The sequence below is a fragment of the Pseudomonas guariconensis genome, from assembly GCF_024127895.1.
GTDB classification, from domain to species: Bacteria; Pseudomonadota; Gammaproteobacteria; order Pseudomonadales; family Pseudomonadaceae; genus Aquipseudomonas; species Aquipseudomonas guariconensis_B.
Map to the genome: position 1 here is coordinate 167,841 of NZ_JAMYBK010000006.1, position 57,671 is coordinate 225,511.

The following is a 57,671-nucleotide window of genomic DNA, read 5'->3' on the forward strand; positions in this document are numbered from 1 at the left end:
AACTGACGCTGCAGGGTGGTCGCTTGCAGGTCGTTGGCGTGGCAGCGTCTCCCGCGGTGCTGGCCCAGCTCATGCGCGACCTGGAGCGTGCGCCTGTGTTGCAGGGCCTGGAGCTGAAGCAACTGCGCCATTTACCGCAAGGCGATGAGTTCCAGTTGGTGGCGCGTCTGTTGGCGTCCTGGTCATGATCGTGGCATCGGCGCGTGGCTGGCTGGAAGCTATCGGAACGTCCCGGGTGGCCATGGGGGCGACCCTGGTTGCGGTTTCGCTGCTGGTGATCGCCTTGGGTTGGTTGGTCCGCTTGCAGGGCTCGGATCAGGCCTACCGGCTTGGCCAGGCACGGGCACACGAACTGGATGGCATGTGGCAGGAGCGGGCGCTCCAGGCTCGCGAGCTGGCATCCGCGGAGGTGGCGCTGGCCGATGCCGAACACCAGTTGCGGGAGGCCCGCTGGCGCCTTTCGGCGGGTGTCGGCATGAGCGACCTGCTCGATGAGCTGGCGAGCTCCGGGCATGCCCATGGGCTGATCTTCGAGCAGCTCGAAGTGCTGGATGAAGTCGCGCAGGCCGGCTATCGGCAGGTGCCTTTGAAGCACCAGGTGGTAGGGAACTATGCGGCCTTGCGTGCCTGGCTGGAGGAGTGGCTGGGCCAGGTGCGCCTGCTGCGTGTATCAGGCCTGCGGCTTGCCAGGGTGGATGAGCCGTCGGGGTTGCTGCGCCTGGACCTGGACGTGAATGCCTACCATCCAGGCCAGGTATTGCCGCCGCCGGCATCGCTGGCGGACGAGCCGGCCCGCCCAGCCGTGCAGGGCGCGCAGGCAGACCTGTTCCTGCCTTGGTCATCGCGCATGGCCTCGGGCGGCCTGGCGAGGATACCGCTGGCGCAGCTGGAGATGGTCGGCAGCCTGTCGCGGGCTGGCCAGCACCAGGCCTTGCTGTGGTCAGCCGGGCGGCTTTACCGGGTGGCGCCCGGCGACCGGTTGGGGCGGGGCGACGGCGTCGTGGTACGGGTCGACCGGCAGCAGGTCGAAGTGCGCGAGCGCCTGTTCCTCGGCGGGGCGTGGCACGAGCGGTCGACCTACCTAGCATTGAGCAAGCCTGTGGGCAAAGAGGTCAGGGATGAGCGTGAAACGGCTGTCGACGTGGGCAATGGCAGTGATGCTGCCGATTCAGGTGGCATCGGCGACGATCTACCGGGGTGAACCCCTGTCGTTGAATTTCCAGGATGTGGAAGTGCGTTCGGTGCTGCAGGTGCTGGCCGACTACGCAGGCATCAACCTGGTTGCCAGCGATGCGGTACAGGGCAACATCACCCTGCGCCTCGAGGATGTGCCCTGGGACCAGGCCCTGGACCTGGTACTGCGCAGCAAGGGGCTGGCCCGGCGCGAAGAGGGCAACGTGCTGCTGGTGGCACCGGCAGCCGAACTGGCGGAGCACTCCCGGGAGGCCCGCCTTGGCCAGGCGCTGGATGCGCAACTGCAGCCCATGCGCCGGGAGTTGTTGCCCATCCATCATGCCAAGGCCTCGGAGCTGGCCGAGCTGCTGCTGGCCACGCTCGCCGACGATGGCATCCTCACCGGGCGCGGCAGCCTGAGCGTCGATGCCCGCACCAACACCTTGGTCGTTCACCAGCCCGCCGACCGCCTCGCCGAACTGCGACAGCTGGTGGCTCAACTGGACGTGCCGGTGCGCCAAGTCCTGATCGAGGCTCGCATCGTCGAAGCCAATGTCGACTACGAGAAAAGCCTGGGCGTACGCTGGGGAGCCCCGCTCAAGGGCGAGAACGCCCGCCTGGGCAGCGACCTGTTCGTCGACCTGGGCGTGGAACGGGCGACCTCGGCCATTGGCCTGGGCCTGCTACGTGGTGGCACGTTGCTGGACCTCGAACTCAGCGCCATGGAAAAGAGCGGCAACGGCGAAATCATCTCCCAGCCCAAGGTGGTGACGGCGGACAAGGAAACCGCGCGGATCCTCAAGGGCACCGAGGTGCCCTACCAGGAAACCAGCAAGAGCGGCGCCACCTCCGTTTCGTTTCGCGAGGCATCGCTGTCGCTGGAGGTGACCCCGCAGATCACCCCGGACGGCAAGGTCATCATGACCGTGCGGGTGACCAAGGACGAGCCTGACTACGTCAATGCACTGAACGACGTGCCGCCGATCCGCAAGAACGAGGTCAATGCCAAGGTCCGGGTGACCGATGGTGAAACGATCGTGATCGGCGGGGTGTACTCGACCACGCAAAACAATGTGGTCGACAAGGTGCCATTTTTGGGCGATCTGCCGTATGTTGGACGGCTGTTTCGACGCGATGCATTACAAGAGAAAAAATCCGAGCTGCTGGTCTTCCTGACTCCGCGTATCATGAGTGACCAGGCGATTGCTGTGAGTCGTTGATTCTGTGCGAAATTTGATACTTGTGGGGCCCATGGGCGCTGGTAAGAGCACCATCGGGCGCCTGTTGGCCAAAGAGCTGCGCCTGCTGTTCAAGGATTCCGACAAGGAAATCGAGCTGCGAACCGGCGCCAACATCCCGTGGATCTTCGACAAGGAAGGCGAGCCGGGCTTTCGTGACCGCGAGCAGGCGATGATCGCCGAGCTCAGTGCGCTCGACGGCGTGGTCCTGGCGACCGGCGGTGGCGCCGTGATGCGCGAGGCCAACCGCAAGGCATTGCGTGAAGGCGGCCGGGTCATCTACCTGCACGCCTCGGTGGAGCAGCAGGTGGGGCGCACCGCCCGTGACCGTAACCGGCCGCTGCTGCGTACCGCCAACCCGGAGGCGACCCTGCGTACCCTGCTGGAGACACGCGACCCGCTTTACCGGGAGATCGCCGACCTGGTGGTGGAAACCGACGAACGGCCACCGCGCATGGTGGTGCTCGACATCCTCGAGCGCCTGCAGAAGTTGCCGCCCCGGTAAGCCGGGACTATTCTCGGCGACCAACGCCGAGGCGGGTTTCAACGTGACCGCGCGGGTCGCCTGGGCGATGCCGCGCCCTAGTACATTGTGGGGATACATGCAGACACTAAAGGTCGACCTGGGCGAACGTAGCTACCCGATCTACATTGGCGAAGGCCTGCTGGACCAGCCCGAACTGCTGGCGCCGCACATTGCTGGGCGGCAGGTTGCCATCGTCTCCAACGAAACCGTCGCGCCCCTGTATCTCGAGCGCCTGAGCCGCACGCTGGGCGCCTATTCGGTGCTGCCGGTGGTGCTGCCCGACGGCGAGGCCTACAAGAACTGGGAAACCCTGCAACTGATCTTCGACGCCCTGCTCAGCGCACGGCACGACCGCCGCACCACCGTGGTGGCCTTGGGCGGCGGTGTGATCGGCGATATGGCCGGCTTCGCCGCAGCCTGCTACCAGCGCGGCGTGGATTTCATCCAGGTGCCGACCACCCTGTTGTCCCAGGTGGACTCCTCGGTCGGCGGCAAGACCGGCATCAACCACCCGCTCGGCAAGAACATGGTCGGGGCCTTCTACCAGCCCAACGCGGTCCTGATCGACACCACCAGCCTCAAGACCCTGCCCGAGCGCGAGCTGTCGGCGGGCCTGGCGGAAGTCATCAAGTATGGCCTGATCTGCGACAAGCCTTTCCTCAGCTGGCTCGAAGAGAATATGGAGGCCCTGCGCCGCCTGGAGTCCGCCGCCCTGACCGAGGCCATCCGCCGCTCCTGCGCGGCCAAGGCCGCGGTGGTCGGTGCCGACGAGCGGGAGTCGGGGGTGCGTGCGACCCTGAACCTTGGCCATACCTTCGGCCATGCCATCGAGACCCACATGGGCTACGGCGTCTGGCTGCATGGCGAGGCCGTGGCGGCAGGTACCGTCATGGCCCTGGAGATGTCCATGCGCCTGGGCTGGATCGACCAGCCGGCGCGCGATCGCGGAATTCGCCTGCTGCAGGCGGCAGGCTTGCCGGTGGTGCCACCACAGGAAATGACCCCGGCGCATTTCATGGAGCACATGGCGGTCGACAAGAAGGTGCTCGACGGTCGCCTGCGCCTGGTGCTGCTGCGCCAGTTGGGGGAAGCCGTGGTCACCGACGACTATCCGAAAGAGATCCTTCAGGCCACGTTGGCGGCGGATTACCGCGCGATCGTGGCCCAGCTTTGAGGTTGTGACAGCGCGATGACCAGTTTGCATGCCGATGAGGCGTTTCTCGACCACTACCAGTTGAACCATGACCCGTTCGCACCGCGCGTGCCCGGTTTCAAGTTCTTCCCCGCCCAACGCAAGCCGGTGCTGGGCCAGTTGCATCACCTGGCGCGCTACAGCCAGCTGATGCTGGTGGTCACCGGCCCCCTGGGCAGTGGCAAGACCCTGCTGCGCCAGGCCCTGGTGGCCAGCACCAACAAACAGTCGGTGCAGAGCGTGGTGGTGTCCGCCCGTGGCGCGGGCGATGCTGCCAGCGTGCTCGGCCAGGTAGCTCAGGCGCTCGACGTGGCCCATGCCGAGGTCCAGGCGATCCTCGCCCAGGTGGTGCAACTGGCGCTGACCGGCCAGGAAGTCTATCTGCTGGTGGACGATGCGGAACAACTCGACGACTCGGCACTCCAAGCCTTGCTGGAACTGGCGGCAGGTGTCCCGGAAGGGCGTCCGCACGTGTTCCTGTTCGGCGAGCCGTCACTGATCGCTGGGTTGGAGGGGCTCGATGTCGGTGGGGAGCGTTTCCACGTCATCGAGCTTGCCCCCTACAGTGAAGAAGAGACCCGCGAATACCTGGAGCAGCGCCTGGAAGGCGCGGGCCGGGGCATCGAGGTGTTCACCCGCGAACAGATCGTCGATATCCATGAAAACTCCGACGGCTGGCCTGGCACCATCAACCAGGTTGCCCGCGATACCTTGATCGAAGCCATGATCGCCAGCCGCAGTACGGCCAAGCGACCATCCATGGGGTTCAATATGCCTAAGAAACACGTGCTCGCGCTGTCTGCTGTCGTCGTGGTCGCCGTGGCCGCCGCGGTGCTGATGCCCAAGAAGGGAGACAAGGCACCTGCCGAGGAACCTGTGGCCCAGGCCCAGTTGCCGCTGGGAGAGGGCCAGCCCGGCAATGGCGGCCCGGCGATCGAATTCTCCGGCTCCTCCCAGCCCACGCCGTTGCCGCTGGTCGGCCAGTCGCAACCGGTGATGCGCGAGCCGCTGGCCCAGGCGGCAGGCATGGGGGATGGCGAAGAAGGCGGCCCGGCCGGCAACACCGCATTGCAGCCTGGCAACCCGCCGACCGTGACCACCACCGCGCCGCCTCAGGGCGTACCGGCCGGCCCGGCGCCGACCCAGGCACTGCCGACCACCAGCGCGCCCACCCAGCCGGTCGCGGTTGCACCTGCGCAGAAGCCTGTCGCCACCCAGCCGGCCAAGCCGGTTGCGCCTGCCAAGCCGGCCCCGGCACCGACCCAGGTCGCCAGCGCCAAGCCGGCCGCCGGTGGTGTCGGTAACAGTAGCTGGTACGCTGGCCAGAAACCGGGCAACTACGTGGTACAGATCCTCGGTACCAGCTCCGAAGCGTCGGCCCAGGCCTTCGTCAAGGCCCAGGGTGGCGACTATCGCTACTTCCGCAAAACCCTGCAGGGCAAGCCACTCTACGTGGTCACCTATGGCAATTTCGCCAACCGCGATGCAGCGGTTGCGGCAATCAAGAACTTGCCAGCCAAGGTCCAGGCTGGTAAACCTTGGCCTCGAACCGTCGGCAGCGTCCAACAAGAGCTCGCCGCGGCCCGCTGATACCTGCCGGGCGGCATCACCCCGCCGCCCAGTTGCTGAGCGACTCCTGAACTTCGTCTAGCCTGCTGTGCTCTCGCGCGGCAGGCTTTTCTGTCCCGAACTGCCGGCCACAAGCCTCACTTGCAGTCAGGGCTGAAACGCTTCAGACTCGAGCCAAGCCGCTATCACGGCGCATGGCGCAAAAACATTCAAAAATGCGACATGAATTTTCAATGAAGCGTCTTGAAAATTTGTGAGCTTCGCTGTCGCTGTGCAACAATGGTTTCCCATTGCCCACCGCAAAAAGCTGGCATTCGATCGGCGTGGATGGTAAGTGGTTGTACTAAAAAGAGATTTGCCTTGGTTGAGAGGCGAACCTGGTGAGAAAGTGTCTATGAAAACAGGTCTGTACCATCCCGAAGAATTCAAGGACAACTGTGGTTTCGGACTGATTGCCCATATGACGGGCGAGGCGAGCCACCATCTTCTGCAAACCGCCATGCAGGCGCTGACCTGCATGACCCACCGCGGCGGGATCAACGCCGACGGCAAGACCGGCGACGGTTGCGGCCTGCTCATGCAGAAGCCCGACCAGTTCCTGCGTGCCGTTGCCCAGGAACATTTCGCCACCGAACTGCCCGGGCAGTACGCCGTCGGCATGGTGTTCTTCAACCAGGACCCGGTGAAGGCCGAAGCGGCCCGCGCCAACATGGACCGTGAGATTCTCGCGGCCGGCCTGAAGCTGGTTGGCTGGCGCAAGGTGCCGATCGACACTCGCGTGCTCGGCCGCCTGGCCCTGGAGCGCCTGCCGCAGATCGAACAGGTGTTCATCGGTGGCGAAGGCCTGAGCGACCAGGAGTTCGCCATCAAGCTGTTCAGTGCCCGTCGTCGTTCGTCCGTGGCCAACGCCCACGACGCCGACCACTACATCTGCAGCTTCTCGCACAAGACCATCATCTACAAAGGCCTGATGATGCCGGCGGACCTCGCCGCCTTCTATCCCGACCTGGGTGACGAGCGCCTGAAGACCGCGATCTGCGTGTTCCACCAGCGCTTCTCCACCAACACCCTGCCGAAGTGGCCGCTGGCGCAGCCGTTCCGCTTCCTCGCCCACAACGGCGAGATCAACACCATCACCGGCAACCGCAACTGGGCCATGGCCCGTCGCACCAAGTTCGCCAATGACCTGATTCCCGACCTCGAGGCACTCGGCCCACTGGTCAACCGCGTCGGCTCCGACTCTTCGAGCATGGACAACATGCTCGAGCTGATGGTCACCGGCGGTATCGACCTGTTCCGGGGCGTGCGCATGCTGGTGCCGCCGGCCTGGCAGAACGTCGAGACCATGGACGCCGACCTGCGTGCGTTCTACGAATACAACTCCATGCACATGGAGCCCTGGGACGGCCCGGCCGGCATCGTCATGACCGAAGGCCGCCACGCAGTCTGCCTGCTCGACCGCAACGGCCTGCGCCCGGCACGCTGGGTCACCACCCGCAATGGCTACATCACCCTGGCCTCGGAAATCGGTGTGTGGGACTACAAGCCCGAGGACGTCCTGGCCAAGGGCCGTGTCGGCCCGGGCCAGATCTTCGCCGTGGACACCGAGACCGGCCAGATCCTCGATACCGACGCCATCGACAACCGTCTCAAGTCGCGCCACCCCTACAAGCGCTGGCTGCGCCAGCACGCCTTGCGCATCCAGGCGACCCTGAGCGACGACCAGGGCGTGGCCAGCTACGACGCCGACCAGCTCAAGCAGTACATGAAAATGTTCCAGGTCACCTTCGAAGAGCGTGACCAGGTCCTGCGTCCGCTTGGCGAGCAGGGCCAGGAAGCGGTCGGCTCCATGGGCGACGACACGCCGATGGCCGTGCTGTCCCAGCGCGTGCGTTCGCCGTACGACTTCTTCCGCCAGCAGTTCGCCCAGGTGACCAACCCACCGATCGACCCGCTGCGTGAAGCGATCGTCATGTCCCTGGAGATCTGCCTGGGCGCCGAGCGCAACATCTTCCAGGAGTCCCCCGAGCACGCCTCGCGGGTGATCCTCAGCTCGCCGGTCATCTCGCCCGCCAAGTGGCGCTCGCTGATGAACCTGGAGCGCGAAGGCTTCGAGCGCCAGCTGATCGACCTCAACTATGAAGAGAGCGTCGGCCTGGAAGCGGCCATCCGCAACATCGCCGACCAGGCCGAAGAGGCCGTGCGTGCCGGCAAGACCCAGCTGGTGCTGAGCGACCGCTACATCGCCCCGGGCAAGCTGCCGGTGCATGCCTCCCTGGCCGTCGGTGCGGTGCACCACCGCCTGACCGAGCAGGGCCTGCGCTGCGACAGCAACATCCTGGTGGAAACCGCCACCGCCCGCGACCCGCACCACTTCGCCGTGCTGCTGGGCTTCGGTGCCTCGGCTGTCTACCCGTACCTGTCCTACGAAGTGCTGGCCGACCTGATCCGCACCGGCGAGGTGCTGGGCGACCTGGACGAAGTGTTCAAGTACTACCGCAAGGGCATCTCCAAGGGCCTGTTGAAGATCCTGTCGAAGATGGGCATCTCGACCATCGCCTCCTACCGCGGCGCCCAGCTGTTCGAAGCCGTGGGCCTGGCCGAGGAAGTGGTCGACCTCAGTTTCAAGGGTGTGTCCAGCCGCATCAAGGGCGCGCGTTTCGTCGACCTGGAAAACGACCAGAAGCTGCTCGCCGCCGAAGCCTGGAGCGCGCGCAAGCCGATCCAGCAGGGTGGCCTGCTCAAGTTCGTCCACGGCGGCGAGTACCACGCCTACAATCCGGACGTGGTCAACACCCTGCAGGCCGCCGTGCAGAAGGGCGACTACGCCAAGTTCAAGGAATACACCACGCTGGTCGACCAGCGTCCGGTGTCGATGATCCGCGACCTGTTGAACGTGAAGGTGGCCGAGCAGCCGCTGGCGCTGGAGCAGGTCGAGCCGCTGGAGGACATCCTCAAGCGCTTCGACTCCGCCGGTATTTCCCTCGGCGCCCTGTCGCCGGAAGCCCATGAGGCCCTGGCCGAGGCGATGAACCGCCTGGGTGCCCGCTCCAACTCCGGTGAGGGCGGCGAGGACCCGGCGCGCTACGGCACCATCAAGAGCTCGAAGATCAAGCAGGTGGCCACCGGCCGCTTCGGCGTCACCCCGGAATACCTGGTCAACGCCGAAGTGCTGCAGATCAAGGTGGCCCAGGGCGCCAAGCCTGGCGAGGGCGGCCAGCTGCCAGGCGGCAAGGTCAACGGCCTGATCGCTCGCCTGCGCTATGCGGTGCCGGGCGTGACCCTGATCTCGCCACCGCCGCACCATGACATCTACTCGATCGAAGACCTGGCCCAGCTGATCTACGACCTCAAGCAGGTCAACCCGCAGGCGCTGGTGTCGGTCAAGCTGGTGGCCGAGGCCGGCGTCGGCACCATCGCCGCTGGCGTGGCCAAGGCCTATGCCGACCTGATCACCATTTCCGGCTACGACGGCGGTACCGGCGCTTCGCCGCTGACCTCGATCAAGTATGCCGGCGCGCCCTGGGAACTGGGCCTGGCCGAGACTCACCAGACCCTGCGCGGCAACGACCTGCGCGGCAAGGTGCGGGTACAGACCGACGGCGGCCTGAAGACCGGCCTGGACGTGATCAAGGCCGCGATCCTCGGCGCCGAAAGCTTCGGCTTCGGCACCGCGCCGATGATCGCCCTGGGCTGCAAGTACCTGCGCATCTGCCACCTGAACAACTGCGCCACCGGCGTGGCCACCCAGAACGACAAGCTGCGCAAGGATCACTACATCGGTACCGTCGACATGGTGGTGAACTTCTTCACCTTCATCGCCGAAGAGACCCGCGAGTGGCTGGCCAAGCTGGGCGTGCGCAGCCTCGGCGAGCTGATCGGCCGCACCGACCTGCTCGAAGTGCTGCCGGGCGACACCGAGCGCCAGCAGTACCTGGACCTGTCGCCGCTGTTGGGCAGCTCGCACATCCCGGCCGACAAGCCGCAGTTCTGCGAAGTCGACAAGAACCCGCCGTTCGACAAGGGCGAACTGGCCGAGAAGATGGTCGAGATGGCCCTGCCGGCGATCCGCGACCTGTCCGGTGGCGAGTTCGAGCTCGACATCTGCAACTGCGACCGCTCCATCGGCGCGCGCATCTCCGGCGAGATCGCCCGCCTGCACGGCAACCAGGGCATGGCCGGGGCGCCGATCACCTTCCGCTTCAAGGGCACCGCGGGGCAGAGCTTCGGCGTGTGGAACGCCGGTGGCCTGAACCTGCACCTGGAAGGCGACGCCAACGACTATGTCGGCAAGGGCATGACCGGCGGCAAGCTGACCATCGTGCCGCCTGCCGGCAGCCCGTTCGAAACCCAGCACAGCGCCATCGTCGGCAACACCTGCCTGTACGGTGCCACCGGCGGCAAGCTGTTCGCTGCCGGTACCGCGGGCGAGCGCTTCGCTGTGCGTAACTCCGGCGCCCACGCTGTGGTCGAGGGCACCGGCGATCACTGTTGTGAATACATGACCGGCGGCTTTGTCTGCGTCCTGGGCAAGACCGGTTACAACTTCGGTTCTGGCATGACTGGCGGCTTTGCCTACGTGCTCGACATGGACAATACCTTCGTCGACAAGCTCAACCACGAGCTGGTGGAAATCCAGCGTATCAGTGGCGAAGCGATGGAGGCCTACCGCAGCCACCTGGCGCGGGTCCTTGCCGAATACGTGGAAGAGACCGGCAGCGAGTGGGGGCGTGAGCTCTCGGAGAACCTGGACGACTACGTGCGGCGCTTCTGGCTGGTCAAGCCGAAGGCGGCCAACCTGAAGCAACTGCTGTCCAGCACCCGTGCCAACCCGCAGTAACAACAGCTGCAAGTGGCAAGCCTCACGCTGCACGCAAAAGCAGTACGAGGTTTGCCCGGCTTAAGTGATCGTCTTGCGGCTTGCAGCGTGTAGCTTGCGGCTGCTGTTAAGAGGTTTTGAAAAATGGCTGAACGTCTGAACAACGACTTCCAGTTCATCGAGGTGGGGCGCAAGGACCCGAAGAAGAAGCTGCTGCGCCAGCGCAAGAAGGAGTTCGTCGAGATCTACGAACCCTTCAAGCCGCAGCAGTCCGTGGAGCAGGCGCACCGCTGCCTGGGCTGCGGTAACCCGTACTGCGAATGGAAGTGCCCGGTGCACAACTTCATCCCCAACTGGTTGAAGCTGGTTTCCGAAGGCAACATCCTGGCCGCGGCGGAGCTGTCGCACCAGACCAACACCCTGCCGGAAGTGTGTGGCCGGGTCTGCCCGCAGGACCGCCTGTGCGAGGGTGCCTGCACCCTGAACGACGGTTTCGGCGCGGTGACCATCGGTTCGGTGGAGAAGTACATCACCGACACCGCCTTCGCCATGGGCTGGCGCCCGGACATGTCCAAGGTCAAGCCAACCGGCAAGCGTGTCGCGATCATCGGCGCGGGCCCGGCGGGCCTGGGCTGTGCCGACGTGCTGGTGCGCGCCGGGGTGACCCCGGTGGTGTTCGACCGTAACCCGGAGATCGGCGGCCTGCTGACCTTCGGCATCCCCGAGTTCAAGCTGGAGAAGACCGTGCTGGCCAACCGCCGCGAAGTCTTCGGCGGCATGGGCATCGAGTTCCGCCTGAACACCGAGGTGGGCAAGGACGTCACCATGGAGCAACTGCTCGCCGAGTACGATGCAGTGTTCATGGGCATGGGTACCTACACCTACATGAAGGGCGGTTTCCCGGGCGAGGACCTGCCGGGCGTGCACGACGCGCTGGACTTCTTGATCGCCAACGTCAACCGCAACCTGGGCTTCGAGAAGTCGCCGGAAGATTTCGTCGACATGCAGGGCAAGAAGGTGGTGGTACTCGGCGGTGGCGACACCGCGATGGACTGCAACCGCACCTCGATCCGCCAGGGCGCCAAGTCGGTCACCTGCGCCTATCGCCGTGACGAGGCCAACATGCCGGGCTCGCGCCGCGAGGTGAAGAACGCCAAGGAAGAGGGCGTGAAGTTCCTCTACAACCGCCAGCCCATCGCCATCGTCGGCGAGGACAAGGTCGAAGGCGTCAAGGTGGTCGAGACCCGCCTGGGCGAGCCGGACGCCCGTGGCCGCCGCAGCCCCGAGCCGATCCCCGGCTCCGAGGAGATCCTGCCGGCCGATGCCGTGGTCATCGCCTTCGGCTTCCGCCCGAGCCCGGCGCCGTGGTTCGAGCAGTTCGGCATCCAGACCGACAACCAGGGCCGCGTGGTGGCGCCGGAGAAGGGCAAGTTCAAGCACCAGACCAGCAACCCGAAGGTGTTCGCCGGTGGCGACATGGTGCGCGGGTCGGACCTGGTGGTGACGGCGATCTTCGAAGGGCGTACCGCCGCTGAAGGTATCCTGGACTACCTCGAAGTCTGATCGATCCTAGGGGCCGCAACGCGGCCCCTAGGATTGTTCAACCCAGATTGGCCGTGCTCTTGTATACAAAAATGCTTGATCCACGGCATCCAATAGACAAAACGCATGGTCCTGGCCGTGCCTTTTGTGCTGGCCTCTGAGAAAATGCCCGCACTTTTTTGCTGGATGCCGACATGACTGCCCTGAAGAACGATCGTTTCCTGCGTGCACTGCTCAAGCAACCCGTAGATGTCACCCCCGTCTGGATGATGCGCCAGGCCGGCCGCTACCTCCCGGAATACCGCGCCAGCCGCGCCAAGGCCGGGGACTTCATGAGCCTGTGCATGAACCCGCAGTTCGCCTGCGAGGTCACCTTGCAGCCGCTGGACCGCTACCCGCTGGATGCGGCGATCCTCTTCTCGGACATCCTCACCATCCCCGACGCCATGGGCCAGGGCCTGTACTTCGAAACCGGCGAAGGCCCGCGCTTCAAGAAGGTCATCAGTACGCCGGCCGACATCGAGGCGCTGCCGATCCCTGATCCGCAGAAGGACCTGGGCTACGTCATGGATGCGGTCAGCACCATCCGCCGCGAGCTGAATGGCCGCGTGCCGCTGATCGGCTTCTCCGGCAGCCCCTGGACCCTGGCCACCTACATGGTCGAAGGCGGTTCTTCCAAGGACTTCCGCAAGACCAAGGCGATGCTCTACGACAACCCCGAGGCCCTGCACCTGCTGCTGGACAAGCTGGCCCAGTCGGTCACCAGCTACCTCAACGGCCAGATCCAGGCCGGTGCCCAGGCCGTGCAGATCTTCGACACCTGGGGTGGCAACCTGTCGGCGGCGGCCTACCAAGCATTTTCCCTGGCCTACATGCGCAAGATCGTCAGTGGCCTGATCCGTGAGCACGAAGGCCGCAAGGTGCCGGTGATCCTGTTCACCAAGAACGGCGGCCTGTGGCTGGAAAGCATCGCCGAAGCTGGTGCCGATGCCTTGGGCCTGGACTGGACCTGCGAGATCGGCGATGCCCGTCGCCGGGTCGGCGACAAGGTCGCCCTGCAGGGCAACATGGACCCGACCGTGCTGTACGCCAGGCCCGAAGCGATCCGCAAGGAAGTGGCGCGGATCCTGGAAAGCTACGGCCACGGCAGCGGCCATGTATTCAACCTAGGCCATGGCATCACGCCAGAGGTCGATCCGGAGCACGCCGGCGTGTTCATCAACGCCGTGCACGAGTTGTCGGCGCGCTATCACGCATGACTTGGGCCGGGGCCGCACAGCGGCCCCGAGCTGTCGCATTAAGTTTCAATTCAGTGATCATCGCTAATCTGGTCCCATCGAAACCGAAACAGGACCCGATTCCCATGAAAACCCGTTACCTTGCCCTGATCCTCGCCCCGCTGCTGAGCACCACCGCCCTGGCCGCCGGTTACACCGGCCCGGGTGCCCAGCCGGTGACCACCGTTGCCGCCGCCAACGATGCTGCTGACGACACCCCGGTGGTGCTGCAGGGGTTCGTGACCAAGAAGATCAACAACGACGACAAGTACGAGTTCAAGGACAGCACCGGCACCATCACCGTTGAGATCGACGACGAAGACCTGCCGTCGACGCCGTTCGACGAGAAGACCAAGGTCAAGCTGACGGGCGAGGTGGAAAAGCATCTGATGAGCCGCGAGGTGGATGTGGATATCGTCGAGATCGTCAACTGATCGCGCAAAAGGGGCCACTTCGCGCCCCATTCGTGGGCAAGTCCGCTCCCACACGGCCTTGCGAATCACATCATTTGTGATCGACGCGGGCCCTGTGGGAGCGGGCTTGCCCGCGAATGGGCTGCGAAGCAGCCCCCTTGCTCAGGCCGTCTTGGCCGGCAAGCGACTCAGGTGCAACGCCACCAGTAGCGCCACCGCCAGCAAGCTGCCGATGAACAGCCCGATCCCGTTCCACCCGGCCTGGTGCCAGAACACCCCGCCCGCCGTCCCGGCAACGCTCGACCCGGCGTAATAGCAGAACAGGTACAGCGAAGATGCCTGCCCCTTGGCCTTCAAGGCCCGGCGGCCAATCCAGCTGCTGGCCACCGAATGGGCGCCGAAGAAGCCGAAGGTGAACACCAGCATGCCGAGGATCACCATCGCCAGCGGGCTGGCCAGGGTCATCAGCAGCCCACCCGCCATCACCACGATACTGGCCCAGAAGACCTTGCGCCGGCCTAGCCGGTCGGCCAGGGCGCCCACCTGGGCGGAACTGTAGATACCCGACAGGTAGACCACCGAAAGCAGGCCGACCAGCGCCTGGTTCATGTGGTAAGGCTCGGCGAGCAGGCGATAGCCGATGTAGTTGAACAGGGTGACGAAGGCCCCCATCAGCAAGAACGCCTCGAGGAACAGCCAGGGCAGGCCGGCATCGCGCAGGTGCACGACGAAGCCATCCAGCAGGCTGCGCGGGTTCAGCGCCTGGGGGCGGAAGTTGCGTGACTCGGGCAGCACCTTCCAGAACACCAGCGCCGCCACCAGGGCCAGGCCGCCGATGGTCAGCATCGCCGTGTGCCAGCTGACGAAGTCGATCAACACGCCGGTGATCAACCGCCCGCTCATGCCGCCGATGGCATTGCCGCCGATGTACAGCCCCATGGCCAGGCCGATGTGTTGCGGGTGGATCTCTTCGCTCAGGTAGGTCATCGCCACCGCCGCCAGGCCGCTCAGGGCCAGCCCCACCAGCGCGCGGGTCGCCAGCACCCCTTCCCAGGTCGGCATCACCGCGCTGGCCAGGGTCGCCAGGGCGGCGCAGAGCAGGGCGCAGACCATCACCGGCTTGCGCCCGATACGGTCGGAGATCGGCCCGGTGACCAGCAGGCCGAAGGCCAGCGTGGCGGTGGACACCGATAGCACCAGGCTGCTCTGCGCCGCATTGATGGCGAATTCCTGCGACAACAGCGGCATCATCGGCTGCACGCAGTAGAGCAGGGCGAAGGTGGCGAAACCGCCGCTGAACAGGGCCAACACGGTCTTCATGAAGGCCGGGGTGCCTTTCTCGATCCAGGTGTCGTCCAGCGCGGGCGTGGCGGGTTCAGGTTCGGCGGGGAGCGGGGCTACGGCTGTTTTCACGATCGGGGTACCTCGGGCGCGCAGGCCGGTATTGCGATGGAAAAAGCATATAGCTGGCTAATGATTAGATCCAATATATTATTCGACCTATTTAAGACGTTTGGCGACTTGTCTGGAGCCGATCATGGAGCTGCGCCATCTACGCTATTTCATCGCCGTGGCCGAGGAGCTGCATTTCGGCCGGGCCGCCCAGCAACTGGGCATCTCGCAGCCGCCGCTGAGCCAGCAGATCCTGGCGTTGGAGCAGGAGCTGGGCGCGCGGTTGTTCGAGCGTACCAACCGTCGGGTCGAGCTGAGCGAAGCGGGGCGGCTGTTCCTCGAGGAGGCCCGCCAGGTCCTGGCCCAGGTGGAAAGGGCCGCCGACGTGGCACGGCGCGCGCAACTGGGTGAGCTGGGCGAGATGAAGATCGGCTTCACCTCCTCGGCGCCCTTCACCTCGAAGATCCCCAAGGCCATCCATGCCTTCCGCCAGCGCTTTGCGGCGGTGCACCTGAACCTCAAGGAAATGAGCAGCCGCGACGTGGCGGATGCGGTATTCGACGAGTCCATCGAGGTCGGGCTGATGCGCCCCATGCCCTTGCCAGATGGCTTGGTGGCCACCGAGCTGTTTCGCGAGCCGCTGGTGGCGGTGCTCAACGCCTCGCATCCGCTGGCTGTGAGCCGCGAGCAGGGGGTGTACATGGCCGACTTGGCGCCTGAACCGTTCGTGTTTTTCCCGCGCAGCTATGGCAGCGGGCTGCATGCGCAGTTGCTGAGCCTGGCGCGGCAGGCCGGCTTCAGCCCGCATTTCGCCCAGGAGGCGGGCGAGGCGATGACCATCATCGGCCTGGTATCGGCGGGGCTGGGGGTGTCGGTGTTGCCGGCGTCGTTCCAGCGTATGCGCATCGAAGGGGTGGTGTATCGGCTGCTGCTGGACGAGGAGGCAACGACGGCGGTGTGGCTGGTGCAGCGCAGTGGCGCGGGCTCAGCGATGGCCAAGGCCTTTGCCGAATTGCTCACCGGCACAGGCTTTCAGTAGCCAGCGTGCCGGTGATCGACGCGGGTCTGGGTCAGTCGACGCGAGCCAGGTCGCCCTTGAGGGCAACGCCAGCGATCACGGCACCGGCATGGCACTCATAGGTCGCAGGGTCCTTGCGCTCGTTCTTCTTGTAGTAGCTGGCGATATTGGTCACGGCGTTGGCATTGGCCTTGCGCGCGGCGTCCTGCAAGGTCAGCAGCGCTGACTGCAATGCCCACTCACAGGCCGCCTCGTCGCTCTTGTTGAACGCGTTGGTCTTTTTGTTGGTGACTGCATTGGGGCTGATCACCTTGACCTTTCCACGTGGCTGCACGCCGGCCAGGTAGAACTTCACCGAACCATCGAGCTTCTTCTCGGCCAGCATTTGCTGCACGACCTTCTCGAACGGCAGGTATAGCGCCGTGTCACGGGCCTGGCTGAGGCCGGGCAGGGCACAGAGCAACAGGGCGGTGGTGGCGGTCCAGGTCTTCAGACGCATGGGATCGTTCCTCGATCAGTTGTGGAGGGTTGCAGTGCCCTGCTGTTGCAGGATGTTCTGGGTGGCCAGAAGGTTCAGCTCGCGCAGGATGCTGCGGTCGAGGTTGTAGACCCAGCGGTTGTAGTTGCGGTGGATCTTGCCGTTCTTGTAGCCCAGCTCGCGGCTGTCGCGGTACGCGATGCGGAACTGGCTGGTGCTGTAGTGGATATCCACCGCGGCGAAGAAGGTGTTGCGTACGGTGATGTCGGCCTGGATCAGGTTGGGGCCGACGTTGCGTGCGGTCCAGCCTCGATCGGCGATGGCCTTGAGGATCGCCAGCTGCACCTGTGCCTGGCTGTAGCCGTGATTGGCGGCCAGTTGTTCCGCCGGGTTCATCACAGGCTTCGAGGTGCAGCCGGTCAGCGCGGTCAACGCCAGGCCCAGGGCCGCGGCGCGGATCAGTGAAGACATTCCTTGCTCTCCAGTAGGGTGGTATTTCAAGGCCAGCGGCGGAAGATCAACGAGGTGTTGACCCCGCCGAAGGCGAAGTTGTTGTTCATGACGTACTCGCGGCTCATGGCGCGGAACTCTCCTTGCAGGTAGTCCAGCTCGCCGCAGCGTGGGTCGATGTGATCGAGGTTGAGGGTGTGCACGTAGCGGTCGCTGTTCATCATCTCGATGCTGAACCACGATTCCAGCGCGCCGCAGGCCCCCAAGGTGTGGCCGAGGAAGCTCTTCTGCGAACTGATCGGCATGCGCGGGCCGAACAGGCTGCTGGTGGCCAGGGTCTCGGCGATGTCACCTTGTTCGGTAGCGGTGCCATGGCCGTTGACGTAGCCGATGGACTCGGGGGCAAGGCCTGCGTCCTCCAACGCCAGCTCCATGGCCCGGCGCATGGTGGCTTGTTCCGGACGGGTAGTGTGCTGACCGTCGGCATTGCTGCCGAAGCCGACGATTTCGGCGTGGATGCGTGCCCCGCGGGCCAAGGCGTGTTCGAGCTCTTCGAGCACCAGCATGCCGCCGCCCTCGCCGATCACCAGGCCGTCGCGGCCACTGTCATAGGGGCGGGGGCTCAGGTGCGGGGTGTCGTTCTTCAGGCTGGTGGCATACAAGGCGTCGAAGACCATGGCCTCGGTGGGGCACAGCTCCTCGGCTCCGCCCGCGAGCATCATCGGCAAGCGACCGTACTTGATCGCTTCGTAGGCATAGCCGATACCCTGGCTGCCGCTGGTGCAGGCGCTGGAGGTCGGGATCAGGCGCCCGGTCAGGCCAAAGAAGATGCTGATGTTGGCCGCAGTGGTGTGCGGCATCATGCGCACATAGGAGTTGGCGTTGAGCCCGTCGGCCACCGAGTTCAGCAGCATGTTGCCGAAGGCCTTGATTTCGTCGGTGCTGCCGGTCGAAGAACCACAGGCCACCCCCATGCGCCCGTCGCGGATGCTCGGGTCGTCGAGCAGGCCGGCATCGGCCAGGGCGCGCTCGGCGGCAGCCACCGCCAGGCGCGAGACGCGGCCCATGCTACGCAATTGCTTGCGGGTCCAGTGGCCAGGCACGTTGAAATCATCGATGGGCCCGGCCAGGCGAGTGTTGAGCTCCTCGAAGCGATCCCACTCGTCCATGCGCCGGATACCGCTGCGCTGGTTGGCGAAATGCCCGGCGATGGTTGCCCAGTCGTTGCCCAGGGCGGTAAGGCCGGCCATGCCGGTGACCACGACGCGGCGCATCAGCACAACCCCCCGTTGACCGCCAATACCTGGCGGGTGATGTAGGCCGCCTCCGGCGACATCAGGAAGTTCACCGCACTTGCTACTTCTTCTGGCGTACCCATGCGCCCGGCCGGGATCATCTTCAGCAGTTCTTCGACCGGTACGTGTTCGTCGAGCATCGCCGTGTCTATCAGCCCGGGAGCGACGCAATTGACGGTGATGCGGCGTTTGCCCAACTCTATCGCCAGGGCCTTGGCGGCGCCGATCAGGCCGGCCTTGGAGGCGCTGTAGTTGACCTGGCCGCGGTTGCCGATCAGCCCCGAGACCGAGGTGATGCAAACGATACGGCCCGGTGCTCGGCGGCGGATCATCGGCATCGTCAGCGGCTGCAGGACGTTGTAGAAACCATCCAGGTTGGTGCGCATGACCTGGTCCCAGTCCTCGTCGGTCAGCGCGGGGAAGGCGCCGTCACGGGTCAGCCCGGCGTTGCATACCACCCCGTAGTAAGCGCCGTGGGTGTCCACGTCGCTTTCCAGGATGGCCCGGCAGGCGGCGCGGTCGGCGACGTCGAACTGCAACACCCGCGCCTGTTGGCCCAGCCCCCGGACTTCGCTGGCGACGGCCTCTGCCTCGGTACGACCGCTGCGGCAGTGCAGAACCAGGTCGAAGCCTGCGCGGGCCAGGCGCAGGGCGATGGCTCGGCCGATGCCCCGGCTCGAACCGGTGACCAGGATGGTATCAGTCATGGGGTGACTCCTCTGGGCCTGCTTCAGCCAGGTAACTGGCCGCTTGCGGCGGACGATAGACATTCAGGCGGGCCGTGGCGTAGATGCCGGGGGCGCGCAGGTGGCATTCGAACACACCCATGCCGTTCTCGTCTTCCAGTGAGCGCAAGGCGTGGATGTGCAGCTCGGTGCCTGCCGGGAAGTGCTCGACGTCACATTCGTACTTGCGGGTACCGAGCAGGAAACCCAGCGCCACTGGCTGGCCTTGGCGGCGTGCACGGCAACCGGCATAGGCGGCAACGCTCTGTGCCATCAACTCGATGCCGAGCCAGGCTGGCAGGCTGCCGTCGGCACGGTTGAACAGGCCGCCGGGGCGAACGGTGGCGCGGGTGTGTATCTGCTCTTCATCGCAGTTGTCGACCTGGTCGATCAAGATCATGTCGCCGGCGTGAGGCAGCAGCTCGGCCAATGGCCAGGGGATCATGGGACGTCTCCGAGAATCAGGCTGACGTTGTTGCCGCCGAAGGCGAACGAATTGCTCATCAATCGACGTGGGCTTCGCGTGCTCAGGCACTGGCCTGCCCTGGTCAGCGACAGGGCCGGCAATTGCGGATCGGCCTGGCCATCCCAGACATGCGGCGCCAGCAGGCCCATCGGGTTGTGCTCGCTCAGGCTCAACCAACAGAATGCCGCCTCCAGTGCGCCCGCGGCGCCAAGGGTGTGGCCTGTCATGGGCTTGCTCGAGGAACACGGCAGTGCGGAACCGAACAGCTCATGCACTGCCAGGCTTTCCATGGCGTCGTTATGGGGGGTGGCGGTGCCATGCAGGTTCAGGTAGTCGATTTGCCCTGGCACGAGGCCAGCATTGTCCAAGGCTTTGCGCATGGTCTGCAAGGCACCTTTGCCGGTTGGGTCCGGCGCCGAGATGTGATGTGCATCGGAGCCGGCACCCGTGCCGAGCAGGGCGATGGACGGGCCTGCGGGGTTACGTTCGCGAGTCATCAGGAACAGCGCCGCGCCTTCACCGATGTTGATGCCGTTGCGGTTCACCGAGAACGGATTGCAGCGATGGTCGCTGAGCGCTTCCAAGGCGCTGAAGCCGTTGAGGGTCAGGCCGCAGAGGCTGTCGACACCGCCGCACAGAACCGCGTCGCAAAGGCCCAGGTCGAGCAGCCGGCGCGCACTCGACAGGGCACGCCCACTGGACGTGCAGGCTGTGGAAATCACGTAGGCCGGGCCGCTTAGTTGTAGCCAGTCGGCAAGGAAGTTCGCGGGGGCGCTGAGTTCCTGTTGGTCGTAGCGGTAGCGCTCGGGAAAGTGCTGGGTCTTGAGGTACTCGGCAATGCCATCGCTGGCCTCGGCGATGCCCGAGGTGCTGGTGCCCAGAATCACCGCAACCCGACCGGCGCCATGGCGGTCGATGGCCTGGCGGATGGCCGGCTCGATCTGCAGGGCGGCGCTGTACAGCAGTTGGTTGTTGCGGCTGTGCTGCCCTGGCAGGGGGACTGCCGGGAGCTCGCCTGTCACCGCGCCGACCGGTGGGCTGCGCTCGGCGATCCAGCCCTCTTGGGGCTGCATGCCGGAGCAATCTCCCGCGAACAGATGGGCGGCGACTTCGGCTTGGCCACGGCCTAGGGCACAGACCAGGCCCAAGGCATTGAGGTAGGCGGTCATGGCGTATTCTCGCTGGGCAGTGGGCTGATTAGATAGCGCAGGCCTTGGCCGAGGTTCAAGTCGAAGGTGTCGGCCGCCCGATAGGTGACCTGCCAACGGTCGCCCAACCAGCGCAACTCGCCCTGCTGATGTGCTTGCGGATAGAGCTGTGGCAATTGCCCGGACGGTGTCAGGGCGAACAGCACGGCAGCGAACAGTTCGCGGGCTTGCGGGTTGGGTGGCAACAGGCCGTCGGCCTGCCAGTGTTCACCTTCGAGCAGTTGGCGGGCGAGGGGGATGCCTAGCAGGTCGAGCAGCGACCAGCGCAATCGGCCTTCCTCGCGCTGGATCACCAGCAGCCAGTCCTGGCGCTGCCCGGCCTGCTCGCGCTCGACGTGCAATTGCCGCGGCAGATCCAGCTGCGGTAGCTGCGTAGGCAGCGGCGGGCGTGCGGCACAGGCGCCGAGCAGCAGGCACAGGATGATTGCCAGCAGGTACTTCACGGATGCTCCAGGGGCTTGCGTGCCACTACGTTGACCAGGGTCTCTTCTCGTTGGCCAACGGGCGGCGGCTTGCGCAGGCCGAGGCGTTCGAGCAGGCCGAAGTCTTTGGCCCGGCTCCACCACAGGTAGGGGTACGAGATGTTGTGCGAGGCGAATTCGAACCCTTGATCGCGCAGCATCCGCAGGTATTGCTCGGCGCTCTTCTGCACGTGCATGGGGTGACGGAACAACCAGCGAATCACCCAGGTGTCGATGTACGCCTCGGTAGATTCGGCGAATAGCAGGTAACCGCCGGGCTTGAGCACCCGGTAGAACTCGGCCAGGGCTTGTTCCTGTTCCACCAGGTGGTGGAAGGTCTGGTGGCAGAACAGGATGTCGATGCTGGCATCGGCGAACTGCAATCGAGCGCAGTCGCTGCCACGCAGTTCCACGTCGAGTCCCAGGCGTTCTGCCTCCGCCGCGCTGAGCTCGAGGCTGTGCGGGTCGGCATCGGTGCCGAGCAGCCGCGACGGCGCGAACACCTGCTGCAGGTGCTTGAACGATTTGCCCTGGCCACAGCCGGCGTCGAGCAGTACCGGTGCCTGCGGCGGCTCGTCGTCGAACAGGCGGCGCAGGTCGTTGATGGCCACTCGCAGCACATGATGCTGCCAGGTGTGGCTGCGCAGGAACCAGAAGCCGAAGCGGGTCTCTTCGACGTAGGTGTCGCTGAGGAACGGTTGCTGGCTCATGCCGGCGCCCTCGCGCACAGTTCGGCCAAGGTCTGCAGGCGGCGCCTGGGCTCGACGACGAACGGATTGCGCAGGTCCCAGGCATAGCCGGCGAGGATCGAACTGATCATGGCGCGGATCTCAGGTGAGCTGCCGGGGTGGTGGATCACGTCCTGGAAGCTGCCGTCGTACCAGCCTTCGACATAGGCGCGGAAGGTATCGATGCCACGCTTGAGCGGTTCGGCGAAGTCCCGCTGCCAGTCCACCGCCTCGCCTTGCAGCTGGCGGTGCAGTAGGCCGGCGGCCATGCTGGCCGAACGCATGGCAATGGTCACGCCCGAGGAAAACACCGGGTCGAGGAACTCGGCGGCATTGCCCAGCAGCGCGAAGCCCTTGCCGTGCAGGGCCTTGACGTTGGCCGAGTAGCCGCCGATGGCGCGCGCCGGGGTGTCCCAGACGGCGTTGGCCAGCACCTTGGACAGGCTGGGGGCCTGGGCCACGAAGTGCTTGAGGCAGGCGTCCAGGTCGCCGGGCGCGTCGGCGAAGCGCTCGGCAGCGGCAACGACCCCTAGCGAGGTGCGGCCATCGCTGAACGGGATGGTCCAGAACCAGATGTCGCGGTGTTCGGGGTGGGTGGTGATGAGGATCTTGTCGCGGTCGAAGCCTGGGTGGTCGATGCGGTCCTCGATATGGGTGAACACGGCCTGGCGCACTGGGAAGTTCGACGGCGCCTCCAGGTCGAGCAGCCGTGGCAGCACACGGCCATAGCCGCTCGCGTCGAGCACGAAGCTGGCATGCACGGGGTACTCGCTGCCGTCGGCACGGCGTACCTGCAGGTACGGTCGTTCCCCATCCATATCGGCGCTGACGATTTCATGCTCGTAGCGGATTTCCACGCCTTGCGCTTCGGCCTGGTCGGCCAGCAGTTGGTCGAAGCGTGCCCGCTGCACCTGGAAGGTGGTCGGCCGGCCTTTGCTGAAGGTCTGGCCAAAGTCGAAGTCGGTGTACGCCTCACCCCAGGCGAAGGCAGCGCCGTTTTTCAGTTGGAAACCTGCCGCCTGGAGGGCATCGAGCATGCCGGCCTCCTCGACGAAGTCGATGCAGTGCGACAACAGGCTTTCGCCGATCGAGAAGCGCGGAAACCGCTGGCGCTCGAGGACCAGCACGTCGTGCCCCCGACGTTTGAGCAGGGTGGCGGCGATAGCACCGGATGGGCCGGCGCCAATCACCACCACGGGGTGATGTTGCAGTTCAGGGTTCGGCATGAGGCCTCCTTGCCGGTGGAGCAGTTGTCAGGCTGGCCATTGCAGGCAGCAGGGTGATCGGTGGTCGTTGGCTGGCGATTGAGGGCAACCCGAGACGCGTGCCGAGCGTGCTGGCCGGCGCATGCATCGCCAGGGCCGGTGCCCATGACAGAAGGCGGGTCATGGCGAGGTGTGCGCTCCATCGCGAGGGGCAGCCCAGGGGGCCAGCAGGAAGCTGAAGACCAGGCCCAGGCTTACCGCCAGGCCGAAGTTGCTCACTGCTGGCGTGCTCGACAAGGCCAGCAGGCCGAACGACAGCCAGGTGGTGAGTGCCGCCAGCAGGATACCCAGCAGACTCACGGCACCGCCGCCGATGCGCTCATGCATCAGGATCGCGTAGTCGACGCTGATCGCCGTTACCAGCAGCAGGCCGAACAGGCTGAACAGGGTCAGTGGCTGACCGAGCCAGCCGAGGCTGGCCAGGCTGCACAGGGCTGCCAGAAGTGGCAGGGCCACGATGCGCAGGGCGCCGCGAAGGCCGAAGGGCAGGGCCAGTAGCACCAGGATCAGGGCGCAGGACAGCAGCTTGAGTTCGGCGGCGCTGACCTGGGTGGCCGCGAATACCTGGTTCAGCTCACCCAGCCGGTCTATCAGTTGCACCCCGGCCAGTTCAGCGGTGTGCAGGCGCAGCAGGGCGGCATCGCCCAGGCCCTGCAAGCTGACGATGGCGGCCACGCCCGTACCGTCCTGGCCCAGCCACAACGGCCGCCAGGCTTCGCCCAGGGGGCCGGCGAGCACTTGGTCGATGGTCTGCACGGGTAGCTGCAACAATTGTGCTTGCTCGGCGACCAGGGCCGCTTCTGGCACGCCCAGGGCCACGAGCGGTTGCCAGTGCGCGCCGAGGGCTCCCAGGGCCTGACGTGCCTGCGCTTGTTCAGCGGGGCTGGCGATGATCTGGCTGAGGCTCATGTAGCCCTTGAGCTCGCCCTGCGCCACCCATTCGTCGAGCTTGCTGGACAGCGCCTCCAAACGATCGAGCAACGCTTGCTGGTCGGCGCCGCGCACCAGATAGAACTGGCTGGTCGGCTGGTAGCCTGTGATGCGTGCCACTGCCTGGGCTTCTTCGAGCAACTGGGGTGGGCTGCCGACCCATTGACGGATATCGTTGCGGCTGTTCAGGTGCCACAGGCCGGTGGCACAGAACAGGGCTAGCAGGACCAGCAGCGCACTGCTTGGCACCCTGCGCAGCAGGCGTTCGCGCCAATCGGTGAGCGTTTCGGCGATGCGCAGTGGCCACTGCGCCGGCTGCAGCTCGACCTTCCCCAGCAGGGCAGGCAGCAGGCACACCGCGCTCAGGTAGGCGCCGACCAGGCCTGCGGCGGAGAAGGCGGCGATCTGGGTCAGTGCCGGGAAGGGCGTGAAAGCCAAGGCCAGGTAGCCGATGCAACTGGTCGCCAGGCTCAGGCTCATGCCCGGCAGGGTCAGGCGTACGGCTGGCCAACTGCGCCAAGGCGTCAGGCTCCAGCTCTTGGACAAGTAGTGCAGGGGATAATCCACCGCCACGCCGATCAGGCTGGAGCCCAGCACCAGGGTCATGACGTGCATCTGGCCGAACAGCATCACGCAGACCACCGAGCCGAACAGCATGCCCACCAGGACCGGGACAAACGCCAGCAACACTCGCCAGCGCTTGAACGCCAGCAGCAACAGCAGCAGGATGCCGAGGGTGGCGCCACCACCGACCCAGGTGATCTCGCGGCTGGCCTGTCGTTGGCCAGCGGCGGCATGCAGCAGGCCGCTGGCTGCCAGGAGATGGGCGCCCTGCTGGTCGGCCTGGGTGCGGCTGCTGGCGAGCAGGTCGGCCACCTGCAAGGGCAGGTGCATGTCGAAGGCATCGGCGTAGGTACGTGCGCGCAGCAGTACCCAATGCTTGCCCTCGGCCTTGGCGATCAGGGCGCCACCGGCGGTGTCCAGCTCGACGTTGGCAGGTTTGGGCTGGCTGGCCTGGATACGTCCGGTCAGGCCCAGCCAGTCGTCTTGGCTGGACACCAGGCTGAAGCCGGCGAAGGGGTCGAACAGGTTGTGCACACGCTGCTCGACGAATGCGTCGGGATCCTTGCGCAGTTGCTGGCGATCCGTGGCCGAAAGCATGGCCAGGCGCCCTTGCAGCAGTTGTTCGCGTACGGCGGCGAGGTCGGTCTGCAGGCTCCACTGCACCTTTTCGAACAGCCCGCTGGCCTGCCATTGTCCAGCCAGACGCTCGGTCATGGCGAGCGCCTGCTGGCGGTCGGGGTGACCGACCAGCACCAGCAATTCGCGGTTCAGCGGCTCTTGCATGCGCTGTTCGGCGCGCTTGACCAGCGGGTCTTGGCTCGCGCCGGGGACCAGGGTCATCAGATCGGCCGACAGCGGTGCCCCCCGGTGCCATTGCCAGCCGACGACGGCGAGCATGACCAGCAACAAGGCCAGGAACAGGCGGGGCAACAGGCGTTCAGTCGGCAAAATCACGGCGCTCCGGGTCGTCCAGGGTGGCCGCGCCGCTGCTTTGGGGCATGCGCAGAACGGTCCTGTCGCCTTGGGTTTCGTTCAGTTCGATGCGCTCAACGAAGCGCCCACCGGTGATGTCGATATGCTTGAAGACCTGCTTGAGCAGTAGCGAACGAGGTGTCAGGCGCAGTTGCCAGTGCTGCGCGTCGCCCGACAGGCTCAGTTCGAAGTCACGTTGCAGGCCGCTGCTGTCGCCTTGCAGCACGGCGAAGAACAGGCGGTTTTGTTCGGCGGCGGCACTGCGGCTGGGCAAGGCTTGCCAGCCCTCCGGGGTACGCCGGGCGATGCCGCTGGCGTCGATACGGTAGTCCTGGCGCAGGGGCGCTTGCAGCTGCCACAGCAGGCCATGGTCGCGGGCGAGGACGAAGCGGCCTTCGCTCAGCAGCGGTTGCGGCAGGGCACGCAGGTGTTTTTCCTGGATGAATGGCCCCTTGACCACCGCCGTGTCGCCCAGGTGTTTCTGCAGATCGTCCAAGTCGAAGGCCTGGGCCAAGGCGCTGGCGGCCAGTAGGGCGAGCGTGGCGAGCAGGTGCGCGAGGCGCTTCATGACAATACCTTCTGCACCGCGTCGAGCATGACCTGCGGTGACGCCAGTTGCATTTCCCCGCTGTCGATATGCACCGCGACCTGCACCGTACTGGCGCGGGTCATGCGCTCGCCTGTGGCGGCATCGCTGATCAGGTAGTGGATCTTCAAGCGGTTTTCCCACTCCACCAGGCTGGCCCGCACCTTCAGGTGCTGGCCGAAGGTGGCGCCACGGATGTAGCGCAGCTGCAGGTCGATCACCGGCCAGGCATAGCCGCTGGCCTGCATCTGCAGGTAGTTGTGCTCGAGACGGTCGAGCAGTGCGCAACGGGCTATCTCCAGGTACTTGACGTAGTGGCCGTGCCAGACGATATGCATGCTGTCGACGTCGAAGAAGGGGACGACGATCTCGCTGTCGACATGGAAGACGCCGGGGCTACGCATGCAACCTCCAGTGGCGCTCGCCGATACGTTCGAGGCACAGGCGCAGGTCGCTTTCCAGGGCTCGGTCTTCGATGACCGGGGCGAAGTCTTCCAGCAGGGCCTCATGCATGCGTGCCAGGGCCGGCGGCAATGGCCGCGCAGCGGCTTGGCGGGCACGCAGCCAGACACCTTGGTTGGCTGCCAGCAGGGTCGCGGCGGCGACTTGCTCGGTCAGTTCCAATACGCGCAGGGCGTCGCGCGCGGCAATGGTGCCCATGCTCACCTTGTCCTGGTTGTGGCATTCGGTGGAGCGGGAGAAGACGCTGGCCGGCATGGTCTGCTTGAGGGCTTCGGCCGTCCAGGCGCTGGCACCGATCTGCACGGCCTTGAAACCGTGGTTGATCATCGCCCGGTCGGCTTCGGCGCCGGAGAGGTTGCTCGGCAGGCCGTGGTTGTAGCGCACGTCTACCAGCAGCGCGAGCTGGCGGTCGAGCAGGTCGGCGACATTGGCGACCAGGGTCTTCAGGCTGTCCATGGCGAAGGCGATATGGCCGCCATAGAAGTGCCCGCCGTGCAGCACACGCTCGGCTTCGCCATCGATGATCGGATTGTCGTTGGCGCTGTTCAACTCGGTCTCGATGAAGCCTCGCAGCCAGCCCAGGCTATCGGCCAACACCCCTAGTACATGGGGAGCGCAGCGCAGCGAGTAACGGTCTTGCAAGCGGTGCAGCGGCGGCAGCGGGGCGTCGAGGGCGAGATCCTGGCGTAGCCAGGCGGCGACCTGGGCCTGGCCAGGGTGCGGTTTGGCGGCGAACAGGCGCTCGTCGAAGTGCTCGGGGTTGCCCTGCAGACCTATGACGTTGAGTGCGGTGATGCGCGTGGCCAGGTGCAGCAGGTAGTCGGCGCGGGCATAGGCCAGGCAGGCCAGGCCCGTCATCACCGCGGTGCCGTTCATCAGTGCCAGGGCTTCCTTGGGCCGCAGCACCAGCGGTTGCCAGCCCAATTCACGGTGTACGTCCGCGCTGCTACGGCGCTCGCCCTGGTAGAGCACCTCGCGTTCGCCGGACAGTGCGGCGGCGACGTACGACAGCGGGGTCAGGTCGCCGCTGGCGCCCACCGAGCCCTCTTCCGGGATCAGCGGCAGGATGTCGTGTTCGAGAAACGCCCGCAGGCGCTCCAGCAATGCCAGGCGCACGCCCGACACGCCATGACTGAGCGAGCGTAGGCGGGCGGCGAGCACCGCGCGAGTGGCGATGGGGCCGAGCAGCTTGCCCAGGCCACAGCCATGGAAGGTGTACAGGTGTCGGGGCAGCGCTTCCACGTGCTCCAGCGGTACGGCCACCACGCAAGAGTCGCCATAGCCGGTGGTCACGCCATAGATCACCCCTTCCTTGTCGAGCAAGGTGTCGAGAAAGCGTGCGCCGCGGTCGATGCGCTCGCGATAGGCAGGATCGTCCTGCAGGCGCACCGGGGCCCGGCGCTCGGCCAGGGCCAGGACATCCTCGATCGCGAGCGGCGACTCGCCGAAGGTTACAGGCTCATGCGGATGCATCGTCATCGGTCTTCCAGAAGGGGTAGAAATTGAACCATTGCAGGGGGGCCTGGCAGCAGTAATGGCCGAGACGATCGGCGTAGCGCACGGCCCATTCGGCGATCACCTGCTCGCGTTGGCCACGCCGCCAGTGCAGGCGCTCGACGAACGGTTCGAGGACGACCCGGTAGCGGCCCTCGTGCTTGAGACAGAACAGCAAGTTGAGCGGGCAGCCCAGCAGCCCGGCCAGTAACCACGGGCCCTGCGGAAAGGCGGCCGGATGGCCGAGGAAGTCCACCTCGACCGTGCGCGTGCCGTGCAGCGGGATGCGGTCACCGGCGATGGCCAACCACTCGCCGCGTTCCAGGCGTTCGGACAACTGCAGCATCACTGCCGGATCCAGCTCGCTGACCTGGATCAGCCGCAGGTTGCTGGCCCCGGCCTCGCCCAGCAGGCGGTTGAAGCGCTCGGCATGGCGAGTGTGGACCAGTACGTTCATGGTGACCTGTTCGCCGATCTCGGCCAGGGCGCGGCACACCTCGAGGTTACCCAGGTGTGCGCCCACCAGCAGTTGGCCGCGTTCGCCATGCAGTCGCTGGCGCAGTTGGGCCGGGTCCTCGATCTCGATGTCTTCCAGGCGCAGCCTGCCGTTCCACACGTCGAGCTTGTCCAGCAGGGCCTCGGCGAATGCCATGAATTGACGGAACACCCGCCATTGGCTGGGAGCCGGTACCTGCCCGCCGCTCCACTGGTTGAGCCGCTGCTGGTATTGCCAGGCGCTGCGCCGGGCGCGACGGCCGAACAGGAAGAAATAGGCGACAACCACATGGATCAGCGGGCTGAGCATGCGGCGGCCAAGCAAGCGCACCAAGGTCGCGGTCAGCTTCATCAACCAGAAGCTGCCGCGCTCCTGCTGCTCGGCCCAGTGCTGTGGTTGCCCGCTCATGCGCGATACCTGCGCCAGAGGATCAGCGGCGCACGTAGGAGCATGCCGAAGAACAGCTTGGCATGCATCTTCGAGATCAGCGCGTTGTCGTGGAACAGGCGAAAGTGCGACAGGCCGTCCTGCGGGTAGTGGACCCGTGTCGGCAGCCAGCGCATTGGCTGGTTACGCCATGACAGGCGCACCAGGATCTCCGGGTCGAAGTCCATGCGCCGGCCGAGGTTGACGCTGTCGATCAAGGCCAGTGTCACGGGCAATGGGTAGATACGCAAACCACACATGGCGTCGGGGATGCGCAGCGACAGGCTGTTGATCCACACCCACACGTGGGTGAGGTAGCGGGCGTACAGGCGGCCCTTGGGTACGCTGGCATCGTATTGTGGATAACCGCACACCAGCGCTTGTGGATAAGCCTGCGACTGTTCCAGGAAGCGGCTGACGTCGGCCAGGTCATGCTGCCCATCGGCGTCCACCTGCAAGGCATGGCTGAAGCCCAGGCGTGCGGCTTCGCGCAGGCCGGCCATGACGGCGCCGCCCTTGCCTTGGTTGACCGGCAGGTTGACCAGGTGCACATCGTCTTGCTTGGCCAGTTGCCGCAGTACCTGGGCACAGGGCGCATGGCTGGCGTCGTCGACCAGCACGCAAGGCAGGCCGGCGCGTAGCAGGTTGTCGACCACCGACGGCACTGCTTGCTCATGGTTGTACACCGGGATCACAGCGCAGGCCCTATGCACGGGAAGCCTCCAGCAGAATGCGGCCACTGGCGCAGGCTTGTCCGGCGCAGCTGTAGGCGAAATACAGTTTGCCGCGCTCGGTATCGAAGCGCAGGGTCAGTGCCAACTCGTCGCCAGGGCGGACCAGTTGCTGGAATTTGAGCACCTCCATGCCGACGAAGCGGCCATCGATGCCGAGTAGTTCGCGGGCCTGGGCGATAGCCCAGTCGATCTGCACCACTCCCGGTAGCACCGGTGCCTGCGGGAAGTGCCCGGTGAAGCAGGCCAAATCCACGGGTACGGCAAGGCGCAGGTGCCATGTGTCACCTTCCTGGCGCTGTTCCAGGCATTCTGCGGCCATGCTGCGAGGGGCCTGCAAAAGGGCCTGGAGTTGAGCCTGTGGGAGTTTGCCCTGGGCATTGAGGGGCAACTGCCGGAGCAGGCGCCAGCGGCGTGGCAGCGCCAGGGCCTCGCAATGGGCGGCCAGGTGTTGGCGCAAGCCTTCCACCAGGGTGCGGCGACCATGGTTGCGCAGGGTATGCAGGCCGTTGGCAGAGAGCACCAGGAGCGCCCCAAGGTAGGCGCGACCTTCCTCGATCATGCCCAGGCGCGCCTCGGCAACCCAGGCGTGAGTGCACAGCGCCTGTTCGAGCATGGGCAGGGAGATGCGCTTTTCTTCCAGCTTGACGATGCGATCCAGGCGACCGAGCAGGCGAAAGCGGCCGTCGCTGGTGAACTCGACGGCGTCGGCGCTCTGCTCGACATGCCCAGCAGGCAGGTACGGTGATGCGATGCGCAAGGCGCCCTGTTCATCCTGGCTCAAGCGCATGTCGGCGAACGGTTGCCACAGGGCTTCACCTTGCCGCCAGGCGATACCGCCGGTTTCGGAGCTGCCGAGAATTTCCGTTGGCCATTGGCCCAGGCGCTGGTGCAAGCGCTCGGCGGCATCGGCAGGCAATTCGCCACCGGAGGAAAAGACCTTGCGTACCAGGCTCAGGGCCGGCCAGTCGAGGTTGTCACCCATGCGCTTGAGCAGGGCGGGGCTGGCCACCCAGGCGAACGCCGGGTGCTCGCGGCTGGCGCGCTGCAGGTCTTCGGGGAAGGGCAGTTGGCGCCTGTCGAAACCGCGCCCGGCACAGAGCGGCCATAACACGCGAAACAGCAGGCCATAGATGTGCTGGGTGGCGACGCTACCGATGATCCAGGCGTCGCCCAGGGCCCCGCCCCAGAGCTGTTCCAGGGCCGTTACCTCGTTGGCCAGTTGGCGCAGTCGCTTGTCGATGCGCTTGGGTTCGCCACTGGAGCCGGAGGTGCACAGGCTGATGCGGCACTGATCCAGGTCGAGGTCCGCCGGTGGCAATGGGGCGGCCTGCAGGGCCTCTGGGGCCAGGTCACCTGGTTGGTCGCTGAGCCAGAGATCGACGTGGGCGTTCCAGCGTTCGCGGGTGCCCGGTTGCAGGTCGGCGGGCAACAATACCTCGACCCCGGCACGCCAGGCGCCGAGCAGGGCGACAGCCAGCTGTGCGGCATCCTCCAGATGCACTGCCAGGCGCTGCACACCACGTTGGCGCAGGCCGCCGGCCAGGCAAAGGGCCTGTTGGCACAGGGCGGCATGGTCCAGGGCCGGGGCCTGGGTCACCTGGCGTGGCGCATCCAGCGGGCGCAGCAGGTGCTCAAGGTCGATCCAGTTCATGGGCGTCCTCGCACGCGTTGTCTTATCAGCCATTCGACGGCGAACAGCAGGCCCATGGCGGCATACGCGACCAGGCCATTGTAGAGGGTCCACCAGCTCAGCGGCCCCCACAGGGCGAGGGCGGTGGCGATCAGGCCATTGGCCAGGAAGAACAGGCACCAGACCTGGGTCACACGGCGCGTGTAGCGCACCGCGTGCGGGGGGAGCTGCGGGTCGCGCAGGCGCGCCAGGCGTTCGATGACCGGCAGGCCGCGCAGCAGGCTGGCGCCGAACAGGACGAGCATGAATGTGCTGATCAGCACCGGATACCAGCGCAAGAGATGCGGGCTGTCGGAAAGGCCCAGCAGGGCACAGAAGGCCAGGGCCGCCACTGCCATCCCGAGGCTGCCGGGGCGGTGTGGCGCGCTCAGGGCGCGGGCCAGCCACAAGGCACCGAGCAGCAGGCCGAACTGCCACGGGGCGAAGTGCGTCATGCCGAAATGCACTGCAAAGGGATACAGCACACCGGCCGCCAGCAAGCCGAGGCCGATCAGGCGCTTCATGCCGGAGGGTTGACCAGGCGGAACACCGCTTCGACCACATCGTTGACGGTGCGTACCGACTTGAAGTCGTCGGCGGTGATTTTCTTGCCGGTCTGGCGCTTGATGTGGTCGATCAGGTCGACGGCGTCGATGCTGTCGATCTCCAGGTCCTGGTACAGGTTGGCGTCCAGGCTGATGCGAGACGGTTCCAGTTCGAACAGTTCTACCAGGGCGTCGCGCAGGATGTTGAAGATGTCTTCGCGGGTTTGCATGGGGCGGTCTCAGGCGGCCTTACGGGCAGTGACGAACGCGGCCAGGGCGGCAACGTTGCTGAAATGGTTGCGGGTGTCCTTGGCGTCGGCATCGATCTTGATGCCATAGCGCTTCTGGATCGCCAGGCCGAGTTCCAGCGCATCCACCGAGTCCAGACCCAGGCCTTCGCCGAAGAGGGTCTGCTGGTCGTCGATGTCCTGCACGCTGATGTCCTCCAGGCCCAGGGCGTCGATGATCAGTTGCTTGAGGTCACGGTGCAGGTCTTGCTGTGGATCGCTCATCGGCGGCGAGCTCCTTGATGTAGTACTGGTGCAGGTAGTCGTTGAGTTTGCGCGATGCTTGGGGCGCGGGTCCCTGGACGGCGAAGGCCTGGGGGTCGATATCGCTGCCGACCTTGAGGGTGAAATGGACGCGGCGGCTGGGAATGCGGTACCAGGGTTCGTTCTTGGTCAGGGTGGTGGGGCTGACCTCGATGGTCACCGGGGTGATGATCTTCGCACCCCGTAGAGCGATGGCGGCGGCGCCGCGATGAAAGGTTGGCGTTTGGCCGGGTGGTGTGCGCGTGCCTTCGGGAAAGATGATCAGCGGCTGGCCGTGGCGCAGGGATTGCACGGCGGTGTCGAGCATGTCCAGGCTGCCGTCATTGCCGATGTACTGGGCTTCGCTCACCGGGCCGCGGGTGAAGGGGTTCTCGAACAGGCTGTGCTTGACCACGCAGTTGGCTTGGCGCACAAGGCCGATGAGAAACACGACATCGATCAGCGACGGGTGGTTGGCGACGATCATCTGGCCGGGACGCCCCAAACGTTCGGCGCCGTCTATCTCATAGGTCAGCACGCCCGCAGCGTGCATGAAACGGATGAAGCGCCAGAACAACCAGCCAATGGTACGACGGGCGCGCTGACGGTGGCGCGTTGCACTACCGGGCAGGCAGGCGAGCAGCGGGAACACCAGCAACCGCAGGCACAGGCCGCCCAGCCCGAACAGAAAGAAGCTCGCGGCCGTCGCCAGCAGGCGCCAGTAGTAGGCATCGCGTGGCCGTCTCACGGCTGCCGTTGCCAGTTCCATGTACGACGCTTCCATGTATGAGTGAAGGAGCCCGTGCCGTTGAGCGAGGCACGAAGCCAGTTCAGGGCATGGGGCAGTTCCGTGGCCTCGGGGGCCGGTGTCTGGCCCTGGGCCAGTCGCCAATGCGTACCAGGCGTGAGCAGCAGACCCAGGGCATAGGCGAAGGGCACGTCGTCTATCCATGGCCTGTAAGCCTCCGGCGGCAGCTCCTCGGTAACGATCAACAGCACCGCCGGGGCCCCCTCGGCCAGCAGCGCGGAGGCCTCCAGCACACCGTGCTCGAAGCCATCGCCGGCCGCGGCCAGGGCGGTCATCTCGCTGGTTTCGCCGCGCAGGATCGACCATAGGCCAATCACTGCGTTGTGCACCGACAGGCTGAACTGGGTCGGCGACAGCGGCTGGCGCTCGGCCAGCTCGCTGAGAATCGAGAATGTCCGAGGGGTTTCACCATGGCGCGAGACGAACACCAGCGGCAATGTTTCGTGCCCTTCGGCCAATGGCCAGCCAACTGCGAACGCCATGCGCGCCAGGCGGCTGAGCCGGCGGCGTTGCATGGCGGGCAAGAACGACACGTCAGGTGCCGGCCCGTCGCTGTGCGGGGCCTGGTGACCGAGCGCCCACGCCTGCCAGTCGGCAGGCGTCTGCAAGCCCGGAGCCCAGGCGCGCCATTGGCTGATATCGAAGGTGATCACGGTGCTTTCTACTTCCCGCCCTGCGGGAATTCCTTGCCGAGGGAATGACTCGGAACAACGACCTGACAGGGTTGGCGCATTCGCCGAGTGGCGCGCATTATCCCGGTGCCGGAGTCATGGATCAATGCATATGGTTTCAATCAGACATTGCCTTCAGTCGTACGTGGCATCGTCTGATGAGTTATGTGCGCTTTTTCCGATAATCGGTCTGACTGAGGTTGTCGGTCAGGGCCAGGGGCAACTTGAATGAAGAATGCTGGCCATTGCCGTTGTGCCGCCACATACTCGGGCATTCGTTGATACACGGAGGTCTTCCATGCGGCGCGTGGTGTTCAATCAGAAAGGTGGCGTGGGCAAGTCGAGCATCGCCTGCAACCTGGCGGCGGTCAGCGCCAGCGAAGGCTACCGGACCCTGCTGATCGACCTGGATGCCCAGGCCAACTCGACCCAGTACCTCACCGGGCTGACCGGCGAGGACATCCCCATGGGCATCGCCGACTTCTTCAAGCAGAGCCTGTCCAGCGGGCCGTTCGCCAAGAAGAACCGGGTCGATATCTACGAAACGCCGTTCGACAACCTGCACGTGGTCACGGCGACCCCGGAGCTGGCCGACCTGCAGCCCAAGCTCGAGGCCAAGCACAAGATCAACAAGCTGCGCAAACTGCTCGACGAGCTGGACGACGACTACGAGCGGATCTACATCGATACGCCGCCAGCCTTGAACTTCTATGCGGTTTCTGCACTGATCGCCGCCGATCGCGTGCTCATCCCCTTCGATTGCGACAGTTTCTCGCGCCAGGCGCTGTACGGCCTGCTGGCCGAGATCGAGGAACTCAAGGACGACCACAACGAAGACTTGCTGGTCGAGGGCATCGTGGTCAACCAGTTCCAGTCGCGGGCCAGCCTGCCCCAGCAGATGCTCGACGAGCTGCTGGCCGAAGGCCTGCCGGTGTTGCCGGTATACCTGGGCAGCTCGGTGAAGATGCGCGAGTCCCACCATGCCAGCCTGCCGTTGATCCACCTGGAGCCGCGGCACAAGCTGACCCAGCAGTTCGTGGAGTTGCATGACTTGCTTGAGCGGCTCGAGTGAACAGGGCGTCGCTTGCGGCAAACGTAGATATCCATTGGGATCTCCCAAAAAGGGAGAACTGCTTGGATGCGCGTCATTGCCAAAAGTACCTTGGTGAAGTTCTGGGAATTGTGGCCTGTGTGGTGAACTCTAGACCCCCTGGCCGCGCAACCACTCCAGCAGTGACTGGAGTGGAAAAGCGCCGGCCTGGCGTGCCACTTCGCGGCCGTTCTTGAACAGGATCAAGCTGGGGATCGAGCGGATGCCCAGTTGCCCGGCCAGGTTGCGGTTGGCTTCGCTGTCGAGCTTGGCCAGGCGGCAGCGGCCACCGAGCTGGCGCGCGGCCTGCTCGAATGTCGGGGCGAAGGATTTGCACGGGCCGCACCAGTCGGCCCAGACGTCCAGCAGCAGTGGCAGGTCGCCCTTGATCTGGCTGGCGTAGCTGCGCTCGGTGAGGTCGAAGGGCTTGTTCAGCAGCACATCCTGTTTGCAACGACCGCACTTGGGGTTGTCGCCCAGGCGGGCGGCGGGCAGGCGGTTGAGGCCGTTGCAGTGGGGGCAGGGGATCAGTAGCGGGTCGGACATGGGAGCTCCTTATCGGTACGAGATGGACTTTCAGCCGTCGTCTTGAGGCGCTTTGCGCCCCATCGCCGGCAAGGCCGCCCTGCTATGACGAACAACTGATCTCCAGGTGCTTGCCCCACTGCGGCGGTCGCTCGGCATAGGCGTGCATCCCGGGCTGTTCCTCGAACGGTTTGCACAATACCTGGTGCAACCGCCGCACTTCACTGTAGTCGCCCGCCTCGGCGGCCTCGATGGCCTTCTGCGCCAGGTAGTTGCGCAGCACGTACAGCGGGTTGACGGCATGCATGCGCTCGCGTCGCCCTTCGGCGTGGGCGGCCTCGCGCTGGCAGCGGGTCAGGTAGTCCTTGCCCCAGGCATCGAAGCCGGCCAGGTCGACGAAGTCGTCGCGTACCACCTTCAGGGCCTCGGCCACGGGCTGTTCGCCGAGCCGGCGGAAGAACAGGTTGTAGTCCACGCCGCCGCTCTGCATGCGCTGCAGCAGGCGCTCGACCAGCGCCATGTCATCGTCCTCGGCGCTGGTGAAGCCCAGGCGTCGGCGCATCAGGTCCAGATAATGGGCCTGGTACAGTGGCAGGAACAGCCCCAGCGCCTCTTTGAGCGGTTCTACTTCGATCACCGTGGTCAGCGCCTGGGCCAGGGCGCTGAGGTTCCAGTGGGCGATCGGTACCTGGTTGGCGTAGCTGTAGCGGCCCCGGTCGTCGGAGTGGTTGCAGATGAAGTTGGCGTCGAAGTCGTCGAGGAACGCGTAGGGGCCGAAGTCGAAGGTGATGCCGAGGATCGACATGTTGTCGGTGTTCATCACCCCATGGCAGAAGCCGTAGGCCTGCCAGCGGGCGATCAGCTCGGCATTGCGTTCGACGATGGTGCGGAACATGGCCAGGTAGGGCTGCTCGGCTTCGCGGCACTCGGGGTAGTGCTGCTCCAGGACATGGTCGATGAGCAGGCGCTGCTGCTCGGGCTGACGGGTGTAGTAGAAGTACTCGAAATGGCCGAAGCGCACGTGACTCTGGGCCAGGCGCAGGAGCATGGCGGCGCTTTCGCGGGTCTCGCGCCACACGGGCGTGCTCGAGCCGACTACGCACAGCGCCCGGCTGGTGGGGATGCCGAGGGCCTGCAGGGCCTCGGAAGCGAGGAACTCGCGGATCGACGAGCGCAGTACGGCGCGGCCGTCACCCATACGTGAATACGGGGTCTGGCCGGCGCCCTTGAGGTGCAGGTCCCAGTGCTCGCCGGCCTCGTTGACCACCTCGCCCAGCAACAGGCCTCGGCCGTCCCCCAGGCGCGGGTTGTAGGAGCCGAACTGGTGCCCGGAGTAGACCATCGCCCGAGGGTCGGCTTCTTCCCACAGCTTGTGGCCGCTGAACAGCTCGGCGAACACTGGCAGCTCGGCCTGGGCCGGGTCGAGGTCGAGCAGGGCCATGGCCGACTCGCTCGCCACCACCAGGCGTGGCTCGGCGATCGGCTCGGGCAAAACCTGGGTGGAGAAGGCATCGCCCAGGCGGGCGAAGCGGTTGTCGAACGTCAGTTGATCGAGGGCTTTCACGGGCCGGCTCCTGGAAAATCGCGAGCGAGGGCGCGGCCCTCGCGAGGATACAGGACAGGATAAAGTATTCGAGTGCACTCAGGCCGGCGCAGTGCCATCCGATTTTGGTTGTTCCACAGGGATCAACTGTTGCTTGCCGTCCCTGGGGTCCATGAGGAACACCTCGACCTGGCGCACCGAGATCTTGATGCCGTGGGCCTTGAACTCGCGGTCGATGTAGCGGTTGATCTCGTCCAGCGTCGGGTTACGGTCGCCCAGGTCGCGCACATGCATGCGCAGCTCGTGGTCCAGCGAGCTTTCGCCGAAGTTGAGGAAGTACACGATCGGCTCCGGGTCCTTGAGCACCCGCGGGTTCTCGTGGGCGCCCTTGAGCAGCAGCTCGCGCACCAGTTCCAGGTCCGAGCCGTAGTCGATGCCCAGCTTCAACGTCACCCGGGTGACCGTGTCGGTCAGCGACCAGTTGATCAGTTGGCCGGTGATGAAGGTCTTGTTGGGGACGATGATGTCCTTGCGGTCGAAGTCGGTGATGGTGGTGGCGCGGATGCGGATCTTGCTCACCGTGCCGGACAGGTTGCCGATGGTGATGGTGTCGCCGATGCGCACCGGGCGCTCGAACAGGATCATGATGCCGGAGATGAAGTTGGCGAAAATCTCCTGCATGCCGAAGCCCAGGCCCACCGATAGCGCGGCCACCAGCCATTGCAGCTTGTCCCAACTGACCCCGAGGGTCGACAGGGTGCTGACGAAGCCGACCCCGGCGATCACGTAGGACAGCAGCGTGGTGGTGGCATAGGCGCTGCCCTGGGCCAGGTTCAGGCGCGACAGCACCAGCACTTCCAGCAGTCCAGGCAGGTTGCCGGCCAGGGCGAAGGTGATGCCGACGATCAACAGTGCGCCGAGCAGGTCGCCGAGGCTGATCGGCACCATGCTGGCGGCGGCGCCGGTGCCGCTGCTGTACTCGTACAGGGTGACGTTGTTGAGGTACGAGAAGACCGTGATCAGGTCCGACCAGACCCAGTACAGGCCGCCGATGAAGCCGCCGAGCAGGGCCAGGCGGATCAGGCGCAGGGACTGCTGGTTGACCTGCTCGATGTCCAGGGCCGGTTCCTCGGTGATCACTTCGCCATCCAGGCCTTCCTTGGCCGCCTGGCGCTTGCTCAGGGCGCGCTGGTAGGCCAGGCGTCGCGCCGCCACGGAAAGGCCACGGACGAAGGCGGCCTCGATCACCAGCCAGAACAGCAGCAGGTAGAGGGTGTAGATCAGCCGGTCCGTGAGCTTGAGGGCGGTGTAGTAGTAGCCGAAGCACACCGCCACGAACAGGGCGATCGGCAGGGCGGTGAAGGCCACCCCAACTGCCTTGCGGAACAGCGAGGTGTCACGGTGTGCCGGGCTGCTCAGCAGCAGGCGGCTGAGCAGCCAGGCCATCAGCGCATAGCAGGTGAGCACCACGCCGATGCCGAGGACATCGTCGGCCAGGGCCGAGGGCTGGTGTTCGGCCACTGCCACCACGCCGACCAGCGCCAGCACCACGGTGCCCAGGCGGCGCACCCAGCCACGGAGGAACTCGACCTGCGGCTTGTGCCAGCGGAAGTGGATCTCGGCCACGCCACCGGGGGCGAGGATGCGGTAGGCGGTGTAGAACACCAACCAGGCCTGGGCGATCTGCCAGAGTGCGGCGCCGAGGTTGGCGTTCTGCCCGCGGGCATCGATCTGCAAGGCGTAGCTGCCCAGGGTGAGGGCCAGGCTGACCGGCAGGGCCAGGAGGACGTTGATCAGGATCGCCTGGGGCGTGTGCCACTGGCTGTCGCGCTTGAAGTGGCCGATGTCCTGGTGAACCTTGCCCAGGCGCTGGTACAGGTACTTGCGACGCCACAGCAGGGCGCCGATCACCAGCAGCAGGGGCAGGAACAGCAGTGGTTGCTGGACCAGGCCATCGGTCAGTTCCTTGATGCCTGAGCCCCAAGGCAGGCTGATCACCTGCTCGGCGAGCCGTTGCGGCACGTAGCGCAGCCACTCCCAGTCCAGCGGCTTGTTGCTGGGGATCCAGAACATCTGCTCTTCCAGGGTGGTGCGCAGGTTCTGGGCGGTGCTGAGCAACTGCTTCTGGTTCAGTTGCAGGGTGATGGACTCGTTGAGCAGTGCCGAGAGCTCGCGGTTCAGGCGCTCGAGCAGGTCGCTGCGAGTGAGCGCCACTTCCAGCAGGGCCTTGCGCAGCTGGGGCGTGACGTTTTCCTGGGGCTGGTTGGCCAGCAGCCGGTCGACGTAGGTGGACGGGCTGCTCATCTGTTCGCGCTGCTGGTTGACCTCGAACTGGTACAGGCGGATGTCGGCGATCTGGTCGGCCAGGTCGCGGTCGACTGTCAGGTGTGGCAGGGCTTGTTTCTGCTTGTAGAGGATCTTCGACAGCAGCAGGCTGCCCTTGAGCACGTTGATCTGCTCGTCCAGGGCTTGGTCGGCCTGGGTCAGGGTGTCGAGCTGCTGCTTGGTCCGCAGGTTCTGCTGGGTCAGTTCGTTGAGGCGGTCGGTGCTCTTGAGCAGGTAGTCGGAGAGCTTGAGGTTGGCTGAGCTCTCGTTGGCCAGCAGGGTGCTGCCACCCGCTTTCTGCGCCTCGATCGACTGCTGGGTGACGGTTTGCTGGGACTGGGCCAGGCGCTTGTCGTTGATCAGCGTCTGCAGCTCCTGGATCTCCTGCTCCAGTCGCGTGGCACGCTCGATCAGCAGGTCGTGGCGGGCATTGCCCAGGTCCTGCAGCAAGCTGTTGCCGGCCAGTTCCTGGCGGCGCAGCTGGGTCAGGGCGGTGATCGAGGCCAGCTCGGCATTGAGCTGGTTGCGCTGATCGGTGGACAGCGGCTTGCCGTTGTCCTTGCCGGACTTGAGGCTGTTGTTGATCTGCTGGGCACGGGTCTGGTTGTTGCTGATCTCGGCCTGGGCCCGCTCGGGACGGGTCTGGGAGTTGATGATCAGGCTGTTGGCCTCGGACAGCGCCTTCTGCAGCTCACCCTGCTGGGTGCTGCGCTCGTTGAGCATCTGCTCCAGCTGCGGCACGGTGAGGTTGGCGTAGCGCTGGGCCACCGGCACGCTCTTGCTGTCCTTGAGCTTGGCCAGCTCGCGCTGGCTTTCACGGGTCTGTTCCGGGGCATCGGCCAACTGCTGCTTGAGCGCGGCGAGTTTCTTTTCGCTGTCTTCCTTGCTGACGAGCAGGGCCAGGGTCTGCTCGAGCACTTGTTGCAGAGCCTTCTGCTCGGCTTCGGGCAGCTTGCGCTCGGCGATCTTGTCGAGGCTGTTCTGGATGTTGGCGGTGGTCGGGGCCTCGGCCGCCGTGGCGGCGAACGAGAGGGACAGGCACAGCCCGAGCAGGGCTGCGCGAATGTACACGCGCAGGGACATAGGCAGAATTCTTGCGAAACGGGGCAGATCGGAGTTTAGAGGAACAACCCGGGGCCGGGTCGAGTACCTTCCGGGAATTTGACGCCCACCTTGAGGATCTTGTTCCCTTCCATCAGCGCGACGGTCCACAACGTGCTGTGCCATTCGATCTGATCGCCTACTACTGGAGCGCCTCCGACCTTTTGTCGGATGAACTGCGCCAACGACATTTTCGCGTCCAGGCCGTCCAGTTTCAGGCCATAAAGTGCCGCCACCGCGCCCAGCTCGGCATCCCCTTCGAGGACGAAGTCGCCGAAGAAGCGCAGGTCCAGGCCACGCTGCGGCGGCTGGCTGAACAGTTTGCCCAGGGCTGGCAGGTCGTGCTCATGGCCGATCACGCAGAGCATGTCGTTGGCTTCCAGTACCGTGCTGCCCGAAGGGTGCAGCAGTTGCTCGCCGCGAAACAGCGCGGCGATACGGGTGCCTTCGGGCATCTTCAGTTCGCGCAGGGCGGCGCCGATGCACCACTTCTCGGCGCCCAGGCGATAGACGAACAGCTCCCACTCGCTGGTGATGTGCACTTCCAGTGCGGAACGGGAGATCGGCGCGGGGTTGGGCGGTACCGTGACCTTCAGCAGCTTGGCCATCCACGGCAGGCTGGTGCCCTGCACCAGCAGCGATACCAGGACGATGAAGAAGGCCAGGTTGAAGAACAGCTGGGCATCCGGCAGGCCGGCCATCAGCGGGAACACGGCCAGGATGATCGGCACCGCGCCGCGCAGGCCGACCCAGGAGATGAACGCCTTCTCGCGGCCGTGGAACGACTTGAACGGCAACAGGCTGGCGACCACCGACAGCGGCCGGGCGAAGAGGATCATCCACAGCGCCAGGCCCAGGGCCGGCACGGCGATGGGCAGCAGGTCGTGGGGCGTGACCAGCAGGCCGAGCACCAGGAACATGCCGATCTGCGCGAGCCAGGCCATGCCGTCGAGCATGTGCAGGATGCCATGACGGCTGCGGATCGGCCGGTTGCCCAGCACCAGGCCGCACAAGTACACGGCGAGGAAGCCGCTGCCGTGCAGGGCGTTGGTCAGGGAGAACACCACCAGACCGCCAGCGACTACCAGGATCGGGTACAGGCCGCTGGCCAGGTTGATGCGGTTGACCAGTTGCAGCACCAGCCAGCCACCGCCCAGGCCGAGCAGGCCGCCGATGCCGAATTCGCGGACCAGATGGCCGAGCAGGCCCCAGTCCAGGCCTGTCTGGCCGCTGGCGATCATGTCGATCAGGGTGACGGTGAGGAACACCGCCATCGGGTCGTTGCTGCCCGACTCGATCTCCAGCGTGGCCATGACCCGTTCGTTCAGACCCTTGCCACCGAGCAGGGAGAACACCGCCGCAGCGTCGGTGGAGCCGACGATGGCGCCAATCAGCAAGCCCTGGATCAGGTTGAGGTCGAACAGCCAGGCCGCGACCATGCCGGTCAGCCCGGTGGTGATCAGCACGCCCACGGTGGCCAGCGACAACGCCGGCCACAGGGCCACGCGAAAACTGGCCACTCGCGTGCGCAGGCCGCCGTCGAGGAGGATCACGGCCAGGGCCAGGTTACCCACCAGGTAGGCGGTCGGGTAGTTGTTGAAGATGATGCCGCCACCATCGACGCCCGCGACCATGCCGACGGCGAGGATGATGACCAGGATAGGAATGCCCAGGCGGGACGAGAGCGAGCTGACCAGGATACTTGCGCCCACCAGCAATGCGCCGATCAGAAACAGGCTATTGATGGTGCTCGCATCCAAAGGCAGTACTCCGGGGAAAAGCGAAGGGAGGGGCGACTTGCGCGCGCACAGGCTGTGTGCCAAGCGATTCTAACCTGATGCCGCAGCGGGCTGTAAAGCGTTACCGCACGGCTATCCGAGACTTAGGGTTCAGTGGGCTCTTTAATAACGAAGCGAAGGTCGAGCGCCATGAGTACCCACGATGAACCGACACTGGAGATGATTGCCAAGCGCTACCTGGGGCAGTTTCCTGATCTGCAAGGGCTGGCCCGCCAGGCCGCCGGCCATGTACTGAGGCGACAATTGGGCTATTGGCTCGATCCCGACAAGATCTATTGGCATGGCTTCGATACTGCAATCGGCAGCCGGCGCAGTTATACCGGTTGGCAGCACCTTGGGCGGCCGCGCAGGTCCTTGACCCTTACGGAGCTGGTGATACAGCGTTTTAGTCCACAGCAGCAGGACAATGCCGATCTGCTGGCGACCTACGGTGGCTTTTATCGCGTGGACGGCAGCCATGCGTGCTATGACGAGCGCAATGAGCTGCGCCTGGCACCGCAGGCGGTGCTCGAGATGTTCTGGGCAATGGATTTCGCCCAGGTGTACGCGCGTCGGCTGGTGCGTTTCCAGACGCAGCGTGGCGAAGACTTCTGCGTATTGGCGCGGGCGCGCTTTCTAGCCGCGGTCGCTCGGGCATCGCTCGAAGCGCAGGAGCGCAAGCAAGTGCTTGCCGCTGCCTTGGGCAAAGCGCAAACCCCCCTCACGCTCGAGGCCCTGCGGGCGCCTCGCGAGCAGGGGGCAGCTCGGGGTTTCGGTATGTTGATGGTCGATGGGATCCCGGCGCGTACCCTGCTGCACCTTGTGCTGGATACGGGCAGGCACTGCCTGTATGCGGCGGACGACCAGGGCGCGCTGATGATGTTCAAGGGGCTTCGGGGTCTTGAAGACTGGATGCGGGGACTCGTCGGCACGATGCAAGGTCGCGAGCGCTTCATGGCGTATTTTCTCGGCGAGGATGCGCACGCCCGGTCGATGCGTCCGCAGTTGGAGAAAATCTGTGAGCGGTTACACGCCTCGCCCTCCACGGTCCGTATTGAAAACCAGCAAGTGCCCGGCGATGTATTCGTGCGCCTGCGCGACCAGGCCATGGATGAACTGGCGAGCAACGCCCACGAGCGCCTGACCACCAATGCCCAGTTGCGCAAGGCCAATTGGTTGTCAGGGTTGCACACCGCGACCCTCGTCATCGCGCCCATGGCCCCGCTGGGGTGGCCTGTTGCGCTGACAGCGCTTGGCGTCGGCATGGGCAGCCTGGCTTTGCATCTGGACCAAGCGATCGCTGGCAAGACGGCGTGGCGCGCAGCCGCCTGGTGGGCTGTGTTGCTGGATGTGCTGTACATCATCCTGGATTCCCTGATGATCCGCTCAGGCGCGTTGTTCAGTGAGGCGCCGCTGCCGCGACAGGTAGCGCCAGAAATAACCACGCCCACGGATTCGTGGTGGGGCCGCTATATGCGTCCGGCGGCGGATGAACTCCTGCAACTCTCGGATCAGGCGCTGGTACGTCAACGCGGGCTGCTGGGGCAGGTGCCGTGGTGCGATGGGCAGTCGGTCGACGCGGTGGGGCGGTACCTGGATAGCTTTGGCGAGCCCTATGCGGTGTACCAGGATGGGCTTGGCTTTGGCTCACGGGCCATTCGTGAATACACCCACGCGCCGAACCGCTACAACAACCTGTGGCGTGGCCTGCCTCTGGAGGATGATCTTGCTGCGAATATCAGGCGTAGCCATGACCTTGCTGAAGCCTTGGAGTACATCGGTGCCAATGGCCAGGCACGGCTGTATCGAGCCGTATCGGCCTGTCGAGGGACCGGCATGGCGGCCTGGCATGAAGGGCGGTTGGGGGTGGGCGATGTGCTGGTCACGACAGACTTCACCTCGTTCACCGAAAACCCTTATGTCCTCTGGGAGACATTCAACGATCCGGCGGCGCAGGTGAGTGGCAGGGGGGTATTCGACGAAACCGCTGTCGTGTATGTGCTGGAACCGGGGGAATTGGCACATGCGGTACCCGTGGCGCCTTTTTCCGATTTGCAGCACGAGGCCGAATCGCTGGTGATGCCGGGGAGGTATCTGAGGGTCGAGGAGGTGAAGGCGGTGGAGGGGGAAAACTACCGTTTCATGCAGGTACGCCTCAGGGCCTTGGACAAGCCGGCACCTGGCGCTGCTGTGCATGACCTGTACAACGGTGAGCTATTCGACCGGGAGGTATTGGCGCAGCGCCTTGGGGGTGGCGACGACTCTTTGATGCGCCGGTTCTTTGCGCTGGCTTCGTGAGTCTGACGATCCGCAGGGCTTGCGAATCAGGGCTGCCATGCCGCCCATCGCTGGCAAGCCAGCTCGACTCTTGGGTTGCTTAGAACTTTTCAAAAGCCATTGAGTCGCCCCCAGGTTCACCGCAACGTTCAGGAACGGCGGCGAACCCTGTGGGGTCGGCTTGCCGGCGATGGGCCGCGCAGCGGCCCCGCGGGGTCAGCCCTGCTTCACTTCACGCATCGGCTTGCCCTTGACCGGCGCATCACCCGCCACATAGTACTTGGCGGTGCTGCGTGGCAGTGGCTGGCGGCCACGGATCCGGTCGGCGATCTTCTCGGCGATCATGATCGTGGTGGCGTTGAGGTTGCCGGTGATGATGATCGGCATGATCGACGCATCGACCACCCGCAGGCCCTGCATGCCATGCACGCGGCCCTGGCCATCGACCACCGCCATGTCGTCGTCGCCCATCTTGCACGAGCAGGACGGGTGGAAGGCGGTTTCGGCGTGGGTGCGGATGAACTCGTCCAGTTGCTCGTCGGTCTGCACGTGCTCGCCCGGGCTGATCTCGCGGCCGCGGTACGGGTCCAGCGCCGGCTGGTTCATGATCTCGCGGGTCAGGCGGATGCCGTCGCGGAACTCCTGCCAGTCCTGCTCGGTGGCCATGTAGTTGAACAGGATGCTGGGGTGCTGGCGCGGATCCTTCGACTTGACCTGGACGCGGCCACGGCTCGGCGAGCGCATCGAGCCCATGTGCGCCTGGAAACCGTGCTCCTTCACGCCGTTGGAGCCGTTGTAGTTGATGGCCACCGGCAGGAAGTGGTACTGGATGTTCGGCCATTCGAACTCGGGACGGGTGCGGATGAACCCGCCGGCCTCGAACTGGTTGCTGGCGCCGATACCGGTGCCGTTGAACAGCCACTCGGCACCGATGGCCGGCTGGTTCCACCACAGCAGCGACGGGTACAGCGAGACCGGCTGGGTGCAGGCCCACTGCATGTACAGCTCCAGGTGGTCTTGCAGGTTCTCGCCGACGCCCGGCAGGTCATGCACCACCGGGATGTCCAGGCTTTCCAGCAGGGCGCGCGGGCCGACGCCGGAGCGCTGCAGCAGCTGCGGCGACGCGATGGCCCCGGAACTGACGATGACTTCCTTGCGTGCACGGGCTTGCACGCGCTCCTCGCTGTCGCCGACCAGGTAGGTCACGCCGATGGCACGCTTGCCGTCGAACAGCACGCGGTCGCTCAGGGCGTGGGTGACGATGGTCAGGTTGGGGCGCTTCCTGGCCTGGTCCAGGTAGCCACGGGCGGTGCTGGCGCGGCGGCCTTTCGGGGTCACGGTGCGGTCCATCGGACCGAAACCTTCCTGCTGGTAGCCGTTGAGGTCTTCGGTACGTGGGTAGCCCGCCTGTACGCCGGCCTCGACCATGGCGTGGAACAGCGGGTTGTTGCCGGCCTTGGGCGTGGTCACGCTGACCGGGCCGTCGCCGCCATGGTAATCGTTGGGGCCGATGTCACGGGTTTCGGCCTTGCGGAAGTACGGCAGGCAGTCCAGGTAGCTCCAGTCTTCCAGGCCTGGCAGCTTGGCCCAGCCGTCGAAGTCCAGGGCGTTGCCGCGGATGTAGCACATGCCGTTGATCAGCGACGAGCCACCCAGGCCTTTGCCGCGGCCGCACTCCATGCGGCGGTTGTTCATGTGTGGCTCCGGGTCGGTCTCGTAGGCCCAGTTGTAGCGGCGTCCCTGCAGCGGGAAGGCCAGGGCGGCCGGCATCTGGGTGCGGAAGTCGAGGCGGTAGTCCGGGCCGCCGGCTTCGAGCAGCAGGACGCTGACGTTGGCGTCTTCGGTCAGGCGGGTGGCCAGCACGTTACCGGCAGAGCCGGCGCCGACGATGATGTAATCGTATTCCATGGGGTTCTCCCATTTGAGCGGCAGGCTTCAAGCGACAAGTAAGGGTAGTCGTGCGAAGCGTGCGAATGGTTGAGGCCTGCAAGGGCCGGTGGCGCAACGCCGACCGGCTCTTTCTTGCAGCTTGAGGCGTGGCGCTTGGCGGTCGGTCAGAATACCGACGTGTAGTCACCCAGCTCGACCTGGACCGACTTGATACGGGTGTACTGGGCCAGCGAGCTCACGCCGTTCTCACGGCCGACACCCGACTGCTTGTAGCCGCCGACCGGCATTTCCGCCGGCGACTCGCCCCAGGCGTTGATCCAGCAGATACCGGCCTCGAGCTTGTGGATGATGCGGTGCGCGCGGCTGATGTCGTTGGTGCACACGCCGGCGGCCAGGCCGTACTCGGTGTCGTTGGCGCGGCGGATGACTTCGTCTTCGGTTTCGTAGGTCAGGATGCTCATGACCGGGCCGAAGATCTCTTCCTTGACGATGGTCATGTCGTCGCGGCAATCGGTGAACACGGTCGGCGCGACGAAGGCGCCCTTGGCGAAGTCACCCTCGGTCATGCGCTCGCCGCCGCACAGCACCCGGGCGCCTTCTTCCTTGCCCTTGGCGATGTAGCCGAGCACGCTTTCCATGTGCGGGAAGCTGACCAGCGGGCCGAAGTTGGTGTTCTCGTCTTGCGGGTTGCCGGCGCGGATGCGGGCCACGCGCTCGACGATCTTGGCTTCGAAGGCCTCTTTCAGCGCAGCCGGGACGAACACGCGGGTGCCGTTGGTGCAGACCTGGCCGGAGCTGTAGAAGTTGGCCATCATGGCGATGTCGGCGGCCTTGTCCAGGTCGGCGTCGTCGCAGATGATCAGCGGCGACTTGCCGCCCAGTTCCATGGTGACTTCCTTGAGCGAGGAGCTCGAGGCGCTGGCCATGACTTTCTTGCCGGTGGTGGTGCCGCCGGTGAAGGAGACTTTCTCGATGCGCGGGTGTTCGGTCAGCCAGGTGCCGACTTCACGGCCGCTGCCGGTCAGGACGTTGAACACGCCGTCCGGCAGGCCGGCTTCGGTGTAGATCTCGGCCAGCTTCAGGGTGGTCAGCGAGGTGACTTCCGAAGGCTTGAAGATCATCGCGTTGCCGGCGGCCAGGGCCGGGGCGGATTTCCACAGGGCGATCTGGATCGGGTAGTTCCAGGCGCCGATGCCGACGGTCACGCCCAGTGGCTCGCGGCGGGTGTAGACGAAGGAGCTTTCGCGCAGCGGGATCTGCTCGCCCTCGATGGCCGGGACCAGGCCCGCGTAGTACTCCAGCACGTCGGCGCCGGTGACGATGTCGACGTAGCGGGTCTCGGAGTAAGACTTGCCGGTGTCCAGGGTTTCCAGCATGGCCAGCTCGTCGTTGCGCTCGCGCAGGATCTCCACGGCGCGGCGCAGGATGCGCGAACGCTGCATGGCGGTCATCGCGGCCCAGACCTTCTGGCCACGTTCGGCGCTCTCGACCGCGCGCTCGACGTCAGCTTCGGTCGCGCGCTGCACATGGGCGAGGACTTCGCCGTTGGCCGGGTTGATGGCTTCGAAGGTGGCATCGCTGCCAGCGTCGACATAACCACCATCGATGTAGAGTTTTTGCGTTCCGAAACGGGCCATAGTGTCCTCGCAAGTGCAGTGTGTGGTGGGCTATCCGCGTCGTGCTCCTGCCGTTTGGGCAATCGCTTCGCGCGGGTGTTCAGAGGCCTGGTCGATCGTGTCCGGGCGCTGCTGCTTAGCCAGTTGTAGTTCCATGTATTCGTAAGCAATCCGTATCGCCTGGTCGGTGTCGAATGCGTCTCCCGACAGGGCTCCACGCAGCCACAGGCCGTCGATCAGGGCCGCCAGCCCGCGGGCTGCCGTGCGCGCTTGATCCAGCGGCATGGCGCGGCGGAACTGGCAGCACAGGTTGGAATACAAGCGGTGGTCGTTGATCCGCTGCAACCTGTGCAAGGACGGCTGGTGCATGCTGGAGGCCCAGAAGGCCAACCAGGTTTTCATCGCCGGGCCGTTCACCTGGCTCGCATCGAAGTTGCCCTCGATGATCACCTTCAGGTGGGCGCGCGGGCTGTCGTCCGTCAGTGCCTGGCGCCGTGCTGCCACGCCTTCGTTGAGCATGCTCATGATGTAGCGCATGGTCGCTGCGATCAGGCCGTTCTTGTCCCGAAAGTAGTGGCTGATGATGCCGTTCGACACCCCGGCCAAGCGGGCGATCAGCGCAATGCTGGCATCTCCCAGTCCGACCTGATCGACCGCCTGCAAGGTGGCTTCGATCAACTGCTGGCGGCGGATGGGTTGCATACCGACCTTGGGCATCTTGCTATCTCCTCAGGCCTGCGAGCAGACGACGAGCGGCTGACTCGGCGAAGGCCAGTCTATTTTGTTTTGATTGAACGTTCAATCAATAAAGAATAAGCTCTGCGACAATTTGTGCCATTGACAGTTTTTCAGGCGGTCGAGCAGGCACGGATTGACACCCCAGGAAATCGCGTAACCCCCGGAATACAAGGCGTTGACGGGCATGAGCGATGCATGTGGCAGATTCTGCCGAACGGTCGTTGGCTGTGCGGCAAGCCCTCGGAGCGGGGCTTCGGTCTGTTTTTTCGCATCGATTCGATTCGGGATCACGGTTTCCAAGGTGCTTTTATAACACCTGACGCAGTGGGGCTATTGCACCATTTGCTCGGGAAAAGACTGATTAGCCTCCACTCCCGCACTGCCCGGAGCATTCGTGCAATGAGTTCTGCCTCCCTAACCAAACCCCCCGCCGAGAGGGTCCGGGTCAACAGCGTGGTGTTCTACACCTCGGCGCTGCTGATCCTCGTGTTGACTGCCTTGCTTATCGCTGTCCCTGACACTGCCGGCCGTGTGCTCGGCGTCGCCCAGTCGTGGCTGACGCGCACGTTCGGCTGGTACTACATGCTGGTGATCTGCGGCTACCTGCTGTTCGTGATCGTTCTTGCCTTCTCCGACTTCGGCAAGCTCAAGCTTGGCGGCAAGGATGACAAGCCGGACTTCAGCTATGGCGCCTGGGCCGGCATGCTGTTTTCCTCCGGTATCGGTATCTCGCTGCTGTACTTCGGCGCCTCCGAGCCGCTGGACCACTACTTCAACCCGCCGGAAGGCACGCCCGCCAGTCTCGAGGCTGCACGCCAGGGCCTGCAACTGACCTTCCTGCACTGGGGGCTGCACGGCTGGGCGATCTACGCCCTGGTGGGCCTGGCCGTGGGTTACTTCGCCTATCGTCACAACCAGCCGCTGGCCCTGCGCTCGGCCCTGTACCCACTGGTCGGCGAGCGTTGGGTCAAGGGTGGCGCCGGCCATGCCGTGGACATCTTCGGCATGTTCGTCACCCTGTTGGGCCTGGTGACCAACCTGGGGATCGGTTCGATGCAGGTGGCATCGGGCCTGGAATACCTGTTCGGCATGGACCATAGCAAGACCAACCTGCTGGCGGTGATCCTGACCATGAGCAGCGTGGCCACCATCGCCGCGGTGTCGGGCGTGGAGAATGGCATCCGCCGCCTGTCCAACCTGAACATCCTGCTGTTCAGCGGCTTGCTGGTGTTCGTCCTGCTGGGTGGCAACACCCTGCACCTGCTCAACGGCTTCGTGCAGAACGTTGGCGACTACCTCAATGGCATCGTGCTCAAGACCTTCGACCTCTACGTGTACGAGGGCGAAGGTGGCAAGTCCGAGCGCTGGCTGGGCCTGTGGACCGTGTTCTACTGGGCCTGGTGGATCTCCTGGGGTCCGTTCGTCGGCATGTTCATCGCCCGTATCTCCAAGGGCCGCACCGTGCGCGAACTGGTCGCCGGCGTGTTGCTGATCCCGCTGGGCTTCACCCTGGCCTGGCTGTCGATCTTCGGCAACACCGCGCTGGACCTGGTGATCAACCAGGGCGCGGTGGAGCTGGGCAAGACTGCCTTGGAGCAGCCGTCGATGTCGATCTACCAGCTGCTGGAATACTTCCCGGCGGCCAAGATCGTCGTCGGTGTGGCGGTGTTCGTCGGCTTCGTGCTGTTCCTCACGCCGGCCGACTCCGGTGCGGTGATGATGGCCAACCTGTCGTGCAAGGGCGGCCAGGTGGATGAAGACGCGCCCAAGTGGCTGCGCATCTTCTGGTCGGCGGTGATCACCCTGGTGACCATCGGCCTGCTGTTCGCCGGCAACTTCGAGGCGATGCAGACCATGGTGGTGCTGGCCGGCCTGCCGTTCTCGGTGGTCCTGGTGCTGTTCATGTTCGGCCTGTACAAGGCCATGAAACAGGATGCCCAGGTCGAACAGGAGCGTGCCGAGCTGGCTGCCCGTGGTCGTCGTGGCTTCAGCGAGCGTCTGACCCAGCTCGAGCTGCAGCCGACCCAGGCCGTGGTCCAGCGCTTCATGGACAAGCAGGTCAGCCCGGCGCTGAAGGACGCTGCGGCGCAGTTGCGCACCCTGGGCTTCGAGGTCGAGACCCGTGTCGGCCAGTCCCGTGCCCTGATGGGCCTGCGGGTGATGATGGAGGAGGGCAACCCCTTCGTCTATGAGGTGAGCCTGGATGGCTACCTGGCCGCGCCGAGCGAGGCGCCGGTCGAAGGCGAACCGCAAGTACGTCAGCGCTTCTACCGCGCCGAGGTGTACCTGCACGATGGCAGCCAGGAGTACGACCTGATGGGCTTCACCCCTGACCAGATCGTGCGTGACGTGCTGGATCAGTTCGAGAGCCACCGCCAGTTGCTGGGGCGCGTGTACAGCTGATCGAGGCCGAAGTGGGCAGGGGCCCGGCGTGCGAGCGTCGGGCCCCTGTCGTTTCGGGAGCGGTAAGTCGTCAGTTGCAATATGTAGTGCCTGTGGCGAGGGGATGCGACGCATCGTTGGCGCCTCATCAACCAGCAGGCCAATCCCATGACGCACCCATCGACCCCGATATTCGATTTCAAAGCCGCTGCCGCCAGGCAGTTCGCCAGCCGCCCGACCCTGCGCCAGGTGGTGAGCAGGCAGGTCCTGGACCTGTTGCTCGAGCAGCTTCCCTGGCTGGCCTATGTCGAACCCAAGCTGGTGGACGCCGATCCGCTCATGCTCGACAGCCCCGATCCCGATACCGAGTACTGGACCACCGAACCCTTGGTGGACGTGGTGCTGCAGGCGATGCTGGAGGGCAAACCGCTGGACCTGGAGCCCATTGGCGCGCGTTCCCATAACCTTGGGCTGGCGGACACCCATCGTTTCCCCGGTTCCCACAGCGCGTTCGATACACGGCGCCTGGTGGGAACGAGCGAAGCGTTCAACGAACGCCTGCTCCAGTTGACGGAGCATTTCTGCCAGGCGCAAGTGGACTACTGGCGTGGTCAGGGGGCCTCCGGCAAGAGCCGTGATCAGTGGTTGCAGTTGCTGTTGAAGATGGCGCTGCTGCGTAACCTGCCCCTGCAAGGGTTGGACGAGCAGCAGCAAGCTGTCATTCGTGGCTTGGTCAAGGGCGGTGCGCAGCAACCCCCGGTCTTTGCCGTGCAGGCTCGTCTGACAGTGGGCGAGCAGCATTTCAACGAGATGCAGCCTGGCCTGCTGGTCATCGCTGAATGGGATGAGCGACAGGCTGTCCTGTGGTGTTCGCCATCGAGCCAGGTCAGGGCATTCGATACCCTGGATGATTTTGCCCTGGCGCTGCGCGACGAACTCGCCCTTCGCTACCATTTCGACGCCCTGCGCTGGGATCGCCAGGCACTCGAAGGCAATGTGTTCGCCCAGCAATGCACGCTGCTGCTTGCCCGTATGCTCGATAACATCGGGCGAGTACGCTACCAGGGCCTCACCGTGGCGCAGATGGAGCGCCTTTTCGCCGACCTCAGCGACCCCGCGCAGTGGTTCGTCGAGGGTTATTACATCGAGGAAAGCACCACGGTCATGCCTCCACCTGGTATCTACTGGGCGTCGGCCAACGACAGCTTCGCCTACCAAGAGGCGCTGTTGGACCTGGCGCTGGATCACGCCGATGCCGACGGGCTGGCGGCGCTGGATGGTGTCCTGGACCTGCAAAGCTACACCCGCCAGCGCCTGCGGGAGCGGATGCTGGCGGACTACCCGGTGGAGGCCAACTACTTCCCTGACGACCTGATCCTGGAGCTTGAAATCGCCCGTGGCATGCCGGGTGGCGCCGCCACAGGCAGCGGAGGCGGCGAGCCGCTGGAGCCGGCAGGCGAAAAGACCCTCACCGAGTTCGCCATCGGCAACCTCAGTTCGCTCGCAGGCGCCGTTATCAAAGGGATCAGGCATCGGGACGATCAACTGATCATGCCTTGGATGAATGCCGACTACCTCAAGTCGCTGGTGCAGGCCGTCGATATCGGGGGCAACTATCCCCGCTACGTGGCCGATGCCCTGAACGACCCGCAGACGCGTTCCGAGCGTACCAGGCGGTTTGCCCGGGAATGGCGCCAGTCCTTGGTGTTCAGCGCCCTGCAGGCGAAGCTCGATCGCAAGATCACGGAGCTGGGGCTGCAATGCATCGTCGACTTCTGCAGGGGCCATGTCGATAGCGTGTTGCCGAACATCGCGCTGATCCCGCTCGCCTTCAAGCGTCAGCCCTATTCCGCGAAGCATGACCTGGTTCGCGGCATGTATGTGCTTTTTTCGGCCGAGCCTGCCGTGGTGCTGCTGTATCGCCCCCTGTATGGCCATGATCCGCTACGGCAGTTCGCCAGCATCGAGGCGATGATGGCGGGTATCCGTGAGTCCGAGTCGCTCCAGGCCAGCATGGTGAACTGGATGGAACCCCATGTGCGGCATATCTATGACCACGGCGGGTTCACCGAACCCCATGTCACCAGCATCGGCATGGACCCTTACGACCTGCCTGAAAAGCCCGAGCCCGCTGCACTGGGTGCACGCCTGTGGCTGACCGACGTGGATGAAAAGCTGTACACGGCGAACTACGAGCTGTTGCTGGAACTCGCCAACCGGCAGGCAACCTCCACTGCGCAAAGCCGCTGGGCGATCCTCAGCCAGGGCGCCTGGCTGCTGTTCGACCTGGCCACGCTGCTGTTGCGCGGGCCCGTCGCTTCGGCAGCCTGGCTCGTGCAGGCCATCTCCAGCCTCGAGCGCGATACCGGGGCTTTCGAGCAAGGCAGCGAATTCGACCGCAGCGCTGCCACCGTCGACCTGATCGTGAACCTTGGCATGGCGTTGTTGCATGCGCGCCTGCCAAGCGAGGCCCCGGCAAGCTCGCAGCCGCTGCCCGGCGCTGCCGCTTTCGATGGGCCGCCCGCGCAAGATGGCGGCTACCAGGCAATGCGTGTCAGGCCAACCCAGGGCAAGGTCGGCATGGCCGGGCCGTTGGCGTTTGCGTTGGCGCCGAGCGAGGCGGGCCTGCAGCTCGATTTCTCCTGGCGTGGCAATCGGGGCTTCAACTGGCTGGCGCCGGAACAGCGCAAGGCATTGATGGCCATGCGTTCGAAGGTCGGTCTCGATGGTTTGCAGTCTTCGGCGGATGGGCTCTATCAGCTCGGCGAGCAGCGCTATGTGACGATGCTGGGTGAAACCTTTGCCGTGAGTGTGCTGGAGGAGGGCGTCCGGGTCGTCGATGCCACGGGCAACCTGGGGCCTTGGCTGTCGTTCGAACTAGGGGCCTGGCGCATCGACGCGCGGTTGCGCTTGAGTGGGGGAGCGCCTGGAGGACGTGTCAAGGAGCACTTCGGCAAGCTGTATGCGTCTTCCAACGACCTGACCCTCAAGGCCAATGCGGCTACGGATGTTTTCACTCGCCTGGGCAAGGAAATCGTCCAGTTGCAAGGCAGGGTCGATGGCCTAGAGAAGTTGAGGCAAGCCGAAACTGCCAGGCGAAACGCGGCTGGGGAAGACAACGCCTCCTTTGACTGGGCCGCTTCCGACCGGATGATGGCGTCCTACGATACGCGTTCCGCTGAGTTCGCTGCCGAGCTGAGGTCCAAGCGGCTGCGGGCGGTCGAGCACCTGGAGTCCGCAGTGCGGTTCGACCGCGAGCAACGCGGGATTCTGGAAAGCATGCTCGAAGCCAAGTATCGCTCCTACCTCAAGGACGGGCTCGAGGAGAGCATAGGGGAGAAGAAGGTCGAGGTCATGACCAGCCTGATCCGCAACAGTGACTTCATTCTGAGCGAGCTCAAGAGCCTGGCGGATTATCCGCGTATCAACGAGATGATGAAGCGACACGAGGGGCGTCTCATTACGGAAGTTCGCGAAGACTATCTGGAGCTTCGCAGTTATCTACAAGCCTTGACCGGATTTCAGGAGCGTATGCTCGTTGCCATGGGCGGACTGGATGAGTTGCTGACCGAGGCTCCCCGCGACCTGGAAATCAGCGTGGCCGATACCCACAGGACGGTGGCCGACCTCATCGATGAGCGAAAATACTCGACCGTCGACCTTCGCTTCCAGCAGGTCCTGGTGCTGGCGGAGCTGACCGTGCACTTGGAGCTCGCCACGGGAGGACGACGAGTGACGCGGGTCAGGGAGGGGCTTGCCGGTACTCGCCTCCAGAGTGCAGCCAACGCCCATGGCGAGTCGCTCATGGCCAACCTGGACGTGGCCGACAGGATCAGCATCCTGCAGGAGGCATGGGACGAGTACGCCGCGGCGATCATCCGCACCCTGCACATCGAGCGCACGGGTGGGGCGCTGGTCGATGTCGCGATGCTCGAGCGCTACCGGGAGCACATGCAGCTGCTCAAGGACGATGCTGGGCGTCGATTGGTAGCCGCCATCGCCGAGCAGGATGGCACGCCGCTCCCACCCCCGAAGTACTCGCCCTACAGGATTTCCAGCAAGCCCCAGCGCGTACTGCATAACAACGCCGGCCAGATCGTCATCGCCACCGAAGTGCAGGAAGACGAGCGCACGGTCTATGAAGTGCGCGCGCCATTTAGCGGGGACATCCTGCAGGTCTTCGACCTCAAGGACGGTGCCTGGGTGGAGCGCCCTGGCGAGTCGCCCGAGGCGAGCCCGTTGGGCGAAGGAGGCGGTGATGAGCAGGTGCAGGCGTTGCTCAACGACAACCAGGACGTTATCTCCATTGCCAGGGCGTATGTTGACGAAGGCGCCAACGGCGCGACACTGGACGCCTTGCTGCAACGCCAGGTGGAGCGGTTGCAACGCACGGCTGCGGAGCTGGCCGAGCAAGGGGCTAGCGCGGGCGTGACGGCTCGCCTGCATACTGCGGTACAAGACCTGGAGTCGCTCAGGATCAGCCTGTTGACCGAACTGTACACGCGCACCAAGTACCCGACCGCCGATGCCTTGCGTTTCCTCCACGACCAGCGATTGATCAAGGTGGACTATGTCAGGCGCGATACGTCGGCCATGACCAGCCCGTTCGACGAGTTCAAGATCACCCGCTTGAATGCTCCTGGTGTCGACAAGGGCCGGGTCATCTGGGCTGCGCATTTTCATCTGCTTTCGCAAGATGCGTCGCTCGAAGACTTCACCCATGGGCACCTCAAGCTCTGGTCCCATCGTCACCTGGGGCGGCGCTACGAAACCGTCAGTGGTGAGCGGGTGCATCGGGGGCGCCTGACGCGTGCCGATGTGGCGGGCATCATTCCCCTGACGTGAGCGGCCTAGCGGTTCGTGTAACGGCCTTGCCTGCCATGGGCAGGCATGGCCTGGTTGCCGCGTTCGGCGATCATCTGCTCGAGGCCGATCAATTCGATGCCCTGGCTCTTTAGCCGGGGCATTTCCTTTTCCAGCACCTCGAGGGTCTGGGGGTAGGGGTGACCGATCAGCACCGCCGAGCCCTGTTTGCGCGCCAGCTCGATGCCTTGGCGCAGTTGCCCGGCGATGGCTTCGGGGGTGCGTACATCATCCAGGAACACATCCCGCGAGACGTGCGCAAGCCCCTGCGCCTGCGCCTCGGCCGCCGCCACCGTGGCCGCGCTGGTGCGGCTGTCGACGAAGAACAGGTGGCGCCGCTGCAGCTCGCTCATCAGCCAGGTCATGGGTTCGCGCTGGGCGGTCATGCGGCTACCCATGTGGTTGTTGACCCCGGCAGCGAAGGGCACCTTGGCCAAGGCGGCGTCCAGGCGCCGGGCCAGTTCCTCGGTCGGCGCGCCGGGGTGCCAGGCGTAGGGGCCGGTGGCCGGGTCCATGGGCATGTGCAGGATGACCGTCCTGCCAGCCTTGTGGGCCTGGCGAGCGAAGTCGGTGGCATGGGGCGTGTCGGGCATGATGGCCAGCGTGACCGGGCCAGGCAGGGCGAGGGTGCGGCTGTCGCGTTCGATGCTCTGCCCCAGGTCGTCGATGATGATGCTCATGTAGGCCTTGGCCGGCGCCGCGTGAACGACGCCGGCCAGCAGGCAGGACAGGGCCAGCAACAGCAAGCGCATGGGCTGGGTCAGTCGCCCTTGGTGATGTTCAGGCCCTTGAGCAGGCTCAGGGCCTGGCTGAGCTGGAAGTCATCGTCCTGCGGGCGCTCCTTGCGCTTGCTGCTGCCGGATGGTCGGTCGGCGCCGCCGTTGCCATTGCCCAGGTGGCCCTGCAGGTCGGCTTCCTTGAAGTTGTCGGTGTCGGCCTCGGCGGTGAGCTTGGCCGGGCGCACCTCGATGTCCGGGACGATGCCCTGGGCCTGGATCGAGCGGCCGTTGGGGGTGAAGTACAGCGCGGTGGTGAGCTTGAGCGCGCGGTCGTTGGCCAGCGGCAGCACGGTCTGCACCGAGCCCTTGCCGAAACTGTCGGTGCCCATGAGCACCGCGCGTTTCTGGTCCTGCAGGGCGCCGGCGACGATTTCCGAGGCCGAGGCGCTGCCGCCGTTGATCAGCACCACCAGCGGGACGCGCTCGCTGGCGTCGGCAGGGTTGGCGGAGAAGCGCAGCTCGGAATTGGCGATGCGGCCCTTGGTATAGACGATCAGGCCCTTGGTGAGGAAATGGTCGGCCACTTCCACCGCCGACTGCAGCACGCCGCCGGGGTTGTTGCGCAGGTCCAGGACCAGGCCGCGCAATTTCTTGCCGTTGTCCTTGCGCAGCTTGGCCAGGGCCTTGCCCACCTCGTCGCCG

Annotated in this window: 47 protein-coding genes (2 of these 47 cut by a window edge); 15 read left to right on the forward strand and 32 right to left on the reverse strand. The window is 65.1% G+C overall.

Annotated elements, in window-relative coordinates; genetic code table 11:
• The 10 genes from NJF35_RS09970 to NJF35_RS10015 all read left to right on the forward strand — a co-directional run.
• Positions 1-188: the 3' portion of a PilN domain-containing protein gene (locus NJF35_RS09970; RefSeq protein WP_225787536.1), read on the forward strand. The gene continues 349 nt to the left of window position 1, outside the view; the window shows 188 of its 537 coding nt (coding positions 350-537); its start codon lies beyond the left edge, outside the window; it ends in the stop codon at positions 186-188.
• The gene (locus tag NJF35_RS09975) at positions 185-1,201 is read left to right on the forward strand and encodes a pilus assembly protein PilP (protein WP_253090986.1); all 1,017 of its coding nucleotides are present in this window, start codon (positions 185-187) and stop codon (positions 1,199-1,201) included. The genes NJF35_RS09970 and NJF35_RS09975 overlap by 4 nt, the downstream gene beginning before the upstream one ends.
• A complete protein-coding gene (locus NJF35_RS09980) occupies positions 1,149-2,393 on the forward strand; it encodes a type IV pilus secretin PilQ (RefSeq protein ID WP_253079873.1) in 1,245 nt (414 codons plus the stop codon). Before NJF35_RS09975 ends, NJF35_RS09980 begins: the two co-directional genes overlap by 53 nt.
• Before the next feature lie 4 nt (positions 2,394-2,397).
• Positions 2,398-2,916 carry a shikimate kinase AroK gene (gene aroK, locus NJF35_RS09985; RefSeq protein ID WP_225787533.1) on the forward strand — a complete coding sequence of 173 codons (519 nt, stop codon included), beginning with the start codon at positions 2,398-2,400 and terminating at the stop codon, positions 2,914-2,916.
• A 97-nt stretch (positions 2,917-3,013) separates the two neighbouring features.
• Positions 3,014-4,111: a 3-dehydroquinate synthase gene (aroB, locus tag NJF35_RS09990; protein WP_225787532.1), complete on the forward strand. Its 1,098-nt coding sequence runs from the start codon at positions 3,014-3,016 to the stop codon at positions 4,109-4,111.
• Between the two features lie 15 nt (positions 4,112-4,126).
• On the forward strand, positions 4,127-5,719 hold the full coding sequence (locus NJF35_RS09995; RefSeq protein ID WP_253079864.1) for an SPOR domain-containing protein: 1,593 nt from the start codon (positions 4,127-4,129) through the stop codon (positions 5,717-5,719).
• Between the two features lie 373 nt (positions 5,720-6,092).
• Positions 6,093-10,538 (forward strand): glutamate synthase large subunit, encoded by a 4,446-nt coding sequence (gene gltB / locus NJF35_RS10000; protein WP_225787530.1) that lies wholly within the window; start codon positions 6,093-6,095, stop codon positions 10,536-10,538.
• Between the two features lie 123 nt (positions 10,539-10,661).
• Positions 10,662-12,080, forward strand: a complete 1,419-nt coding sequence (locus NJF35_RS10005) for an FAD-dependent oxidoreductase (RefSeq protein ID WP_225787529.1) — start codon at positions 10,662-10,664, stop codon at positions 12,078-12,080.
• 173 nt (positions 12,081-12,253) lie between these two features.
• Positions 12,254-13,318, forward strand: a complete 1,065-nt coding sequence (gene hemE, locus NJF35_RS10010; protein ID WP_225787528.1) for a uroporphyrinogen decarboxylase — start codon at positions 12,254-12,256, stop codon at positions 13,316-13,318.
• A gap of 104 nt (positions 13,319-13,422) precedes the next feature.
• On the forward strand, positions 13,423-13,770 hold the full coding sequence (locus NJF35_RS10015; RefSeq protein ID WP_225787527.1) for a YgiW/YdeI family stress tolerance OB fold protein: 348 nt from the start codon (positions 13,423-13,425) through the stop codon (positions 13,768-13,770).
• Between the two features lie 141 nt (positions 13,771-13,911).
• Here the strand turns inward: NJF35_RS10015 and NJF35_RS10020 are convergent, their stop codons facing one another.
• Positions 13,912-15,069, reverse strand: coding sequence for an MFS transporter (locus NJF35_RS10020; protein ID WP_253079874.1), 1,158 nt, complete (start codon positions 15,067-15,069; stop codon positions 13,912-13,914).
• A gap of 217 nt (positions 15,070-15,286) precedes the next feature.
• On the opposite strand from NJF35_RS10020, the gene NJF35_RS10025 reads away from it, so the two are divergent.
• A complete protein-coding gene (locus tag NJF35_RS10025; protein ID WP_225787525.1) occupies positions 15,287-16,180 on the forward strand; it encodes a LysR family transcriptional regulator in 894 nt (297 codons plus the stop codon).
• A gap of 31 nt (positions 16,181-16,211) precedes the next feature.
• Here the strand turns inward: NJF35_RS10025 and NJF35_RS10030 are convergent, their stop codons facing one another.
• The 21 genes from NJF35_RS10030 to NJF35_RS10130 all read right to left on the reverse strand — a co-directional run bounded on the left by NJF35_RS10030 (position 16,212) and on the right by NJF35_RS10130 (position 34,104).
• Positions 16,212-16,658, reverse strand: coding sequence for an excinuclease (locus NJF35_RS10030; protein ID WP_253079865.1), 447 nt, complete (start codon positions 16,656-16,658; stop codon positions 16,212-16,214).
• Between the two features lie 15 nt (positions 16,659-16,673).
• Positions 16,674-17,108 (reverse strand): hypothetical protein, encoded by a 435-nt coding sequence (locus tag NJF35_RS10035; protein WP_225787523.1) that lies wholly within the window; start codon positions 17,106-17,108, stop codon positions 16,674-16,676.
• Positions 17,109-17,134: 26 nt separating this feature from the next.
• A complete protein-coding gene (locus NJF35_RS10040; protein WP_225787522.1) occupies positions 17,135-18,361 on the reverse strand; it encodes a beta-ketoacyl-ACP synthase in 1,227 nt (408 codons plus the stop codon).
• Positions 18,361-19,089, reverse strand: a complete 729-nt coding sequence (fabG, locus tag NJF35_RS10045; protein WP_225787521.1) for a 3-oxoacyl-ACP reductase FabG — start codon at positions 19,087-19,089, stop codon at positions 18,361-18,363. The genes NJF35_RS10040 and fabG overlap by 1 nt, the downstream gene beginning before the upstream one ends.
• The gene (locus tag NJF35_RS10050; RefSeq protein ID WP_225787520.1) at positions 19,082-19,552 is read right to left on the reverse strand and encodes a hotdog family protein; all 471 of its coding nucleotides are present in this window, start codon (positions 19,550-19,552) and stop codon (positions 19,082-19,084) included. The genes fabG and NJF35_RS10050 overlap by 8 nt, the downstream gene beginning before the upstream one ends.
• A complete protein-coding gene (locus tag NJF35_RS10055; protein WP_225787519.1) occupies positions 19,549-20,742 on the reverse strand; it encodes a beta-ketoacyl-[acyl-carrier-protein] synthase family protein in 1,194 nt (397 codons plus the stop codon). Before NJF35_RS10055 ends, NJF35_RS10050 begins: the two co-directional genes overlap by 4 nt.
• Positions 20,739-21,224, reverse strand: a complete 486-nt coding sequence (locus tag NJF35_RS10060) for a hypothetical protein (RefSeq protein WP_253090987.1) — start codon at positions 21,222-21,224, stop codon at positions 20,739-20,741. The genes NJF35_RS10055 and NJF35_RS10060 overlap by 4 nt, the downstream gene beginning before the upstream one ends.
• Positions 21,221-21,952, reverse strand: coding sequence for a class I SAM-dependent methyltransferase (locus tag NJF35_RS10065; RefSeq protein WP_253090988.1), 732 nt, complete (start codon positions 21,950-21,952; stop codon positions 21,221-21,223). Before NJF35_RS10065 ends, NJF35_RS10060 begins: the two co-directional genes overlap by 4 nt.
• On the reverse strand, positions 21,949-23,196 hold the full coding sequence (locus tag NJF35_RS10070) for an NAD(P)/FAD-dependent oxidoreductase (RefSeq protein ID WP_253090989.1): 1,248 nt from the start codon (positions 23,194-23,196) through the stop codon (positions 21,949-21,951). Before NJF35_RS10070 ends, NJF35_RS10065 begins: the two co-directional genes overlap by 4 nt.
• Positions 23,197-23,355: 159 nt before the next feature.
• Positions 23,356-25,677 carry an MMPL family transporter gene (locus tag NJF35_RS10075; RefSeq protein WP_253090994.1) on the reverse strand — a complete coding sequence of 774 codons (2,322 nt, stop codon included), beginning with the start codon at positions 25,675-25,677 and terminating at the stop codon, positions 23,356-23,358.
• Complete coding sequence (locus NJF35_RS10080; protein ID WP_253090990.1) at positions 25,667-26,269, reverse strand: outer membrane lipoprotein carrier protein LolA; 603 nt, start codon at positions 26,267-26,269, stop codon at positions 25,667-25,669. The genes NJF35_RS10075 and NJF35_RS10080 overlap by 11 nt, the downstream gene beginning before the upstream one ends.
• Positions 26,266-26,691: an acyl-CoA thioesterase gene (locus tag NJF35_RS10085; protein ID WP_225787514.1), complete on the reverse strand. Its 426-nt coding sequence runs from the start codon at positions 26,689-26,691 to the stop codon at positions 26,266-26,268. The genes NJF35_RS10080 and NJF35_RS10085 overlap by 4 nt, the downstream gene beginning before the upstream one ends.
• Complete coding sequence (gene hutH, locus NJF35_RS10090) at positions 26,684-28,228, reverse strand: histidine ammonia-lyase (protein WP_225787513.1); 1,545 nt, start codon at positions 28,226-28,228, stop codon at positions 26,684-26,686. The genes NJF35_RS10085 and hutH overlap by 8 nt, the downstream gene beginning before the upstream one ends.
• The gene (locus tag NJF35_RS10095; RefSeq protein WP_225787512.1) at positions 28,209-29,147 is read right to left on the reverse strand and encodes a glycosyl transferase; all 939 of its coding nucleotides are present in this window, start codon (positions 29,145-29,147) and stop codon (positions 28,209-28,211) included. The genes hutH and NJF35_RS10095 overlap by 20 nt, the downstream gene beginning before the upstream one ends.
• Entirely contained in the window at positions 29,144-29,878 is a 735-nt protein-coding gene (locus NJF35_RS10100) for a glycosyltransferase family 2 protein (RefSeq protein ID WP_225787511.1), read from the reverse strand. Before NJF35_RS10100 ends, NJF35_RS10095 begins: the two co-directional genes overlap by 4 nt.
• Positions 29,871-31,550 (reverse strand): AMP-binding protein, encoded by a 1,680-nt coding sequence (locus tag NJF35_RS10105; RefSeq protein ID WP_253079866.1) that lies wholly within the window; start codon positions 31,548-31,550, stop codon positions 29,871-29,873. Before NJF35_RS10105 ends, NJF35_RS10100 begins: the two co-directional genes overlap by 8 nt.
• Positions 31,547-32,092: a hypothetical protein gene (locus NJF35_RS10110; RefSeq protein WP_225787509.1), complete on the reverse strand. Its 546-nt coding sequence runs from the start codon at positions 32,090-32,092 to the stop codon at positions 31,547-31,549. Before NJF35_RS10110 ends, NJF35_RS10105 begins: the two co-directional genes overlap by 4 nt.
• Complete coding sequence (locus NJF35_RS10115) at positions 32,089-32,343, reverse strand: acyl carrier protein (RefSeq protein WP_225787508.1); 255 nt, start codon at positions 32,341-32,343, stop codon at positions 32,089-32,091. The genes NJF35_RS10110 and NJF35_RS10115 overlap by 4 nt, the downstream gene beginning before the upstream one ends.
• A 9-nt stretch (positions 32,344-32,352) precedes the next feature.
• Positions 32,353-32,625 (reverse strand): phosphopantetheine-binding protein, encoded by a 273-nt coding sequence (locus NJF35_RS10120; protein ID WP_225787507.1) that lies wholly within the window; start codon positions 32,623-32,625, stop codon positions 32,353-32,355.
• Complete coding sequence (locus tag NJF35_RS10125) at positions 32,594-33,412, reverse strand: lysophospholipid acyltransferase family protein (protein WP_225787506.1); 819 nt, start codon at positions 33,410-33,412, stop codon at positions 32,594-32,596. The genes NJF35_RS10120 and NJF35_RS10125 overlap by 32 nt, the downstream gene beginning before the upstream one ends.
• Entirely contained in the window at positions 33,388-34,104 is a 717-nt protein-coding gene (locus tag NJF35_RS10130) for a beta-ketoacyl synthase chain length factor (protein ID WP_225787505.1), read from the reverse strand. Before NJF35_RS10130 ends, NJF35_RS10125 begins: the two co-directional genes overlap by 25 nt.
• 316 nt (positions 34,105-34,420) lie before the next feature.
• On the opposite strand from NJF35_RS10130, the gene NJF35_RS10135 reads away from it, so the two are divergent.
• The gene (locus NJF35_RS10135; protein ID WP_225787504.1) at positions 34,421-35,194 is read left to right on the forward strand and encodes a ParA family protein; all 774 of its coding nucleotides are present in this window, start codon (positions 34,421-34,423) and stop codon (positions 35,192-35,194) included.
• 129 nt (positions 35,195-35,323) lie between these two features.
• Here NJF35_RS10135 and trxC read toward each other — a convergent pair whose 3' ends face one another.
• From trxC to NJF35_RS10155, 4 genes are all read right to left on the reverse strand, one after another.
• Complete coding sequence (gene trxC, locus NJF35_RS10140) at positions 35,324-35,758, reverse strand: thioredoxin TrxC (protein ID WP_225787503.1); 435 nt, start codon at positions 35,756-35,758, stop codon at positions 35,324-35,326.
• 82 nt (positions 35,759-35,840) lie between these two features.
• The gene (gene selO, locus NJF35_RS10145; RefSeq protein WP_253079867.1) at positions 35,841-37,301 is read right to left on the reverse strand and encodes a protein adenylyltransferase SelO; all 1,461 of its coding nucleotides are present in this window, start codon (positions 37,299-37,301) and stop codon (positions 35,841-35,843) included.
• Positions 37,302-37,379: 78 nt separating this feature from the next.
• Complete coding sequence (mscK, locus tag NJF35_RS10150; RefSeq protein ID WP_253079868.1) at positions 37,380-40,688, reverse strand: mechanosensitive channel MscK; 3,309 nt, start codon at positions 40,686-40,688, stop codon at positions 37,380-37,382.
• 35 nt (positions 40,689-40,723) lie between these two features.
• Positions 40,724-42,466, reverse strand: coding sequence for a potassium/proton antiporter (locus NJF35_RS10155; protein ID WP_253090991.1), 1,743 nt, complete (start codon positions 42,464-42,466; stop codon positions 40,724-40,726).
• Between the two features lie 168 nt (positions 42,467-42,634).
• Here NJF35_RS10155 and NJF35_RS10160 point away from each other — a divergent pair, with 168 nt between their 5' ends.
• Positions 42,635-44,782: a dermonecrotic toxin domain-containing protein gene (locus NJF35_RS10160; protein WP_253090992.1), complete on the forward strand. Its 2,148-nt coding sequence runs from the start codon at positions 42,635-42,637 to the stop codon at positions 44,780-44,782.
• Positions 44,783-44,977: 195 nt separating this feature from the next.
• Here the strand turns inward: NJF35_RS10160 and betA are convergent, their stop codons facing one another.
• From betA to NJF35_RS10180, 4 genes are all read right to left on the reverse strand, one after another.
• A complete protein-coding gene (gene betA / locus NJF35_RS10165) occupies positions 44,978-46,669 on the reverse strand; it encodes a choline dehydrogenase (protein ID WP_225787498.1) in 1,692 nt (563 codons plus the stop codon).
• 146 nt (positions 46,670-46,815) lie between these two features.
• Entirely contained in the window at positions 46,816-48,288 is a 1,473-nt protein-coding gene (gene betB, locus NJF35_RS10170) for a betaine-aldehyde dehydrogenase (RefSeq protein ID WP_253079870.1), read from the reverse strand.
• Between the two features lie 30 nt (positions 48,289-48,318).
• A complete protein-coding gene (gene betI, locus NJF35_RS10175) occupies positions 48,319-48,984 on the reverse strand; it encodes a transcriptional regulator BetI (protein ID WP_225787496.1) in 666 nt (221 codons plus the stop codon).
• Positions 48,985-49,065: 81 nt separating this feature from the next.
• Complete coding sequence (locus NJF35_RS10180) at positions 49,066-49,305, reverse strand: hypothetical protein (RefSeq protein WP_225787495.1); 240 nt, start codon at positions 49,303-49,305, stop codon at positions 49,066-49,068.
• Positions 49,306-49,404: 99 nt separating this feature from the next.
• Between NJF35_RS10180 and betT the strand changes: the two genes are divergently transcribed.
• Together betT and NJF35_RS10190 are read left to right on the forward strand one after the other, a co-directional pair.
• A complete protein-coding gene (gene betT, locus NJF35_RS10185; RefSeq protein WP_225787494.1) occupies positions 49,405-51,408 on the forward strand; it encodes a choline BCCT transporter BetT in 2,004 nt (667 codons plus the stop codon).
• A gap of 147 nt (positions 51,409-51,555) precedes the next feature.
• Positions 51,556-56,232: a dermonecrotic toxin domain-containing protein gene (locus tag NJF35_RS10190; RefSeq protein ID WP_253090993.1), complete on the forward strand. Its 4,677-nt coding sequence runs from the start codon at positions 51,556-51,558 to the stop codon at positions 56,230-56,232.
• Between the two features lie 5 nt (positions 56,233-56,237).
• Here the strand turns inward: NJF35_RS10190 and NJF35_RS10195 are convergent, their stop codons facing one another.
• On the reverse strand, positions 56,238-57,002 hold the full coding sequence (locus tag NJF35_RS10195) for a divergent polysaccharide deacetylase family protein (protein WP_225787492.1): 765 nt from the start codon (positions 57,000-57,002) through the stop codon (positions 56,238-56,240).
• 8 nt (positions 57,003-57,010) lie between these two features.
• Positions 57,011-57,671 carry the 3' portion of a S41 family peptidase gene (locus tag NJF35_RS10200; protein WP_225787491.1) on the reverse strand. It continues 656 nt past the right edge of the window, so 661 of the gene's 1,317 nt are visible here — the last part of the coding sequence; its start codon lies off the right edge, out of view; the stop codon is at positions 57,011-57,013.

Coding starts and splice junctions, on each gene's coding strand:
- NJF35_RS09980 (WP_253079873.1), top strand. CDS start 1,149: ATGGCAGTGATGCTGCCGATTCAGGTGGCATCGGCGACGATCTACCGG.
- NJF35_RS10120 (WP_225787507.1), bottom strand. CDS start 32,625: ATGAGCGATCCACAGCAAGACCTGCACCGTGACCTCAAGCAACTGATC.
- betT (WP_225787494.1), top strand. CDS start 49,405: ATGAGTTCTGCCTCCCTAACCAAACCCCCCGCCGAGAGGGTCCGGGTC.
- NJF35_RS10015 (WP_225787527.1), top strand. CDS start 13,423: ATGAAAACCCGTTACCTTGCCCTGATCCTCGCCCCGCTGCTGAGCACC.
- NJF35_RS10095 (WP_225787512.1), bottom strand. CDS start 29,147: ATGAGCGGGCAACCACAGCACTGGGCCGAGCAGCAGGAGCGCGGCAGC.
- NJF35_RS10030 (WP_253079865.1), bottom strand. CDS start 16,658: ATGCGTCTGAAGACCTGGACCGCCACCACCGCCCTGTTGCTCTGTGCC.
- NJF35_RS10035 (WP_225787523.1), bottom strand. CDS start 17,108: ATGTCTTCACTGATCCGCGCCGCGGCCCTGGGCCTGGCGTTGACCGCG.
- NJF35_RS10025 (WP_225787525.1), top strand. CDS start 15,287: ATGGAGCTGCGCCATCTACGCTATTTCATCGCCGTGGCCGAGGAGCTG.
- trxC (WP_225787503.1), bottom strand. CDS start 35,758: ATGTCCGACCCGCTACTGATCCCCTGCCCCCACTGCAACGGCCTCAAC.
- NJF35_RS09995 (WP_253079864.1), top strand. CDS start 4,127: ATGACCAGTTTGCATGCCGATGAGGCGTTTCTCGACCACTACCAGTTG.
- NJF35_RS10115 (WP_225787508.1), bottom strand. CDS start 32,343: ATGCAAACCCGCGAAGACATCTTCAACATCCTGCGCGACGCCCTGGTA.
- hemE (WP_225787528.1), top strand. CDS start 12,254: ATGACTGCCCTGAAGAACGATCGTTTCCTGCGTGCACTGCTCAAGCAA.
- NJF35_RS10085 (WP_225787514.1), bottom strand. CDS start 26,691: ATGCGTAGCCCCGGCGTCTTCCATGTCGACAGCGAGATCGTCGTCCCC.
- NJF35_RS10065 (WP_253090988.1), bottom strand. CDS start 21,952: ATGAGCCAGCAACCGTTCCTCAGCGACACCTACGTCGAAGAGACCCGC.
- betB (WP_253079870.1), bottom strand. CDS start 48,288: ATGGCCCGTTTCGGAACGCAAAAACTCTACATCGATGGTGGTTATGTC.
- NJF35_RS10135 (WP_225787504.1), top strand. CDS start 34,421: ATGCGGCGCGTGGTGTTCAATCAGAAAGGTGGCGTGGGCAAGTCGAGC.
- NJF35_RS10005 (WP_225787529.1), top strand. CDS start 10,662: ATGGCTGAACGTCTGAACAACGACTTCCAGTTCATCGAGGTGGGGCGC.
- hutH (WP_225787513.1), bottom strand. CDS start 28,228: ATGACGATGCATCCGCATGAGCCTGTAACCTTCGGCGAGTCGCCGCTC.
- NJF35_RS10080 (WP_253090990.1), bottom strand. CDS start 26,269: ATGAAGCGCCTCGCGCACCTGCTCGCCACGCTCGCCCTACTGGCCGCC.
- NJF35_RS10190 (WP_253090993.1), top strand. CDS start 51,556: ATGACGCACCCATCGACCCCGATATTCGATTTCAAAGCCGCTGCCGCC.
- NJF35_RS10125 (WP_225787506.1), bottom strand. CDS start 33,412: ATGGAACTGGCAACGGCAGCCGTGAGACGGCCACGCGATGCCTACTAC.
- NJF35_RS10040 (WP_225787522.1), bottom strand. CDS start 18,361: ATGCGCCGCGTCGTGGTCACCGGCATGGCCGGCCTTACCGCCCTGGGC.
- betI (WP_225787496.1), bottom strand. CDS start 48,984: ATGCCCAAGGTCGGTATGCAACCCATCCGCCGCCAGCAGTTGATCGAA.
- fabG (WP_225787521.1), bottom strand. CDS start 19,089: ATGACTGATACCATCCTGGTCACCGGTTCGAGCCGGGGCATCGGCCGA.
- NJF35_RS10160 (WP_253090992.1), top strand. CDS start 42,635: ATGAGTACCCACGATGAACCGACACTGGAGATGATTGCCAAGCGCTAC.
- mscK (WP_253079868.1), bottom strand. CDS start 40,688: ATGTCCCTGCGCGTGTACATTCGCGCAGCCCTGCTCGGGCTGTGCCTG.
- gltB (WP_225787530.1), top strand. CDS start 6,093: ATGAAAACAGGTCTGTACCATCCCGAAGAATTCAAGGACAACTGTGGT.
- NJF35_RS10055 (WP_225787519.1), bottom strand. CDS start 20,742: ATGACCGCCTACCTCAATGCCTTGGGCCTGGTCTGTGCCCTAGGCCGT.
- betA (WP_225787498.1), bottom strand. CDS start 46,669: ATGGAATACGATTACATCATCGTCGGCGCCGGCTCTGCCGGTAACGTG.
- NJF35_RS10110 (WP_225787509.1), bottom strand. CDS start 32,092: ATGAAGCGCCTGATCGGCCTCGGCTTGCTGGCGGCCGGTGTGCTGTAT.
- NJF35_RS10050 (WP_225787520.1), bottom strand. CDS start 19,552: ATGATCCCCTGGCCATTGGCCGAGCTGCTGCCTCACGCCGGCGACATG.
- aroB (WP_225787532.1), top strand. CDS start 3,014: ATGCAGACACTAAAGGTCGACCTGGGCGAACGTAGCTACCCGATCTAC.
- NJF35_RS10195 (WP_225787492.1), bottom strand. CDS start 57,002: ATGCGCTTGCTGTTGCTGGCCCTGTCCTGCCTGCTGGCCGGCGTCGTT.
- NJF35_RS10070 (WP_253090989.1), bottom strand. CDS start 23,196: ATGCCGAACCCTGAACTGCAACATCACCCCGTGGTGGTGATTGGCGCC.
- NJF35_RS10020 (WP_253079874.1), bottom strand. CDS start 15,069: ATGAAGACCGTGTTGGCCCTGTTCAGCGGCGGTTTCGCCACCTTCGCC.
- NJF35_RS10105 (WP_253079866.1), bottom strand. CDS start 31,550: ATGAACTGGATCGACCTTGAGCACCTGCTGCGCCCGCTGGATGCGCCA.
- NJF35_RS09975 (WP_253090986.1), top strand. CDS start 185: ATGATCGTGGCATCGGCGCGTGGCTGGCTGGAAGCTATCGGAACGTCC.